The 43,746-nt window shown below is 69.2% G+C and carries 36 protein-coding genes and 1 pseudogene; 23 read left to right on the top strand and 14 right to left on the bottom strand.

Features of this window, described 5'->3' with window-relative positions:
• Together HMPREF0591_RS19255 and HMPREF0591_RS19250 are read left to right on the top strand one after the other, a co-directional pair.
• A partial coding sequence (locus tag HMPREF0591_RS19255; RefSeq protein WP_007170325.1) for a type I polyketide synthase occupies positions 1-7,325 on the top strand: 7,325 nt, incomplete at its 5' end.
• A gap of 25 nt (positions 7,326-7,350) precedes the next feature.
• Positions 7,351-9,993, top strand: coding sequence for a sugar epimerase family protein (locus HMPREF0591_RS19250; RefSeq protein ID WP_007170324.1), 2,643 nt, complete (start codon positions 7,351-7,353; stop codon positions 9,991-9,993).
• On the opposite strand, the gene HMPREF0591_RS19245 is transcribed toward HMPREF0591_RS19250, so the two are convergent.
• From HMPREF0591_RS19245 to HMPREF0591_RS19215, 8 genes are all read right to left on the bottom strand, one after another.
• A complete protein-coding gene (locus tag HMPREF0591_RS19245) occupies positions 9,990-12,572 on the bottom strand; it encodes a cation-translocating P-type ATPase (protein WP_007170323.1) in 2,583 nt (860 codons plus the stop codon). The two genes, HMPREF0591_RS19250 and HMPREF0591_RS19245, sit on opposite strands and share 4 nt — an antisense overlap.
• Before the next feature lie 39 nt (positions 12,573-12,611).
• Complete coding sequence (locus HMPREF0591_RS32420) at positions 12,612-12,758, bottom strand: hypothetical protein (RefSeq protein WP_007170322.1); 147 nt, start codon at positions 12,756-12,758, stop codon at positions 12,612-12,614.
• Between the two features lie 132 nt (positions 12,759-12,890).
• Complete coding sequence (locus tag HMPREF0591_RS19240; protein ID WP_007170321.1) at positions 12,891-13,322, bottom strand: hypothetical protein; 432 nt, start codon at positions 13,320-13,322, stop codon at positions 12,891-12,893.
• A gap of 19 nt (positions 13,323-13,341) precedes the next feature.
• A complete protein-coding gene (locus HMPREF0591_RS19235) occupies positions 13,342-13,947 on the bottom strand; it encodes a hypothetical protein (RefSeq protein ID WP_425270223.1) in 606 nt (201 codons plus the stop codon).
• Positions 13,948-14,036: 89 nt separating this feature from the next.
• Positions 14,037-14,165, bottom strand: coding sequence for a hypothetical protein (locus tag HMPREF0591_RS34435; protein WP_007170319.1), 129 nt, complete (start codon positions 14,163-14,165; stop codon positions 14,037-14,039).
• A 16-nt stretch (positions 14,166-14,181) separates the two neighbouring features.
• A complete protein-coding gene (locus HMPREF0591_RS19225) occupies positions 14,182-14,991 on the bottom strand; it encodes a CbbQ/NirQ/NorQ/GpvN family protein (RefSeq protein ID WP_007170318.1) in 810 nt (269 codons plus the stop codon).
• Entirely contained in the window at positions 14,988-16,511 is a 1,524-nt protein-coding gene (locus HMPREF0591_RS19220) for a nitric oxide reductase activation protein NorD (RefSeq protein ID WP_007170317.1), read from the bottom strand. The genes HMPREF0591_RS19225 and HMPREF0591_RS19220 overlap by 4 nt, the downstream gene beginning before the upstream one ends.
• A 225-nt stretch (positions 16,512-16,736) precedes the next feature.
• Positions 16,737-17,384 (bottom strand): hypothetical protein, encoded by a 648-nt coding sequence (locus tag HMPREF0591_RS19215; protein WP_050790088.1) that lies wholly within the window; start codon positions 17,382-17,384, stop codon positions 16,737-16,739.
• 432 nt (positions 17,385-17,816) lie between these two features.
• Between HMPREF0591_RS19215 and HMPREF0591_RS19210 the strand changes: the two genes are divergently transcribed.
• On the top strand, positions 17,817-18,944 hold the full coding sequence (locus tag HMPREF0591_RS19210; protein ID WP_007170315.1) for an NAD(P)H-dependent amine dehydrogenase family protein: 1,128 nt from the start codon (positions 17,817-17,819) through the stop codon (positions 18,942-18,944).
• 10 nt (positions 18,945-18,954) lie between these two features.
• Here the strand turns inward: HMPREF0591_RS19210 and HMPREF0591_RS19205 are convergent, their stop codons facing one another.
• Complete coding sequence (locus tag HMPREF0591_RS19205; RefSeq protein ID WP_040623132.1) at positions 18,955-19,554, bottom strand: TetR/AcrR family transcriptional regulator; 600 nt, start codon at positions 19,552-19,554, stop codon at positions 18,955-18,957.
• A gap of 210 nt (positions 19,555-19,764) precedes the next feature.
• Here HMPREF0591_RS19205 and HMPREF0591_RS19200 point away from each other — a divergent pair, with 210 nt between their 5' ends.
• A complete protein-coding gene (locus tag HMPREF0591_RS19200; RefSeq protein ID WP_007170313.1) occupies positions 19,765-20,553 on the top strand; it encodes an SDR family NAD(P)-dependent oxidoreductase in 789 nt (262 codons plus the stop codon).
• A 62-nt stretch (positions 20,554-20,615) separates the two neighbouring features.
• Positions 20,616-21,698 (top strand): NAD(P)H-dependent amine dehydrogenase family protein, encoded by a 1,083-nt coding sequence (locus HMPREF0591_RS19195; RefSeq protein WP_040623130.1) that lies wholly within the window; start codon positions 20,616-20,618, stop codon positions 21,696-21,698.
• Between the two features lie 3 nt (positions 21,699-21,701).
• On the opposite strand, the gene HMPREF0591_RS19190 is transcribed toward HMPREF0591_RS19195, so the two are convergent.
• Entirely contained in the window at positions 21,702-22,331 is a 630-nt protein-coding gene (locus HMPREF0591_RS19190; protein WP_007170311.1) for a TetR/AcrR family transcriptional regulator, read from the bottom strand.
• A 92-nt stretch (positions 22,332-22,423) separates the two neighbouring features.
• Here HMPREF0591_RS19190 and HMPREF0591_RS19185 point away from each other — a divergent pair, with 92 nt between their 5' ends.
• The gene (locus HMPREF0591_RS19185) at positions 22,424-23,647 is read left to right on the top strand and encodes a cytochrome P450 (protein WP_007170310.1); all 1,224 of its coding nucleotides are present in this window, start codon (positions 22,424-22,426) and stop codon (positions 23,645-23,647) included.
• 1 nt (position 23,648) lies between these two features.
• Positions 23,649-24,608, top strand: a complete 960-nt coding sequence (locus HMPREF0591_RS19180) for an SDR family NAD(P)-dependent oxidoreductase (RefSeq protein ID WP_007170309.1) — start codon at positions 23,649-23,651, stop codon at positions 24,606-24,608.
• Here the strand turns inward: HMPREF0591_RS19180 and HMPREF0591_RS19175 are convergent.
• Positions 24,595-25,266, bottom strand: a complete 672-nt coding sequence (locus HMPREF0591_RS19175; RefSeq protein WP_007170308.1) for a hypothetical protein — start codon at positions 25,264-25,266, stop codon at positions 24,595-24,597. The two genes, HMPREF0591_RS19180 and HMPREF0591_RS19175, sit on opposite strands and share 14 nt — an antisense overlap.
• Positions 25,267-25,345: 79 nt before the next feature.
• Here HMPREF0591_RS19175 and HMPREF0591_RS19170 point away from each other — a divergent pair, with 79 nt between their 5' ends.
• The 3 genes from HMPREF0591_RS19170 to HMPREF0591_RS19160 are packed head-to-tail and all read left to right on the top strand — an operon-like array spanning position 25,346 to position 29,373.
• Positions 25,346-26,851, top strand: coding sequence for a carboxylesterase/lipase family protein (locus HMPREF0591_RS19170; RefSeq protein WP_040623127.1), 1,506 nt, complete (start codon positions 25,346-25,348; stop codon positions 26,849-26,851).
• Between the two features lie 18 nt (positions 26,852-26,869).
• Positions 26,870-28,882: a DUF7064 domain-containing protein gene (locus HMPREF0591_RS19165; protein ID WP_007170306.1), complete on the top strand. Its 2,013-nt coding sequence runs from the start codon at positions 26,870-26,872 to the stop codon at positions 28,880-28,882.
• A gap of 23 nt (positions 28,883-28,905) precedes the next feature.
• A complete protein-coding gene (locus HMPREF0591_RS19160) occupies positions 28,906-29,373 on the top strand; it encodes a gluconokinase (RefSeq protein ID WP_040623125.1) in 468 nt (155 codons plus the stop codon).
• 4 nt (positions 29,374-29,377) lie between these two features.
• Here HMPREF0591_RS19160 and HMPREF0591_RS19155 read toward each other — a convergent pair whose 3' ends face one another.
• Positions 29,378-30,439 carry a DoxX family protein gene (locus tag HMPREF0591_RS19155; protein WP_007170304.1) on the bottom strand — a complete coding sequence of 354 codons (1,062 nt, stop codon included), beginning with the start codon at positions 30,437-30,439 and terminating at the stop codon, positions 29,378-29,380.
• 86 nt (positions 30,440-30,525) lie between these two features.
• Between HMPREF0591_RS19155 and pncA the strand changes: the two genes are divergently transcribed.
• Both pncA and HMPREF0591_RS19145 read left to right on the top strand, forming a co-directional pair.
• Positions 30,526-31,086, top strand: coding sequence for a pyrazinamidase PncA (gene pncA / locus HMPREF0591_RS19150; RefSeq protein WP_007170303.1), 561 nt, complete (start codon positions 30,526-30,528; stop codon positions 31,084-31,086).
• Positions 31,086-31,886: a ketosteroid isomerase family protein gene (locus tag HMPREF0591_RS19145; RefSeq protein ID WP_040623121.1), complete on the top strand. Its 801-nt coding sequence runs from the start codon at positions 31,086-31,088 to the stop codon at positions 31,884-31,886. The genes pncA and HMPREF0591_RS19145 overlap by 1 nt, the downstream gene beginning before the upstream one ends.
• Before the next feature lie 12 nt (positions 31,887-31,898).
• Here the strand turns inward: HMPREF0591_RS19145 and HMPREF0591_RS19140 are convergent, their stop codons facing one another.
• Positions 31,899-32,249, bottom strand: coding sequence for a DoxX family protein (locus tag HMPREF0591_RS19140; RefSeq protein WP_007170301.1), 351 nt, complete (start codon positions 32,247-32,249; stop codon positions 31,899-31,901).
• A gap of 165 nt (positions 32,250-32,414) precedes the next feature.
• Between HMPREF0591_RS19140 and HMPREF0591_RS19135 the strand changes: the two genes are divergently transcribed.
• Genes HMPREF0591_RS19135 through HMPREF0591_RS19110 form a run of 6 tightly spaced genes read left to right on the top strand, consistent with a single transcriptional unit; the run spans position 32,415 to position 38,529 of the window.
• Positions 32,415-33,383 carry a sigma-70 family RNA polymerase sigma factor gene (locus tag HMPREF0591_RS19135; protein WP_007170299.1) on the top strand — a complete coding sequence of 323 codons (969 nt, stop codon included), beginning with the start codon at positions 32,415-32,417 and terminating at the stop codon, positions 33,381-33,383.
• On the top strand, positions 33,373-34,695 hold the full coding sequence (locus HMPREF0591_RS19130; protein WP_007170298.1) for an ABC transporter substrate-binding protein: 1,323 nt from the start codon (positions 33,373-33,375) through the stop codon (positions 34,693-34,695). The genes HMPREF0591_RS19135 and HMPREF0591_RS19130 overlap by 11 nt, the downstream gene beginning before the upstream one ends.
• A complete protein-coding gene (locus HMPREF0591_RS19125; RefSeq protein ID WP_007170297.1) occupies positions 34,692-35,633 on the top strand; it encodes a carbohydrate ABC transporter permease in 942 nt (313 codons plus the stop codon). Before HMPREF0591_RS19130 ends, HMPREF0591_RS19125 begins: the two co-directional genes overlap by 4 nt.
• On the top strand, positions 35,620-36,462 hold the full coding sequence (locus HMPREF0591_RS19120; RefSeq protein WP_007170296.1) for a carbohydrate ABC transporter permease: 843 nt from the start codon (positions 35,620-35,622) through the stop codon (positions 36,460-36,462). The genes HMPREF0591_RS19125 and HMPREF0591_RS19120 overlap by 14 nt, the downstream gene beginning before the upstream one ends.
• Before the next feature lie 3 nt (positions 36,463-36,465).
• Entirely contained in the window at positions 36,466-37,536 is a 1,071-nt protein-coding gene (locus tag HMPREF0591_RS19115; protein ID WP_007170295.1) for an ABC transporter ATP-binding protein, read from the top strand.
• 18 nt (positions 37,537-37,554) lie between these two features.
• Positions 37,555-38,529 carry a patatin-like phospholipase family protein gene (locus HMPREF0591_RS19110; protein WP_085981689.1) on the top strand — a complete coding sequence of 325 codons (975 nt, stop codon included), beginning with the start codon at positions 37,555-37,557 and terminating at the stop codon, positions 38,527-38,529.
• 22 nt (positions 38,530-38,551) lie between these two features.
• Here the strand turns inward: HMPREF0591_RS19110 and HMPREF0591_RS19105 are convergent, their stop codons facing one another.
• Complete coding sequence (locus tag HMPREF0591_RS19105) at positions 38,552-38,839, bottom strand: DUF3349 domain-containing protein (protein WP_007170293.1); 288 nt, start codon at positions 38,837-38,839, stop codon at positions 38,552-38,554.
• A 218-nt stretch (positions 38,840-39,057) separates the two neighbouring features.
• On the opposite strand from HMPREF0591_RS19105, the gene HMPREF0591_RS19100 reads away from it, so the two are divergent.
• The 5 genes and pseudogenes from HMPREF0591_RS19100 to HMPREF0591_RS19085 all read left to right on the top strand — a co-directional run bounded on the left by HMPREF0591_RS19100 (position 39,058) and on the right by HMPREF0591_RS19085 (position 43,652).
• On the top strand, positions 39,058-39,891 hold the full coding sequence (locus HMPREF0591_RS19100; protein WP_007170292.1) for a DUF3097 family protein: 834 nt from the start codon (positions 39,058-39,060) through the stop codon (positions 39,889-39,891).
• Positions 39,892-39,995: 104 nt separating this feature from the next.
• Positions 39,996-41,129: an iron uptake system protein EfeO gene (efeO, locus tag HMPREF0591_RS19095; RefSeq protein WP_244268993.1), complete on the top strand. Its 1,134-nt coding sequence runs from the start codon at positions 39,996-39,998 to the stop codon at positions 41,127-41,129.
• The gene (efeB, locus tag HMPREF0591_RS19090) at positions 41,126-42,415 is read left to right on the top strand and encodes an iron uptake transporter deferrochelatase/peroxidase subunit (protein ID WP_007170290.1); all 1,290 of its coding nucleotides are present in this window, start codon (positions 41,126-41,128) and stop codon (positions 42,413-42,415) included. The genes efeO and efeB overlap by 4 nt, the downstream gene beginning before the upstream one ends.
• A 37-nt stretch (positions 42,416-42,452) precedes the next feature.
• A pseudogene (locus HMPREF0591_RS31100) lies at positions 42,453-42,623 on the top strand (formate/nitrite transporter family protein); the annotation flags it as partial.
• A gap of 138 nt (positions 42,624-42,761) precedes the next feature.
• On the top strand, positions 42,762-43,652 hold the full coding sequence (locus tag HMPREF0591_RS19085; protein WP_007170289.1) for a universal stress protein: 891 nt from the start codon (positions 42,762-42,764) through the stop codon (positions 43,650-43,652).
• Positions 43,653-43,746: the final 94 nt, after the last annotated feature.

The following is a 43,746-nucleotide window of genomic DNA, read 5'->3' as shown; positions in this document are numbered from 1 at the left end:
CGCCGGGGTCCGCCGAGTTGATCGCGGAATTGGAGGAAGCCGGGGCCCGGGTGCGCGCGGTCGCGTGCGACGCGGCCGACCGGGAGGCCCTGGCCTCGGTGATCGCCGCGATCCCGGCCGAGCACCCGCTGACCGGGGTGATCCACGCCGCCGGCGTGCTCGACGACGCGGTAGTCACGTCGCTGACGCCGGAGCGGGTCGATGCGGTGTTGCGCGCCAAGGTCGATGCCGCCTGGAACCTGCACGAGCTCACCCGCGACCTCGACCTGTCGCTGTTCGTGATGTTCTCGTCGATGGCCGGGCTGGTGGGGTCGTCGGGCCAGGCCAACTACGCGGCGGCCAACAGCTTCCTGGACGGGCTGGCCGCGCATCGGCGGGCCCACGGCCTGCCGGGCATCTCGCTGGCGTGGGGCTTGTGGGATCAGGCCAGCGCCATGACCGGTGGCCTGGACGCCGCCGACCTGGCCCGGCTCGGCCGCGACGGCATCTTGGCGCTGTCGTCGGACGAGGCGATGGAACTGTTCGACACCGCGCTGGCCGTCGACGAGCCGCTCATGGCGCCCGCCCGCATCGACCTGAACGCGCTGCGCGCCCACGCCGCCGCGGTGCCACCCATGTTCGCCGACCTGGTGAACGCGCCCGCGCGGCGCCAGGTCGACGACTCGCTCGCGGCCGCGAAGTCGAAATCGGCTCTGGCGCACCGGTTGCACGGGCTGCCCGAAACCGAACAGCACGCCGTGCTGCTGGATCTGGTGCGCTCGCACATCGCCACCGTTCTGGGCAACACCACGCCGGAGGCGGTCGACCCGGACAAGGCGTTCCAGGACCTGGGCTTCGACTCGCTGACCGCGGTCGAAATGCGCAACCGGCTGAAAACCGCGACCGGGCTGGCGCTTTCACCCACCCTGATCTTCGATTACCCGACCCCCAATGGCCTGGCGGGCTACATCCGCGGCGAACTCGCCGGTGTGCCGCAGGAAGTCGCGCCGGCCCCGGTCGCCCGCGCAGTTGGCGACGACCCGATCGTGATCGTCGGCATGTCGTGCCGCTACCCGGGCGGGGTTGATTCCCCCGACGATCTGTGGCAGATGCTCGTCGAGCGCCGCGACGTGCTCTCGGAGTTCCCCACCGACCGCGGCTGGGACCTGGCCGGCATCTACAACCCGGATCCCGACGTCCCGGGCACCTGCTACACCCGCACCGGTGGCTTCGTGGACGGTGTCGCGGACTTCGATCCCGCCTTCTTCGGCATCGCGCCGAGCGAGGCGCTGTCCATGGACCCGCAGCAGCGGATGTTCCTCGAGCTGTCGTGGGAAGCCTTGGAGCGGGCCGGGATCGAGCCCGGCGCCTTGCGCGGCAGCGCGACCGGCGTCTTCGCCGGCGTGTACACCCAGGGCTACGGCATGGGCGCCGCCCCGGCCGCGGAGGGCTTCCGGCTCACCGGCCAGTCGTCGAGCGTGGCGTCGGGCCGGGTGTCCTATGCGCTCGGCCTGGAGGGGCCCGCGGTGTCGGTGGACACGGCCTGCTCGTCGTCGCTGGTGGCCCTGCACATGGCCGCGCAGTCGCTGCGCTCGGGCGAGTGTGACCTGGCGCTGGCGGGCGGCGTCACCGTCAACGCCACACCCGACATCTTCGTCGAGTTCAGCCGCATGCGCGGGCTGTCCGCGGACGGCCGGTGCAAGGCCTACGCGGGCGCCGCCGACGGCACCGGATTCTCCGAAGGCGGCGGCATGCTGGTGGTGGAGCGCCTTTCGGACGCGCAGCGGCTGGGGCACCCCGTCCTGGCGGTCGTGCGGGGTTCGGCGATAAACCAGGACGGCGCCTCCAACGGGCTGACCGCGCCTAACGGTCCGTCGCAGCAGCGGGTGGTGCGCGCGGCGCTGGCGAATGCCGGATTGGCCGCGGCCGACGTCGACGCGGTCGAAGGCCATGGCACGGGAACGACATTGGGCGACCCCATCGAGGCCCAGGCGTTGTTGGCCACCTACGGGCAGGACCGGACCGAGCCGCTGTTGCTCGGTTCGATCAAGTCGAACATGGGGCACACGCAGGCCGCCGCCGGCGTGGCCGGCGTGATCAAGATGGTTTTGGCGATGCGGCACGCGACGTTGCCGGCGACGCTGCACGTCGACGAGCCCAGCCCGCACGTCGACTGGTCGGTGGGCTCGGTGGCGCTGCTGACCGAGCCGCGGCCCTGGCAGCCCAACCGTCCGCGCCGCGCCGGCGTGTCGTCGTTCGGCATCAGCGGCACCAACGCGCACGTGATCATCGAGTCCGCGCCGGCCCAGCCCGCGCCGGCGCCGGAACGCACGAAATTGCCCGTCATCCCATGGGTGGTGTCGGCAAAGTCGTTGTCGGCCTTGAGTTCCCAGGCCCATCGCCTCGCCGGCCACCTCCGCCGGCGCGATGAGCTCGACGGCGCCGACGTGGCATGGTCGCTGGCGGGCCGATCGCACTTCGACCACCGGGCCGTCGTCGTCGGCGCGGATCGCGACCAGTTGCTCGCCGGCCTCGACGAGTTGGCCACCGGCGGCGCCGGATCGGTCGTCCAGGGCACCGCGGTGTCCGGCGGCAAGACCGTCTTCGTCTTCCCCGGCCAGGGCGCGCAAATCCTCGGCATGGGGATGGGCTTGCACGCCGCCTACCCGGCGTTCGCCGTGGCGTTCGACACCGTGGTCGCCGAACTGGACCGGCACCTGCTGCGGCCCCTGCGTGAAGTGATGTGGGGGCACGACGAAAGCCTGCTGAACACCACCGAATTCGCGCAGCCGGCGTTGTTCGCGGTGGAAGTCGCCTTGTTCCGCTTGCTCGAGTCCTGGGGCATCCACCCCGATCTGGTGCTCGGCCATTCGATCGGCGAGTTGTCGGCCGCGCACGTCGCCGGCGTGTTGTCGCTGGAAAACGCGGCGGTGCTGGTGGCCGCCCGGGGCCGGTTCATGCAGGCCCTGCCCGAGGGCGGGGCGATGTTCGCCGTGCAGGCCACCGAAGAGGAGGTGCGGCCGCTGCTGGAGCGCTCCGAACAGGTTGGCATCGCCGCCGTCAACGGGCCTGCGTCGGTGGTCATCTCGGGCGCCGAGGACGAGGTGTCCGCGATCGCGGACCGGCTGCGCGCCGACGGCCGCCGCGTTCACCGATTGGCGGTGTCCCACGCGTTCCACTCCCCGCTGATGGATCCGATGATCGACGAATTCGGCACGGTGGCGGCGGGACTCGCCCTCGGCAAACCGACGATTCCGATCGTGTCGAACCTGACCGGGCAGCCGGCGGGCGACGACTTCGCGTCGCCGGCCTACTGGAAACGGCACATTCGCGAAGCCGTGCGGTTCGCCGACAGCGTGCGCTTCGCGCACTCGGCCGGCGCCACCCGCTTCCTCGAGGTCGGCCCCAGCGGCGGGCTGACGGCATCGATCGAAGAGTCGCTCGCCGACGCCCCGATCGTCACCATGTCGGCGCTGCGCAAGGACCGCCCGGAACCGGTGATCCTCGTCAACGCGGTCGCGCAGGGATTCGTCGCCGGGATGGACGTCGACTGGCGCCGCGCCATCGGGCAAGCCAATTTCGTGGAGCTACCCACCTACGCGTTCGAGCGGCGGAGGTTCTGGCTCGCCGGCGACGGTACAACGGTCGACGCCGCGGGCTTGGGTCTCGCGCCCGGCGAGCACGCGCTGCTCGGCGCCGTGGTGGAGCTGCCGGCGTCCGGCGGGGTGGTGCTGACCGGCCGGTTGTCGCCCGGCACCCAGGGCTGGCTGGCCGACCACGCCGTCGGCGGCGTGGTGCTGTTCCCCGGCGCGGGGTTCGTCGAATTGGCGATCCGCGCGGGCGACGAAGTGGGCTGCGGCGTCGTCGACGAACTGAATCTGGCGGCGCCGCTGGTGTTGCCGGCCACCGGATCGGTCGCCGTGCAGGTCGTCGTGGGCGGCGCGGACGAAGCCGGGGCCCGCGCGGTGTCGGTGTTTTCGCGCACGGACGCGGGTTCGGGTTGGTCGCTGCACGCCGAGGGGGTGCTGCGCGCGGGCGCGGTGCAGCCGGGCGCGGACCTGTCGGCGTGGCCGCCGATCGGTGCGACCCCCGTCGACGTCGGCGACGGCTACGAACGCCTGGCCGACCGCGGCTACGGCTACGGGCCGGCGTTCCGCGGCCTGACCTCGATGTGGCGCCGCGGCGACGAAGTGTTCGCGGAGGTCGCCCTGCCCGCGGACGCCGGGGTCTCGGGGGTTGGGTTCGGCGTCCACCCGGTCATGCTTGACGCGGCGCTGCACGCGGTGATCCTGACGTCCGACGGCGACGAACTCCCCGAAGGTTCGATGCTGGTGCCGTTCTCCTGGCAGCGGATCTCGCTGCACGCGGCCGGTGCGACGGCGGTGCGCGCGCGGATCGTGCCGGTGAGCGATTCGGCGGTGTCGATCGAACTGGCGGACGGATTGGGGCTGCCGGTGCTGTCGGTGGGGTCGATGGTGGCCCGGCCGGTGACCGACCAGCAGCTGCTGGCGGCGGTGTCGCATTCAGGACCCGACCGGCTCTTCGAGGTCATCTGGTCGGCCCAGCGATCGACGTCGGTGCAGCCCGTCACCGTTTCCCACTGGGGTGCAACGGCATTGGACGATGCCGAGGCGCAACCCGCGGCGGTGGTGTTCGAGTCCGCGCCGGTGGCCGACGACGTCGTGGCCGACGTGTACGCGGCCACCCGCGCGGTGTTACCCGTGCTGCAGTCCTGGCTCGCCCGCGAGGGGTCCGGCACGCTGGTCGTGGCCACCCGCGGCGCGATGGCGTTGCCGGGGGAGGACGTCACCGACCTCGCGGGCGCGGCCGTGTGGGGGCTGGTGCGTTCGGCGCAGACCGAACACCCCGGACGAATCGTGCTCGTCGACACCGACGGCCGGCTGGACGACGAGTCCGTCGCCGCCGCCCTGGCCGTCGGTGAGCCGCAGGTCTTGGTGCGCGGCTCGACGGTGTACACCGCACGGGTGCATGGCACTCGTGCCGTCGCCGGCCTGCTGGTGCCGCCGGGCGACGGGCCGTGGCGACTGGGCATGAGTAGTTCCGGCACGTTCGAGAACCTGCGGATGGAGCGCATCCCGGACGCCGACGCGCCGTTGGGCCCCGGGCAGGTGCGGGTCGCGGTGTCGGCGCTGGCCGCCAACTTCCGCGACGTGATGATTGCGCTCGGGCTGTACCCGGACCCCGACGCCGTCATGGGCATCGAGGCGTCTGGTGTCGTGATCGAAACCGCCGCCGGCGGCGGACGTTTCGCGGTCGGCGACCGCGTCATGGGCCTGTTCCCCGACGGCACGGGCACGATAGCGCGGACCGATGAGCGCCTGCTCGCCAAGATGCCGGCCGGCTGGTCGCCCACCGCGGCGGCCACCACCACGGTGGTGTTCGCCACGGCCTACTACGCGCTGGTGGACCTGGCCGCCGCCAAGCGGGGCCAGCGGGTGCTGGTGCACGCCGCCGCCGGCGGCGTCGGCATGGCCGCGGTGCAGCTGGCCCGGCACCTCGGCCTGGAGGTTTTCGCCACCGCCAGCCGCGGCAAGTGGGACACGTTGCGGGCCATGGGCTTTGACGACGATCACATCTCGGACTCGCGCAGCCTCGACTTCGAGGAAAAGTTCCGGTCGGCGACCGGTGGTCGCGGCGTGGACCTGGTGCTGGACTCGTTGTCCGGCGACTTCGTGGACGCCTCCCTGCGACTCGTCGCGCCCGGCGGCGCGTTCCTGGAAATGGGCAAGACCGACATGCGTGAGCCCGACGCGGTGGCGCGGGAGCACCCGGGTGTGCGCTACCGCGCCTTCGATCTGTTCGAGGCCGGGCCGGACCGCATCGCGCGGATCCTCGACGAGCTGGCCGCCATGTTCGCCGACGACGTGCTACGGCCCTTGCCGGTGACCAGGTTTGACGTGCGTCGCGCGCCCGCGGCGTTGCGGTATCTGAGCCAGGCCCGCCACGTCGGCAAGGTCGTCATGACCATGCCCGACGCCTGGGCGGCGGGCACCGTGTTGATCACCGGGGCCACGGGCATGGCCGGTTCGGCATTGGCCCGCCACGTGGTGAACCGCCACGACGCGCGGAACCTGGTGCTGGTGAGCCGGCGCGGGCTGGACGCGCCGGGGGCCGCCGAGTTGGTGACGGAGCTCAGCGCCGCGGGCGCACAGGTGCAGGTGGTGGCCTGCGATGCGGCCGACCGCGAGGCGCTGGCCAAGGTGATCGCCGACATCCCGGTGCACCGGCCGCTGTCGGGGGTGATCCACGCGGCCGGCGTGCTCGACGACGCGGTGATCTCGTCGCTGACTCCGGAGCGGGTGGCGTCGGTGCTGCGGGCCAAGGTCGACGCGGCGTGGAACCTGCACGAGCTGACCCGGGACCTGGATGTGTCCGCGTTCGTGATGTTTTCGTCGATGGCGGGGTTGGCGGGAGCGTCCGGCCAGGCCAACTACGCGGCCGCCAACTCGTTCCTGGACGGCCTGGCCGTGCACCGGCGCATGCGGGGCCTGCCGGCGATGTCGCTGGCCTGGGGTCTGTGGGATCAGGCCAGCGCCATGACCGGTGCGCTCGGCGCCGCCGACCGTGCCCGGTTCGGCCGCGACGGAATCGTCGCGATGTCCTCGGACGAGGCGCTGGAACTGATGGACACCGCGCTCATCGTCGACGAGCCGTTCCTGTTGCCCGCCCACATCGACCTTGCCGCCCTGCGGGTCAAGTTCGACGGTGGGACGTTGCCGCCGATGTTCGTCGACCTGATCAACGCGCCCACCCGGCGCCAGGTCGACGACTCGCTGGCCGCGGCGAAGTCGAAATCGGCTCTGCTGCAACGCCTCGAAGGGCTGCCGGAGGACGAGCAACAGGCGGTTCTGCTGGATTTGGTGCGCGCCAACATCGCCACCGTGCTCGGCAATTCCAGCCCCGAGTCCATCGATCCCGACCGGGCCTTCCAGGAACTGGGCTTCGACTCGCTGACCGCGGTCGAGATGCGCAACCGGCTGAAATCCGCCACCGGGCTGGCGCTGTCGCCCACGCTGATCTTCGACTACCCGAACTCCGCGGCGCTGGCCGGGTACATGCACCGCGAGCTCGTAGGCGCGGCCGAGCAACAGAGCCCGGCCGCCGCGCCCGGGGAAGCCGAAATCCAGCGCGCCGTGGGCTCGATTCCGGTCAAACGGTTGCGGCAGGCCGGGGTGCTGGAACTGTTGCTGGCGTTGGCGAACGAGGCCGACGGCAGTCGCGCGGACGGACAATCGCCGGCCGCCGCCGCGACCTCGGAGAAGGACATCGCGGACATGGACCTCGAAGACCTTCTCAACGCGGCGCTGATGGACGACGACGAATAGCCATGACCTTGCGCGAGGGCAGTCAGTGAGAATCGCCGTCACCGGTGCCGGCGGTGTGCTCGGCCGCGGGCTCACCGCCCGCCTGCTCAGCCAGGGCCACGACGTCATCGGAATCTCCCGGCAACGGCCCGAAAGCTGGCCGAGCGCGGCCGAATTCGTCGCGGCCGACATCCGGGACACCGACGCCGTCACCCGCGCCTTGACCGGCGCCGACGTCGTCGCGCACCTGGCGTGGGCGAACAGCCCCGGACCCGACGCCCGGGTCAGCCGGCAGGTCAACATCGACGGCACCCGCAACGTGCTGGCGGCGATGGCACGGACCGGGGCCAGCAGGATCGTCTTCGCCTCGTCGGCGCACGTCTACGGCAGCGGGGACGCGCCGAAGACCGAGCACGACGCCAGAACGCCGGTCGGCGCCGACGGTCAGCACAAGGCCCAGGTCGAGCGGATGCTCGAGGATTCGGACCTGGAATGGGTCGCCATCCGCTCGGCGCTGATCATCGGCCGAAGCGTCGATAATTGGGTGCGCCGGCTGCTGGCGCTGCCGGCATTCCCGGACGGGTCCGCCGACCGTCTCATGCAGGTCGTCCACCCCGACGACGCCCTTCGGCTCTTCAACCGGGCGATCGTCGACCCCGAAATCGGCAGCGGCCCGGTCAATCTCGCCGCCCCGGGCGAGCTGACCTTCCGTCGGATCGCCGCCGCGCTCGGACGCCCCGTCATTCGACTGGGCTTCGAACTGGCCGAGCTGCGACTGGTGCACGGCGCCGCGTTCATGGATACCGCGCGGTTGCGGGAGCAGTGGCGATTCCGGCCGGCGTGGAACTCCAGTGAATGTGTCGAGGATTTCGCGCTCGCGGTGCGCGGGCGGGTCACCGTGGGCGGGCGGGTGGTGTCGCTGCCGTGGCGGATGGCCACCATCGGCGACCTTCCGTCCGTCGATGCGCCCACCGAGGACGGGGTGAAGCCCGATTGGGCCGGCCCGCCCGGAGACAACGGGGAATTCGACACCCCGATCGATCCGCGCTTTCCGACTTTTCTGGCCACCAATTTGTCGGAGGCGCTTCCCGGCCCGTTCTCGCCGGCGTCGGCCTCGGCGACCGTGCGCGGGTTGCGCGCGGGCGGCGTGGCCATCGCCGAGCGGCTGCGCCCCGGCGGCATCGTCCAGCGCGAAATCGCCACGCGGACCGTCGCCGTCTTCGCCCACCGCCTCTACGGGGCCATCACGTCGGCGCACTACATGGCCGAAACCGTGCCGTTCGCCAAGCCGGCGACGATCGTCAGCAACAGCGGATTTTTCGGTCCGAGCATGGCGTCGTTGCCGATCTTCGGTGCGGAGCGTCCACGCTCCGAAACCGGCCGGATCCGCAAGCAATTGCGGACCATCCGCAACATCGGGGTATTCGGTGTCAACCTCGTCGGTCTGTCCGCGGGCTCGTCCAAGGACACCCACGAATTCGTCGCCGATGTCGATCGCCTCGAACGCCTCACCGGCGATGTCAGCGGGCTGGACGATCGTCGGCTGCTGAGCCTGATCTCGTTGGCGCGCGACGAGGTGGTGCACGGCTGGGTGCTGGCGTCGGCGTCGTTCATGCTGTGCGCGGCGTTCAACGTCCTGCTGCGCGGTTTGTGTGGACGCGACACCGCCGCGCCGGCGGGACCGGAATTGGTCAGTGCGCGATCGGTCGAGGCAATGCAGCGGTTGGTGGTCGCCGCGCAGCGCGACCCGAAAGTGACAGCGCTGCTGGCGGAACCGGGGGAGCGGCTGGGCAAGCTGGCCGTCGAGGCGCCGGAGTTTCACGCCGCCGTGCTGGCCGAGCTGGCGCTGATCGGGCATCGTGGCCCCGCCGAACTCGAGATGCGGTCGGTCAGCTACGCTGACGATCCCGAGTTGCTCGTCCGGATGGTGACCAGGGCGATGAGCGCCCCCGCGGCGCCTCACCCGCGCCGCCCCCGTATTCCGCTGCACGCCAAGCCCGTTGCGCAGTTGGCGGCGCGCCAGCTGCGCGACCGCGAAGCCCGTCGCGACAAAGTGGTGCGGGCCAACTGGGTGCTGCGCAACCTGATGCGCGAGTACGGGCGCAGGCTGGTCGAGGCCGGAATCTTCGACCCCGCGGACGAGGTGTTCTACCTGCTCGTCGACGAGCTCGACGCGCTGCCCGCCGATGTCGGGGCGCTGGTGGCCCGACGCCGGGCCGAACAACGCCGGCTGGCCGCCGTGGTCCCACCGACGGTGTTCAGCGGAAGCTGGCAACCGACCACGACGACCCCGGCGGCGCTCACCAGCGGGGAAGCCCTGCGCGGTGTCGGCGTGTGCGGGGGGAAGGTGCGCGGCCGGGTGCGCATCGTGCGGCCCGAGACGATCGACGACCTGCAGCCCGGCGAGATCCTCGTCGCGGAGGTCACCGACGTCGGGTACACCGCCGCGTTCTGCTACGCCGCCGCCGTGGTGACCGAACTCGGCGGCCCGATGTCCCACGCCGCGGTGGTGGCCCGCGAATTCGGGTTCCCCTGCGTGGTCGACGTGCAGGGGGCCACCAAGCTGTTGCCGCCCGGGGCGCTCGTCGAGGTCGACGGGGCCTCGGGCGAAATCCGGGTGCTCGAACTGTCCTCCGGGGGCGACCCGCCGCTGCCGGCAAGCGACCGCGGGCCCGACGTCCCGCATTAGCCCGTGCGGGCCGGCCGCAACCGCCGGAAACCCTTCTGGAGCGTGTCAGCACCCAGGACCGCCGGTATGGCGAGGAGGGCGGCCAGGAAGCCGATCCACGACGGCCCGGTCTGGCCGAGCAGGCGGGCCAGGGGCGGCAGGTAAAGGAACGCCACCAGCATGGCGATCTCGACCGCGACGGCCACCAACAGCAGCCGGTTCGCGCGCCGGCGGACCGCCCACACCGGGCGGATGGTGCTGCGACACGCGAACGCGTTGGCCGCCTGCCCGAATACCACAGCGGTGAACGCCGCGCCCGAGGCGGCCAGCAGCGCCGAACCGTGCGGGAAGGGCGCGCCCGGACGCCAGCCGAGCGCGAGCATCGCGACGACGAAGGCGACGAGTTCCGCGGCGGCCTCGACGGGGCCCAGCACCCCGAATGCGCGCGCGAACAAGGTACGGTCGAGCAGGTGCCGGCGCGTCGGGCGCCGGTCCAGCACGTGCGCGCCGGCCGGCTCGGCGCCCAGGGCCAACGCCGGCAGGACGTCGGTGCCGATGTCGAGAGCCAGCACTTGCAGCACCCCGATCGCGAGGGGGAATGTCCCGGCGCTGAGGGCCCAGACGACGAACGGGGCGAGCTCGGCCACGTTGTCGGTGAGGTGGTAGGTGAGGAATCGGCGCAGGTTGGCAAACGTGGCGCGGCCCTGTTCGACCGCGGCGACGATGGTGCCGAAGTCGTCGTCGAGCAGCACCAAGTCGGCGGCCTCGCGGGCCACGTCGGTGCCGGAACGGCCCATCGCCACCCCGATCGCGGCCTCGCGCAGCGCCGGGGCGTCGTTGACGCCGTCTCCGGTCATCGCCACGACATGGCCGCGGTGACGCAACGCCTGGGCGATCCGCAGCTTGTCTTCCGGCGTCACCCGCGCGACCACGACCCCGTCGTTGTCGAGCAGCGCGCCCAGCTCCGCATCGTCGCTGGGCAGATCGTGTCCTGTCGCCACAAACTGGTCCGGACCCAGCAGGCCCACTTCGACGGCGATGGCCCGCGCGGTGTCGGGATGATCGCCGGTCACCATGGCCACCCGGATGCCGGCGCGACGGCAGGCGGCCAATGCGGCGGCCGCGCCCTGGCGCGGCGGGTCTTCCAGCGCGATCAGCCCCAGCAAGGTGAGGTCCCGCTCCGCGTCGGCGTCGGATTCGGGGGTTTCGCCGGTGAGCTCGCGCGCCGCGACCGCGAGCACGCGCAGGCCGCGGCGAGCCAGCGCCCGCAGGGTGTCGGTTGACCCGGGCGGAACCGTGCAGCGCGGAAAGACCGCGTCAGGAGCACCTTTGACGAACACCATGTTCCCGGCGACCACGGACATGCGGCGGCGACGGGTGTCGAAGGGAAACCTCGCCACGTCCGGGTTCCGGTGAGCGTCCTCGTCGGCGCTGACGCCGACCCGGCGCGCGAACGCATCCAGCGCCGCCTCCATCGGATCCCCGTGCGCTACCCAGCGACCGTCCTTTTCGGTCACGCGCCCAGACGAGCAGCGCACGGCGACGCGGGCCAGATCCCGGAGAGCGGCCTCGCCGCCCGTGCAGTGCACCGTGGCCGTCGGTTCGTAGCCGTTGCCGTCGATGGTGGCCGTCCCGTCCGGCATCCACACCTCGACCACCGACATCTCGTTGCGAGTCAATGTGCCCGTCTTGTCGGTGCAGATGAACGTCGTTGAGCCCAGCGTCTCCACCGCCTCCAGATTCCGCACCAGCGCGTGCCGGCCGGCCATCCGCTGCGCTCCCATCGCCAGCGACAGCGTGACGGTGGGCAGCAGACCCTCTGGCACCACGGCCACCGTCACTCCGACCGCGAACAGGAACCCGGCGGACGGCGGCGTGCCGAGCAGCAGCGCGACGCCGAAGAAGACCGCTCCCACGGCGACCGCGACGGCAGCGATGAGGCGGGACACCCGGTCGAGTTCTTTGCGCAGCGGGGTCGGCGCGGGCCGCTGCGCCTGGGTCAGCCGGGCGATCCCCGCCAGCCTGGTGTGCCGGCCGGTCGCCTCGACCGTGGCCCGGCCTTCCCCTTCCACCACGAAACAGCCCGCATGCACTTCCTCACCGACCGCGGGGTGCTCGGGCACACTCTCTCCGGTCAGCGCCGAGGTGTCCACCGCCAGCGCGTGCGTGACGTCCAGCCGCAGATCCGCCGAGATGCGATCGCCCTCGGCGAGCAGCACCACATCACCGATCACCAACTCCTCGGCCGGAATCTGCCGGCCCACCCCGTCGCGGACGACGGTGGCGCGCCGGGGCAGCAGCTCGCCCAACCGTTCCGACGCGTGCTCGGCGCGTTGTTCTTGAGCGAACGCGAACAGCCCGTTGAGCACTATCACGACGAACACCGCCACACCCAGTTGCGGCATCCCCGCGATAAATGCCAGGCCGCCGGCCACCCAGAACAGCAGCGCGAAAAAGTGCACCATCTCCGCGAGCAGCCGTCGCCAAGCCGGCATCCTGCGCGGTGCGGGCAGGCGGTTCGGGCCCTCCGCGTGCAATCGCGCGGTGGCCTGCTCCGAGGTCAGGCCCAACCGCGCCGGCGCGGATCCCGTCACGCTCACTGCACCGACCGCCCTACCGGCCCGGCCGCATGGCGGCCATCACACACCGCGCCGCCGCTCGCCGGTGCGGCCGTTCAGCGGTCTCCGGCGCACCCACCCCACCGCGATGCTCACCGCGATCACGCACAAGACCGACGCCACCACCACGCCCGCCACCCCAAGACCGATCATCTCGACCGTTCCCATGACCCCTCCTGTCGCTCACCAAGCCAGCGAAAACGACTACGGCGCCGGGGGATAGAGTCCAACGTCACACCCGCTGTCGCCCGCCCCGGACTCCCGTCCGCGGCGCGCGCCGTCCACCGACCGGATCGATCGTCAGGGGTGCGGCGCCGCGTGCTGTGGGGCCGCCTGGCGAGCCAGCCGTTCGTTGTGGATCCTGACCAGTTCGCGGAAGCCGAGCCGGTGATACTTCGGTATCGGCTGGATGCCCCACACGTCTTGCGCGGTGGCCTTTCCCTCGGCGCCCTCCGGCGCCCCGAACGGCGGGTACGGGTACTTGCACTCCAACGTGTCGTTCGAATAGCGAATCTTCAACAGCTCGCTGCAGATTTCGGTGAGGCTCAGGGTGGGGTAGCCGTAATACACGGCCATGAACGGCAACGTGAAGGCGCCTTCGATGACCAGCGCCACCAGGCACACCAACACGGCGCGTTTGATCCATTTGTGCATTCGCGCGTAGTACGGCGTGGTCCCGGGCTCGAGATCCGCGGCCGGGCCGTGTTCTTCGGTGGGTGACGGGGCGGTCATGGCGCTGCTCCTTTAAGACCTAGTCGGTGAAGATTTCGCGGTTGACGGTGTGCAGGTAGGGGATGGCGAGGAAGGGGGTGATGTAGAAGATGTCGTAGAGCCACCAGCCGACGACCGGGAAAACGACGCCGGCATAACGCACGTCGGCGAACATGGTCATGTTGAAGACGTAGGCGGTCCAGATCACGACGCCCATCCAGCAAGTGACGACCATCCACTGGTGGCCCCACCGCTTCATCTGCAGGAACCCGATCGCCGCGGCCACCCGCATGGAGAACACCGTGAGGATCAGCCCCGCCACGTAAGCCTTTTCGCCCGGCCCCGCCGCGCCGCCGACCCACAGCTCGTTGTAGTGCCAGAAGTAGCCGGCATCAAACATGTTGCCCCAGCCGACCATCAGCACCCGGTTGATCAAGGTGTGGTTGGCAACCAGGTCCAGGGCCCAGCCGAGGCTGTTGAGCATTCCGTCGATCAGCACCAGATAACCGATCAGCGTCACGATCATGGGCCGGACCGACAGGCCGGCGCGCAGCGCCTGGCGCTGCAGCCAAACTCCGCGCATGAAGATGGGAAATCCGATCAGGCCCGGAGCCCACATGCCCATCAAGGCGGCGCCGACGATCATCCACTTGTCGGCGCGGCGCTGCGCGTGGCGGGACGCGTCGTGGTGATCGTCCAGGCTGACCGAGCTTGTATCCTGCGCCACAACAGGTTTCACAAGTCCCACCAGCCACGGGCGAAGGACATGTAGAGCTGGATGCCGAACATCACCAGCAAGTAGCCGTAGATGAACAGCTGGAAGACGATGAGCGCCCTCTTGCGCTTCCTCTCCTGTTGTTCCATGCCGTCGGCTCCTTTCCTAGGGGCGTGCACTCGGGGCGTCGGTGGTGGCCAGGCTGGCCGCCGCGACTTCGCGCAGACCGTCGGTGACCGCGCCGTCGAGGCTCAACGGCGCGAGGATGCAAGCCTCGGCTGCATCCAATTCGCTTGCGCCGGAAGCGATCAGGTGTGCAGCGGTGACCAATACCCGGGTCGACGGCGGCTCGAAGTGAAAGGCTTCGTCGGCGGTGCGGATCGCCACCGCGCAGTCGACCAAGCGACGCGCCGTGGCGAGGGGAATCCCGGCTTCGGCGACGATCACCTCGGCCTCGCGCTCGGCCGGGAGGTAACGCATCGCGAGGGTGACGAACCGCTGCCGGAAGGACGGTTTCAGCTCCTTCAGCGAGCTGCGATATGCCGGGTTGTACGAACACACCAGCATGAAGGAATCCGGCGCCGTCACCACTTCACCCGCTCGATCCAGGTACAGCGATCGCCGGTGATCGGTGAGCGAATGCAGGATGGCCAGCGAATCGTGGCGAGCCTCGACGACTTCGTCGAGGTAGCAGATCGCGCCGGCTTTGACGGCCCGGGTCAGCGGACCGTCGGTCCAGACCACGTCGCCGCCGGTCACCATGAAGCGGCCGACGAGATCGGAGCTGGTGAGGTCGTCGTGGCAACTGATGGTGACGACGGGCCGTTGCAACAGCAGGCCCATGTGCTCGACGAAACGCGTCTTGCCGCAACCGGTCGGGCCGGTGAGCATCACCGGCATGCGCCGGCGGAAGGCCTGCTCGAAGAGCTGGACTTCGTTGCCGTTTGCGAAGTAGGTGTCGGTGGCGGCACTCATGCGGCAACCAGCTCGCGATGGACATGAGCCAACACCCGCGGAAGCTCCTCTACGCGTCGGATCCGTTGCGACCGTCGGGGCCCGAACACCTCGGGTAGGGGATCGACACGGGCCGGCCCCACGCCGACGTAATAGATCGACACCCCCGCTTCGTTGGCCTCCTCGACGGCGTGCGCGGCATCCGCCCAGGCGTAGCGGCCCTCATAGCCTTCGTCGGAGAGCAGACCATCGCCGATCACGATCATGAGCCGTCGTTCGGACGCCTGTGCGAGCAGCCGGCCGGTCAAATGGCGCAGCGGCGCACCGAGCCTGGTGTACCCGCGGGTCGACAGGCCGAGCCCGCTGGGCGCCACCAGCCGGCGGTCGTTGAAATCCTTCAGGCAATGGACTTCGACACGATGGCGGGTGTTGCCGGTGAAGGCGAAGACGCCGTGTCGCTCTCGGGCAAGGGTCATGGCGCGCGAAAGCGCGTCGGCGCAGGCCAATTCCAGTTGGAAGATTCGCCCTCCGTGCACCCCCAGCGATGAACTGCCGTCAAGCAGCACCGCGGTCGTGACGTCGCGGCCGATGGGCAGCAACTCGCGAAATATCCTCGGCTCCCTGGCCTCGCCGGTGGTGAGGTCGATGTAGTGGCTGACGTATTGGTCGACGTCGAGGTCCGAGCCGTCCTCGAGGCGGTTCGCCATCCCACGGTGGGTGTGTTCTTCGAACCACTTACGCACGTCAATGGCCACGGGCACCGGAGCCGGTGTGCGCCGGGCGTCCCCGCACTCGATCACCGCGACGTGGTCGCGCATGAATTGCCGGGTCCACATGTTCCATTCCGGATAGGGAATCCCCGGGCGGTGTTCGGGGGTCACGTCGAAATCGTTGTCCTGCGGCCGGCTTGGCGGCGGCAGATTGGGATTACGGACACCGCCGTCGCCGCCAACGGGAACCGAGTACGGCCGTGGCAGCCGCTTTTGCGCTGTGGTCCAGGGCATCCTGCCTAAGCTCCGACGCAACCGGTCGGCCAAGCCCTGCGGCGCCGTGAACGCCAGCGGCAAGGTGCCCAGCAGCGGATGGACCGTCAATGCCCGGCGCGTGGCGGCCAGCGCGATTGCCCGATTGAGCATCTCCACGGCGGTCAGGTCGCCGGCTTCGGTGTGCAGGTCCGGTAGCAGGCGTCGAGCGTCGGGGAGCAGACCCGGCCAACGCGAGGCCAGCCAACCGAGGGCGACCCCGGCTTCGACAACGCTGAGGGCGCGCACCTCTCGAGCGGACAACTCGTTCAGCCGATATTCGGTGATCCGATCCTTGGACGGTGAACATTGCAGGGCCACACCGCATGTCAGGGCCCTGCGGGTCCAATCGCACAGCGGCGGGTAGGGGACGTGAACGAACGTCAACGCCGCGTTCAGGCCGAACCGGCGCCGGTCACCGGTGACCAGCCGGGCGCCCTCACGACGTCGCTCGCTCAGCGCGACCGCTGTGACCGAGCAACTCCGCTCCAGTGCCATCGCGTGGGAGTCTTCAGGCATTGGCCGAATCCAACGAGTCCGGGCGGTCCATTTCGGCGGTCAGAACGTCCCGATGTTGGAGAACAGCCAGTACCAGAACCAGATGATCAGTCCGGTGCCACCCCACGCGGCGACATACCGAAGGATCTCCCAGACATAAGCCACGATTTGACCTCCTTGGTGGCGGGCCCGGGGCCCGGTGACGAATGACTCGCTCGTGGTGTCGAAGCGTTCGCGCAGACATGGTCAATCGGAGAAGAGTTCACGGTTGACGGTGTGCAGGTAGGGGATGGCGAGGAAGGGGGTGATGTAGAAGATGTCGTAGAGCCACCAGCCGACGACCGGCAGCACGACGCCGGCGAAGCGTACGTCGGCGAACATGGTCATGTTGAACACGTAGCCGATCCAGATCACCACGCCCATCCAGCAGGTGACCACCATCCACTGATGGCCCCAGCGTTTCATCTGCAAAAAGCCGATGGCGGCGGCGATGCGCATCGTGAAGACGGTCAGGATGAGGCCCACTTCCCACGCCTTTTCGCCCGGACCGGCCGCCCCGCCGACCCACAGCTCGTTGTAGTGCCAGAAATAACCGGCGTCGAACATGTTGCCCCAGCCGTTCAGCAGCACGCGGGCCAGCAGCGTGTGGTTTGCCACCAGGTCGAGCGCCCAGCCCACGGTGTTGATGGCCGCGTCGATGATGACCAGATAGCCCAGCAGCGTGACCAGCATCGGGCGCACCGAGAGACCGTCTCGCAGGGCCCGGCGCAGCAGTCGGACACCCCAGAGAAACAGCGGCAAGCCGAAGACGCCCAGCGCCGCGGTGCCGATCAGGAGGCTGCCGGAGATAAGCCATTTGTCGGCCCGACGCTGCGCCAGGTGCGACCGTTCCATGTGCTCGTCGATGGTCAGGCCGGTCGAAGGGCGGGTGGAGCGGTCGCCGGTGCCGGCATTGTGCTGGTCCAGCTTCGGCGGATTCACGACAACCCTCCCCGTCATCGACGCTGATTGGATCGGCCCGTGCACTATAACAGGCTGACTGTAGTCAGCATAACTGTCGACCGGCGACGCCCAGCGGGTGCCCATTGCGCCCCGGCCGTCGGCTCAGCGGCGATGTGCAACATGGGAATACCGGTAAGCGTAGAAACCGGGTGACTGCCAGGCGCTGTCTGCCCGCTAATGTGACTGACACAAGTCAGGTCGTAAGTCGTTGACACATCATTCTGCCGAGGCCTACGCTCAGCGAGCGCCCCGCCGTTCAGGCCGGTGTGCCGGCGAGACCGCGCGTTCCGCATAGCGAAAGTCGGTGCGTGCAAAGGAGTAGCGATGACGCTCACCCAAGAAAAGACATCCGGTGCGAAGCCGCCGGCCGAGCGGAAGTACCGCGTCATCCAGTGGGGCGTCGGCAATGTCGGGACGGTGGCGCTGCGCCATTTTGTGCACAACCCGGCCTACGAACTGGTCGGAGTGCTCTGCAATCGCCCCGAGAAGGTCGGTAAAGACGCCGGCGAGCTCTGCGGTAAGCCACCGATCGGGGTGCTGGCCACCGACGACAAGGCGGCCGTCGAGGCCCTTGATGCCGATTGCGTGTTCTATGCGCCCTTGTGGTTCGATCCCGATGAAGTCTGCCGCCTGCTGCGCGGGGGCAAGAACGTGGTCGCTTCGGGCGGCGCGTGGTGGTATCGAACCGAACACAGTCAGGCGGATATCGACAAGATCCATTCCGCCTGCCTGGACGGCGGTACGTCGTTCCATGCCGGCGGTATCAACCCGGGTTTCGCGGGCGACCTGCTAGTCCTGACATTGGCCCGCATCGTCAGCCAGATCGACACGATCCACATCTACGAGGTAGTGAATTTCGGCAGGGACACCCTGAAGTACTTGTTCGAGATGGGAATGGGCAGTGACCCGTCTGGGTTCGAGGACGGCCCGAATCTATTGGGGCAGGCCTGGCCGCTGTTCGCGCAGTCGATGGCGATGATCGTCGAGCACATGGGCAAGACGGTCGAAAGGTACACCACGGAGGTGGAACTGGGGGTCGCCACGCGCGACATTCCCTTCGAAGGATCCGAAACCAGTGACATGCCGGGCTTCACAGGGGTGATCCGGGCGGGGACAGTCGCCCGCCAGCATCATAAATGGACGGCGTGGGTCGAGGGCCGCCCGCTCATCGTCTTCCACGAGATCTACACGATGGACACCTACGATGCCATTGAGCCACCACAGGATTGGCCTCAGCACTATCACTATCGCATCGTGGTCGAGGGCGACTCGTCCACGGAGTTGATCCTCCAGGGGGCGCAGGACCCGGGCGGCGGCTATGCGTTGCCCGGCTACACCTGGACCGCGATGGGCCCCGCAAACGCCATTCCCGCCGTCTGCGACGCCCCGCCGGGTTTCATGACCCACAAGGAACTTGGGCTCATACCGCTGCGCGGCGTGATCCGTCCCTGACGCGCATGCCTCACGGCTGCATGCTGCGCAACGTCCGCGCGACGTAATCCTCCAACAGGGCGCGGCCCGTCGGCCAGTGGTTGGTTGTGATCAACAGCGAGTAGAGGCCGAGCAAGAAGAACACCGCGCTGTTCATCGGGCTGACGCCGGGATCAATCTCGCCGCGGTCTTGAGCCTGCGCGATCTCCTGGGCGACCAGGACGATCAGGGGATGATCCCTGCCGTCTTCGGTGGGCGGACGAGTCTGTGAGAAGTGCAGTGCGAGAAAGTCGTTGAAGAGCAGATCGCCCAGCCGGCGTTCCAATCCGATCACCAGGCGGACCGCCTCGTTCAGCGCGGAACCAAGATCGTGCTCGGACTTCAAGAATTGGGCGAACTGCTTGGCGATGCGGTCCTCTTCGCGGCGCTCCAGTTCCAGCAGCACATGCTCCTTGGTGGGGAAGTGGAAGAAGAAGGTCCCGTGGGCGACACCGGCGGCGGCCACGATGGCGCCGACGTCGGCCTCGGCCATTCCGGCCCGGGCGAACTCCGCGATGGCGGCGCCCATCAATCGCTCCCTGGTCTGCAAGCGCTTTGCTTCTCGCGCCGACAACCGGTCCGTCACAGCCATTTTCTTCCTCATAAGTTGACCTGACTCATCTATGAGCCCCAGGGCTACCTGGACAAGTATGCCGCTTTCCGGCCAGCAAGGCTTGCAATACTTGGGCATTATCGGGTCGCACCTGCGAGGCGCAGCGGCGACACCGTGAGTTCATTGACTTTAGTCAGCAATATTCTTAGATTGAACGCGCACCCGGCACGCGCGGCTGAAGGAGCTTACATGGCATTGGAGCAGTTCCGGCTGGACGGACAGGTCGCGATCGTCACCGGCGCCGGGAAGGGCGTCGGGGCGGGCATCGCCCGGGTGTTGGGGGAGGCCGGGGTCACGGTGGTCGGGACCGCCCGAACCGAAGCGGACATCGTGAGCACGATCGAGGGTATCGAGGCGGCGGGCGGCAAGGGACTGGCGCTCGTCGCCGACGCGATGAGTCGTCCGGACGGAGAACGGGTCGTCGACACCGCCATGGAGCGTTTCGGCCGCATAGACATCCTCGTCAACAACGTCGGCGGGTCGACCTACGCGCGCTTCCTGGATATCACCGACGAGGATTTCCGGCATACGTTCGACTGGTGTGTGACCTCCGCGTTCATCATGAGCCAGCTCGTGGCACCCCAGATGCTCAGCGCCGGAAGAGGTTCCATCATCAACATCTCCTCGGGCTCGGCGCGGTTCGGCATCCGGGCGCTGACCGCGTATTGCGTCGCGAAGGGCGGGCTGGAAGCGCTTACCCGCGCGATGGCGCAGGAACTCGCGCCGAAGATTCGCGTCAACGCCATTGCCCTGGGTTCGTTCGCCACCGACGGCCTGAAGGGCAGCCTGGATCTGATGCCAGGGTCGCTGGAGAAGATGCAAGAGGCCACCCCGCTGCACCGGCTCGGTGACGTCGAAGATCTCGGGCGGCTCGCGGTGTACCTCTGCACGCGCGATTGTTACGCGACCAACGCGGTCTTCCACGTCGACGGCGGCATCGACTCGAACAATTCCCCTTTGCCGATACCCGATTACTGACCTGCGCTCCGCGTGAACGGGTCATGATGGGTCGCAGCACCGCTGGAAGAACGAGGGTAACCGTGCGCAGAGTCATTCAATTCTCCACCGGGAACGTCGGCCGGCACTCGCTGCGGGCGATCATCGGTAGACCCGATCTCGAACTGGTCGGAGTGCACGCCGCGAGCGCGGAGAAGATCGGCCAGGACGCGGCGCGGCTGTGTGGGCTCGACGAACCGACCGGGATCGTCGCCACCGACGACGTCGACGCCCTGGTCGCCCTCGGGGCCGACTGCGTGGTTTACACATCCCAGGGTGAGACACGACCGACGGAAGCCATCGAGCAGATGGCCAAGTTCCTGGCGGCGGGCACCAATGTCGTTGGGACGTCGATGGTCTGGCTGGTCACGCCGCGCCACGCCGACGGTTGGCTGCGCGAGCCGTTGGAGCGTGCCTGCGCGGCCGGCAACACGTCGCTGTACGTCAACGGCATCGACCCCGGCTTCTCCGGCGATACGCTGGTCCACTCGGCGGTCAGCCTGACCACCCGCGTCGGTTCGATCACCGTGCAGGAGATCTTCGACTACGGCAACTATGACGACGCCGAATTCACCGGTGCCGCAATGGGATTTGGTTCAGCCCCGGACGACGACTCGCCGATGATGTTCCTGCCCGGGGTGATCGTGTCGATGTGGGGAGGTCAGGTCCGCAGCCTGGCGGACAATCTCGACATCAAGCTGGACGACGTGCGCCAACGCGTCGAACCGTGGTACACACCGGAACGAATCGAGTGCGCGATGATGACGGTGGATCCCGGACGAATGGCCGCGGTGCGCTTCGCCACCGAGGGTGTGCGCGACGGCAAGCCGGTGATCACCCTCGAGCACGTCACCAGGCTCACCCAGGCCGCGGCACCCGACTGGGAGTTCCCCCCCGACGGGCATACCGGTGTGCACCGCGTCGTCGTGGAGGGCGAGCCCCGGGTGGAGATCAACACCCACGTTTCGCATCCCCTGTTCGATTCCACCGATGCCGGCTGCATCGCCACGGCGGGCCGCGCCGTGAATGCGATCGACTGGGTGTGCAGCGCCCCGGAAGGACTCATCGGCGTGGAGGACATCCCGCTGTCCGCGACGATGCGCGGCCTGATGTGGGATGAGCGGTAGGGCTTACAGCGGCCAGCTGTTCGGACCGACCGCATAACGCAGCGCCACCGGCGGCGGCAACGGCCCGCGTTGGCCGACCGAGATCGCATCGACGACGAGGGCGACGTAACGTCGCCAGCCGTCGCTGTTCGCATCCATGGTCGACAGCACGCTGAAGAGCATCGCGACCAAGCGAGGCAGGTCGTCGGCGACGAGGTCGGCGCGGATGCTGCCGGCTCGCTGGCCCTGACGAGCCAGCTCGCCGAGCGCCGCGTTGAGCGAAACCGAGATGTCGGACGTCAGTGAACCGGCGCGCCGCGCGGCGGTCAGCAGGCTGTGTTCGCGGGCCCCCAGCGAGATCGCCGCCTCGATCAGTTGGGTCAGACCGCGCAGCGGGTCATCGGCACGGCGGGCGCCCTCGATCACCGGCGTCAGATCCTCCGCAATGCTTTGATCCAGGGCGGCGCGCACCAAGTCGGCCTTCGTGGGGAACCTGCGGTAGAGGGTTCGCTCACCGACGCCGGCGCGCCGGGCGACCGCCTCCACGGGCGCATCCGGCCCCAGCTCCCCATAGACCTCCCGTGCCGCGCGCAGAATGCGCTCGACGTTGCGCGCCGCGTCCGCGCGCAGCGGCCGGTCCTCGACGGCGGTCATCTCGACAGCGTAACTGACGGTTGACTGCCAACTAACCGCGCTTTACGCTCTACAACTGGCAGATAGCTGACACTTAATCAGAATCGCGGGACATGTCAATATCTTTCGAGGCCAGCGAATCCTGCTCGGACGCAGAGCTCCCCCTGTTGCCCCTCCCTCGGCCGAGGCATTGCCCGCTGGCGGCCCCGCTCGAATTCGCGGACTGGCGCGACGAACCCGGCCTGCGGCGGGCGATGTTCCAGGGCAAGCCCGTCTGGGTGGTGAGTCGCTACCGGGACATCAGGACGGCGCTGGTCGATCCGCGGTTGTCCGCGAAGACCATTCCGGACTCGATCCTGCCGACGGACGCCGACAACAAGGTCGCGGTGATGTTCGCGCGGACCGACGATCCCGAGCATCACCGGTTGCGGCGCATGATGACGAGCAACTTCACCTTCCGGCGTTGCGAATCGATGCGGCCGCACATTCAGGAGATGGTCGACCACTATCTCGGCCGGATGATCGAGCACGGCCCACCGGCCGATCTGGTGCGCGAATTCGCCTTGCCGGTGCCGTCGATGGTGATCGCGCTGCTGCTGGGGGTGCCGCCCGAAGACCTCGAACTCTTCCAGCGCAACACCACCAAGGGGCTTGACCAGAAATCCACCGACGAAGAAAAGGGCCGGGCGTTCGCGGCCATGTACGCCTACATCGAGGAGTTGGTGGAACGCAAAGCGCGCGAACCCGGCGACGACTTGATCAGCCGCCTGCTCACCGAATACGTGGCGACGGGCCAACTCGACCACACCACCACCGCCATGAACGGCGTGATCATGATGCAGGCGGGTCATGAAACCACCGCCAACATGATCTCGTTGGGAACCGTTGCGCTGCTCGAGCAGCCCGAGGTGTTCGAGCGACTCGGGCGGACCGAGGACCCGGCCGTCATCGCCAACGCCGTCGAAGAGCTCATGCGTTACCTGTCCATCGTGCACAGCCAGGTCGATCGCGTGGCGACGGAAGATCTGACGATCGGTGGTCAGCTGATCCGTGCGGGGGAGTACGTCATGATGAGCCTGCTCGCCGGGAACTGGGACGCCGATTTCGTCGACCATCCCGAATCCTTGGACGTCGACCGAAACACCCGCGGACACTTGGGCTTCGGTTATGGGGTGCATCAATGCATCGGAGCCAACCTGGCCCGCGTCGAGATGCAGGTCGCGTTCGCCACGCTGGCGCGTCGCTTGCCCGGGCTGAAACTCGCGGTGTCGCCCGCGGAGCTGAGGTTCAAAGACGCCAACATCTATGGCATGAAAGAACTTCCGGTCAGTTGGTGAGATGACCACTGAGTTGCGGTTCGACGATCAGGTGGCCGTGATCACCGGCGCGGGCGGCGGCCTCGGCAGGCAGTACGCGCTGCTGCTGGCCGCCCGCGGCGCACGCGTCGTGGTCAACGACACCGGTGGATCGGTGACCGGAACCGGCTCCGACGCCCAAGCCGCGAACGCCGTCTCCGAGGAGATCCGGGGGCAAGGCGGCGAGGCCGTCGCCGACATGCACAGCGTGGCGAGTCCCCAGGGGGGAGAGGCGATCATCGACACCGCCCTGCGCACCTGGGGACGCGTCGACATCCTGATCAACAACGCGGGCATCGTCGGCGACGCGCCGTTCGAAGACATGACCCCCGAGCGGTTCGAACCGCTGCTCGACGTGCACCTGAGGGGCGCGTTCCACGTGATGCGGCCCGCGTGGCGGATCATGCGCGAGCAGCGCTACGGGCGAGTGCTGAACACCTGCTCGGCGGCGGGAATCCTTGGCGCGGAACGCATGAGCAACTATGGCGCCGCCAAAACCGGGTTGCTCGGCCTCACCCGGGTGCTGGCCGCCGAAGGGGCCGAGCGCGGCGTCAAGGTCAACGCCATCGCGCCCATCGCCCACACCCGGATGCTCGCCCAGTCGCTCGCCGCCGCGGGCCGGCGGGATGACCCGGCCGAGCAAGCGGTACTCGACGGGCTCGTCGGCCAATACCTGCAAAAACTGGACCCGGCGCGGGTGGCGCCGGTGGCGGCATTCCTCACGCACCGGGATTGCCCGGTTTCCGGAGAGGTCTACACGGTCGGGGCGGGGCATGTCGCACGGTTTTTCGTCGGCAGGACAAGGGGCTTCTACGATCCGCTGCTGTCGATCGAAAAAGTGCGCGACCACCTCGACGAGATTCGCGACGAAGCCGGCTACACCGTTCCCGGCGGGCCGGCCGACGAGATGGGCGAACTGTTCGCGACCATCATGAACAGCTGAACGCCACGCCGACGCCGTCCGGTGCCGGCCCCGGCCGCAGGCAGCCGAACGGCTCGATGCCCGCCGGGGTCAACCGCGCCGCCGATTGGTGGGCGTAGTTCACGCAATACAGTCCGGTTCGGTCGGCGCGGCAACGATAGTCGCCGAATGCCAGCGAATCACCGCTGGCCAGTTCGGGACCGTTGCCGTTGATGAACGGACCGGGGTCGGCCCGCGACGAACCCACCTGCAGGTTCACCCCGTCGAACGTCACCCAGCCGCCCTGCCAGTCGCCGTAGGACGTCGGCGGCGCGGGCGGTGGACTGGTCAGGTTCACCAGGCAGAGCAGGGCGCCCGCCGCATGCTGGGAATCGGTCAGGCAGGAGACTTTGCCGGCCGCCGCCGTGAAGGCGACGTCATCTCCCAGTGGTGTGGTCGCGCCGTCGCGGACGGCGTCGTGAAAGTGGCCCGGATCCGCGGGCCGCCCCGCCTCGATCCACGCGACGACGTCGGAGATCGGGGCCCCGGCTGCCGGCGGGGCCGAGGGGGCCGCGGGCTTGCCGCCCGACGGAGTCGCGGACGCGCCCGCGGACGTCTGGGTTTGCTGGGCCTGGCCGCCCACGGTGTGCGAGCACCCGGCGACCAGTAACGACGCTGCGAGCAGCGCGGCGATCCGCATCCAGCCAGGCTAACCGCCGTGCGGCGAAAATAAGGCGCTGCGCGCGCGTTACGCCGGTGATGTCGGCTACCGTCGGGTTATGCATCAGCGCACTGTCCGCGCACGCACGACCATCGGCACTGTGGAAGGTTTCACCCGCGACGGCGTCCACCGCTGGCGATCCATCCCCTACGCCCGGCCGCCCGTCGGATCCCTGCGGTTGCGGGCGCCGCAGCCCGCACAGCCGTGGTCGGGCGTGCGGCATTGCCACGGATTCGCCAACTGTGCGCCCCAGCAGCGCCGCTACACCATGCTCGGAGTCGGTCGCTACCAGCCGATGGGGGAGGACTGCCTGACCCTCAACGTCGTCACCCCCGAGGCGCCGGCCGAAGCGCCGTTGCCCGTCATGGTCTTCATCCACGGCGGTGGCTACATCCTGGGCAGCTCGGCGACGCCGCTCTACGACGGCGCCGCGCTGGCGCGCCGCGGTTGCGTGTACGTGTCGGTCAACTACCGGCTCGGCGCATTGGGATGCCTGGACCTGTCGTCCCTTTCGACGCCGGACGTCACCATCGACAGCAACTTGTTCCTGCGCGACCTGGTGATGGCGCTGCGCTGGGTGAAAGACAACATCTCGGCGTTCGGCGGCGACCCGGACAACGTCACCATCTTCGGGGAGAGCGCCGGCGCGCACATCACCGCCACGCTGCTGGCGGTGCCCTCCGCCGAAGGGCTGTTCGCCCGGGCCATTTCGGAGAGCCCGGCCTCCGGCATGGTGCGCTCCCCGGAGACCGCCGCGGAATTCGCGACACGCTTCGCCGAACTGCTGGGCGCGCGCCGGGGGAACGCCGCCGAGGTGCTGATGCGGGCGTCGGCGGCGCAACTGGTGGACGCGCAACACCGGTTGATAGATCAGGGCATGGAAGACAGGCTGGGCGCCTTCCCGATCGGCCCGGTCGCCGGTGACGACGTCGTGCCCGTCGACCCCGTCGAGGCGATGCGCGGGGGCAGCGCACACCGGGTGCCGCTGATCGTGGGCACCAACGCCGAAGAGGGCCGCCTGTTCACCCGGTTCCTCAAAATGCTGCCGACCAATCAGACGATGATCGAGGAGCTGCTGGCGGACACGGAACCGGCTGCGCGTGAACGCATCACCGCCGCCTACCCGGATTACCCGGCGCCCTCTGCTTGCATCCAACTCGGCGGCGACTTCGCCTTCGGCTCGGCGGCCTGGCAGATCGCCGAGGCCCACAGCGCGCATGCGCCCACCTACCTCTACCGGTACGACTACGCCCCGCGCACGCTGCGCTGGTCGGGCCTGGGCGCGACGCATGCCACCGAGTTGCTGGCCGTCTTCGACGTCTACCGCACCCGATTCGGTGCCCTGCTGACCGCCGCGGCGGACCGGCGCGCCGCGCTGCGGGTCAGCAACCAGGTGCAACGGCGCTGGCGGTCCTTCAGCCGCAGCGGCGCCCCGGGCGACGACTGGCCGGCCTACACCACCGCCGACCGTGCCGTCATGGTCTTCGACCGCAAGAGCCGCGTCGAGTTCGATCCACATCAGCACCGCCGGATTGCCTGGGACGGCTTCTCCCTGGCGCGGTGACCTGGCACGCTGACCCTCATGCATGCCGAGACCGAACAAGTCATCGAACGCCCCGAAGATCTCACCGCCGCGTGGTTGGCCACGGCGATCGGCGGGGGACCCGTCGCCGAGTTCGACGTCGAGCGCATCGGCACCGGCCAGATGAGCGAGTGCTACCGGGTCCGGCTCCGCTACGCCGACGGCGCGGCGGGCCCGGGCAGGCCGGAGTCGGTGGTGCTCAAGGTGGCGGCCACCGACCCGGTGAGCCGGCAAACGGGGCTGGCCCTGGGCCTCTACGAGCGGGAGGTGCGCTTCTACGGGGACATCGCGCCACGCCTGGGCGGCCCGATAGCGCCGTGCTACCACGCCGCCGTCGACACCGCGACGGGCGTGTTCGATCTGCTGCTCGGCGATGCCGGGCCGGCGGTCGTCGGGGACGAAATCGCGGGCGCGACAGCCGATCAAGCGCAGCTGTGTGTCGTGGAGCTGGGGCGGCTGCACGGCCCGCTGCTGGGCGATCCCACACTGGCCGAGGCGCCGTGGCTGAACCGTGAGTCGCCGCTCGACCAGTCGATGATCACCCCGCTGTACGCAGGATTCATCGACCGCTACGGGGACCAGATCGCGCCGGAGCACCGCATGGTGTGCGAACGGCTCGTCGCGTCGTTCGACGGCTACCTGGCGGCCGAGTCTGCGCCCGGGCGCATCCAAGGCCTGATGCACGGCGACTACCGGCTGGACAACCTGTTGTTCGGCACCGCCGGGGCCGACCGCCCGTTGACGGTCGTTGACTGGCAGACGGTTTCGTGGGGCCCGGCGCTGACCGACCTCGCGTATTTCCTGGGCTGTGCGCTGCCGACCCCGGACCGCCGGGAGCACTACGACGCGCTGCTGCGGGCCTATCGCGAGGCGCTGGGTCCGAGCGCCCCGCTCACGCTCGCCGACGTCGCCGAAGGGGTTCGCCGCCAAAGCTTTTTCGGCGTGATGATGGCGATCGTGTCCTCGATGCTGGTGGAGCGCACCGAGCGGGGCGACCGGATGTTCATGACAATGCTGCGGCGGCACTGCGACCACGTGCTCGACACGGACGCGCTGGCGACCCTGCCCGTCGCGCAGACGCCCGAACCCTTGCGGCCCACCGAGGAGGACGAAAACGCGCACGCTCCGACCGCCGAAGCGCTGTGGAGCGAGAGCTGGTACGCCGACTTCGCAGACGTGGCACAGGGATTGGGCGGCTGGTTTCGCCTCGGCCTGATCGCCAACGAACGAAAGGCATGGGTGCACGCGCTGCTGTGCGGCCCCGGCAGGCCGACGGTGGCAGTCGACGCACAAGTGCCGCTGCCGGCCGACCCGTGGGAGGTGCGTGGCGATTCCTTCGAGCTCGGCCATTGCGCCCCCACGCCGCTGCGGGCCTACCGCGTGGACCTGCGTGCGCGCGCCCAGGCCTATCCCGATCCGTCGGCCCTGCTGCGCGGCGAGCCGGGGACCCCCGTCGAGATGACGATGAACCTGGTGTGGGCCACCGACGGCGCCCCGTACAAGTACCGCGTGACGACGCGTTACGAGATCCCGTGCACGGTCTCGGGCACCGTCACCGTCGGCGACGCAACCTACCGGCTCGAGTCGGTCCCCGGCCAGCGCGACCACTCCTGGGGGGTGCGCGACTGGTGGAGCATGGACTGGATATGGAGTGCGCTGCATCTCGACGACGGCACCCACCTGCACGGCGTGAACATCCGGATTCCCGGCGCACCGGCCTTCAGCATCGGCTACAGCCAGGACGCCGCTGCAGCGGTCACCGAGCTGCAAACCGTGGAATCGCGAGAAACCTTCGGCGCCAACGGGTTACCGCAAACCGCCAGCCTGAGGCTGAACCCCGGCGACGTCACCGCGGACGTCGACGTCCGCGGCCACGCGCCGGTGCGGCTGACCGCCGCCGACGGGCGGGTGAGCCAGTTCCCTCGGGCCTGGGCCACCGTCACGACGGCCGACGGCCGCGGCGGGGTCGGCTGGCTGGAGTGGAACCGCAACCTCGGCGAGCGGTCCGGGTGAGGCCACCGGCGCCCGTCGTCGTGATGGGCGTCTCCGGATCGGGCAAGTCGACCGTGGGGATGAAACTGGCGCACCGCCTGGGGGTTCCGTTCGTCGACGCCGACGCCCTGCACCCGCCGGCCAACATCGCCAAGATGGCTTCGGGCGAACCGCTCGACGACGACGATCGCCGCCCCTGGCTGGACCAGGTCGGCGAGTGGTTGGGCGGCCATCGCGGCGGCGGCGTGGTGAGTTGTTCGGCGCTCAAACGCGCGTACCGCGACCAGTTGCGCGCCCACTGCCCGCAGGTCCGGTTTCTGCACCTGGCCGGCTCGCCGGCGCTCATCGGCGTGCGACTGGCCGCCCGGACCGGCCACTTCATGCCGGCCGCGCTGCTGCGCTCGCAGTTCGATGCGCTGGAACCGCTCGGCGCCGACGAGTCCGGTGTCACCCTCAGCGTCGACCGGGACGCCGACGCGATCGTCGAAGACTATCTACGGGCCGGCGCGTGAACCGTCAGGACAGCTTGCGGCGCCCGGTCTTGACCTGCTCACCCAGGCGTTCGCGCGCGGTGTCCGCCAGGTAGCCGCCGCGAGCGCGGGCCGTGTCGGCAAGGTAGGTGCTCCGCGCCCGGGCCGTGTCGGCGAGGTCCTCGCCGCGATCCAGGGCGGTGCTCGCCAGTTCTTCGCCGCGTTTGCGGGCCTTGTCGGCCAGCTTCTCGCTGCGCTTGCGCGCCTTGTCGGCCAGCTTCTCGCTCCGCTCGCGCGCCTTCTCCGCCAGCGGCGCGGCCCAGTCGGCGGCGTCGTCCGCGAGTTCCTCACCGCGCTTGCGGGCCTTTTTGGCCAGCGGTGCGGCTCGTTCGGCCGCCTCTTCGGCGATTTCTTCGCCGCGCTTGCGGGCCTTCTTGGCCAGCGGCTTGCCCCGATCGGCCGCCGTGCTGGCGAATTCCCGGCCACGTTCGAGCGCGGCCTCGGCGTACGGTGCGCCCCGCTCGGCGGCCGTGCTGGCCAGTTCGCGGCCGCGTTCGGCGCCGATCTGCAGGCCGTGTACGAGCTTTTCGCCCAGCTCGGAAAAGTCCGTCTCGAAGCCGTCGTCGGAGCCGGGCAGCGCCGACGACACCCGCTCGGAGAGCCGCTCGGCCGCGCGGCGGCCCCGCCACCCGAGCGACGGCTTGCCCGCGGTGTCGGCCGACGCGATCAACAACCCGCCCACCAGGCTGAGGTCGGTGAGGAATTGCTGGCGTTTCTGCGCTTTCGCCTGCGGGTCGCTTTCGTTCCAGAACGAGTGCGCCCCGAGGTTGGCCGGCAACACCGTGAACGCGAGGGCGGCCGACGCGACGCGCGGCAGCTTGCCGGTGGCCAGCAGCAGGCCGCCGCCGATCTGCACGGCGGCGGTGATTTGCGCGAACGTCTCGGGGTCGCTCGGGATGCTGCCGCTCACCGAATTGGGCAGCGCCTGCAAACCGTCCACCGCGGGGGCGGCCGCGGCCGCCGCCGATTTCGGGTTGAGCAGGGAATTGACTCCTTGGCCGATGAAAGCCACTGAAAGCAACGGGCGCGCGATTCTCCGGATGACCATGGCCGGGGGATTACCCGACTCGTTGGCGAACAAACCGCCCCGGCCATAAGCCCAGCTGACCGACCGACGCGGATAGGGTGAAACCCGTGAGGGCGTTGATCATCGTCGACGTGCAAAACGATTTCTGCGAGGGCGGCTCGCTGCCGGTGCCCGGCGGCGCCGCCGTGGCGCCCGCCATCAACGACTATCTGGACGGCGAGCCGGGTTACCAGCACGTCGTAGCAACTCAGGACTTTCACATCCAACCGGGCGGTCACTTCTCCGACCGTCCGGATTATGCGTCCTCATGGCCCCCGCACTGCGTCGCCGGCAGCCCCGGCGCGGATTTCCGGCCCGACCTGGACACCAGCCGCATCGAGGCGGTCTTCCGCAAGGGCGAGTACGCCGCGGGGTACAGCGGTTTCGAGGGCGTCGACCGGGACCGGACCCCCCTCCTGGAATGGTTGCGGCGGCGCGGGGTCGACGAGGTCGACGTGGTCGGCATCGCCACCGAGCACTGCGTCCGGCGGACCGCCGAGGACGCCGCGCGGGCGGGACTGGCCACCCGCGTGCTGGTCGGCCTCACCGCGGCCCTCGGGCCGGATTCGGCCGCCGATGCGCTGGCCGGGATGCGGTCGGCGGGTGTCGAGCTGGTCGGGGAACCGTGATGGGGGCGGCGCCGGATCGCGAACGGCTCCTCGCCGCCGTCGAGCGCTCGCCGCACGCGGCCGCCGCACACGACCGCGCCGGATGGGTGGGCCTGTTCACGGGAGACGGCCGCGTCGAGGACCCGGTCGGGTCGCGGCCGCACGTCGGGCACGAACAGATCGGCCGCTTTTACGACACCTTCATCGGCCCGCGTGACATCAAGTTCCACCGCGACCTCGACATCGTCCTCGGTGCGGCGGTGCTGCGCGACCTCGAGCTCGAGGTGGCGATGGGTTCGGCGGTCACCATGTTCATTCCGGCGTTCCTGCGTTACGACCTGCGAGAGGTCAACGGCGAGTGGCGCATTGGCCGCCTGCGTGCCTATTGGGAACTGCCCGCGATGATGCGGCAGTTCCTGCGAACCGGATCACGCGCGCTCGCACCCGGCCTGCAACTGTCGCGGGGTCTGTTGAGCAACCAGCGGCTGCCCGGCGCGGCGGGCTTCCTGGCCGGGTTCCGGCGGCTGGGTGCGCGGCATCAGCAGTTCGCGCGGGCGTTCTTGGGCGCCGCCGGGCGACGAGATCGCGACGCCGCCGCGCGTGCGCTATCGCCAACCGCCACAATCACTCTCGGTGACGACGACGCACTCGACCTCGCCGAACTCGTCGAGCAACTCCAGGGCGCCAGTTCGACCAAAGTGATCAGCGCGGGCCCCACGGTGGCCATCGCGGTCAACTCCGACCACGGGCGCGCCATCCTGTTCGCCGACGTGGCCCGCAAGGGCGACGCCATCGACCGGATCCGGTACTTCCCCGGCTGACCGCGGTCCCGGTCAACGCAGCACCAGCAGCGCCAGTGACGCCGCCGACATGCACAGGTACGCCCCGGGAAACGCGATGTTGTACAGGACGTGCGCCCGCAGGTGCGTGACGACGGCGCCGACGAAGAACAACACCAGGCCGGCGGCGGCCGCGATACCCAAGACGGGCGGGCCCGTCAGGCCCACGATCAGCCCGGCCGCGCCGGCCAGCTTGACCGCCCCCAGCGCCGGCAACCAGGAACGGGGCACCCCCACCTCGGCCGAGTTCGCCAGGACGAACCGCGCCGGAATCAGGTCGGCGACGGCGATCCCGGCGGTGATGGCGGCGGTGATCAGCGTGATCACCAGGTATGCGGCGTTCATCGGCCGCAAACCCTTGCCGGGCAGCCGTTTTTGCGGCGAGCCGAATGGTCGGCGCGCGCGTCGCGGCGCACAATCGATAAGGTCATGGTGCTGGTCTCCTTTGCGACAGAGAGCTCGACGGATGCGGTCATCTTCTTGACGGCTCCAGTGCGGAAAAGGTGACCCATGAGCGCCCCCAACGATCTGGCCGATCTCGCACAGCGTTTCCATGCGGATCGGCGACACCTGAGATCCGTCGCGTTCCAGCTGCTGGGCTCGGCGGCCGACGCCGAGGACGCGGTGCAGTCGGCGTGGCTGAAGGCCAGCCGCGCGAATTTCGGGGCGGTGGATAACCTCACCGGCTGGTTCACCACCATCACCGCCCGCGAAGCCTTCGACCAGCTCCGCGCCCGCAAGAGGCGCGCCGAGGAACCGCTGGCCGCGACCGACGAGCTGGACCGGCTGGTCGCGACGGCGTCCGCCCCGGCGGACGAGGAAGCCCTGCTGACAGAGTCGGTCAGCAACGCGCTGCTGGTCGTGCTCGACCGCCTCTCACCGGCGCAGCGCGTCGCGTTCGTGCTGCACGACGTATTCGCGGTGCCGTTCGAGGAGATCGCCGGCCTGTTGGACCGGTCGCCCGCCGCCGCGAAGAAGCTGGCGAGCCGCGCGCGCGGGCGTCTGCAGGCCCACCCGGACGGCGCACCCCAGCGGGCGGCCAAACACCTCGAGATCGTGGAAGCGTTTCTCGCGGCGTCCCGTGGCGGTGACATCGCCGGTCTGCTCGAGCTGCTGGCCCCGGACGTGGTGCGCACGGTCGATCGGGCGCTGGTGCCCGACGACGTGCCGACCGAGGTGCGCGGCGCCCGGCGCGTCGCGGAGGAGACCCGCCGGTTCACTCAGCGGGCGCGGGCCGGTGCGGTCATGCTCATCGACGGTGCGCCGGGCATCGTGATCGCGCCCAGAGGGCACGCCCGGGTCCTGTTGCGGATCACCGTCGGCGCCGACGACCGCATCCACGCGATCGACATCACCGGAGACCCCGGCCGCATCCACCGGGCCGCCCTGGCCCTCCCGGGCATCGGGTACCAAGGAACTCAGACATGGCCGGCCGGACGGCCGGCGCCGGGGCGGGAACGGAAGCGCCATGCTGGATAAGCCGTTCGGGCGGCGCGGCCTGCTGCGCGGTGCCGGCGCGCTCGCCGCGGCGTCGCTGGCGCCGTGGACCGCCGGATGCGCCCCCGACGAGGACGCGCTGACGTTCTTCTTCGCGGCCAACCCCGACGAACGCGATGCCAGAATCCGCATCGTCGACGAGTTCACGCGCCGCCACCCCGACATCAAGGTTCGCCCCGTGCTCGCGGCTCCCGGCGTCATGCAGCAGTTGTCGACGTTCTGCGCCGGCGGCAGGTGCCCGGACGTGTTGATGGCGTGGGACCTGACGTACGCCGAGCTGGCCGCCCGGGGCGTCCTGCTCGACCTCAACACGATGCTGTCCGGCGACCCCGCCTTCGCCGCCGGGCTCAAGTCCGACGGCATCGGGGCGTTGTACGACAGCTTCACCTTCAACGGAGGCCAATACGCCCTCCCGGAGCAATGGTCGGGGAATTTCCTGTTCTACAACAAGCGGCTGTTCGCCGAGGCCGGGCTGCCTGCCCCGCCCCGAACCTGGGAGCAGCCGTGGACCTTCACCGAGTTCTCGAGCGCCGCGGCCGCGCTCACCAAGCGCCATCGCTCCGGGCGGGCCACACAGTGGGGCTTCGTGAACATGTGGTTCTCCTACTACTCCGCCGGGTTGTTCGCCATGAACAACGGGGTGCCGTGGTCCACCCCGCTGAAGAACCCGACGCACTTCAACTTCGACAACGACGCCTTCATCGAGGCGGTGCAGTTCTATGCCGACCTGGCCAACAAGCACAAGGTCGCGCCCAACGCGTCCGAGGTGCAATCGATGTCGACGCCCGACCTGTTCGCGGGCGGCAAAGCGGCGATGGCGATGGGCGGACACTGGCGATACCAGACCTTCATCCGGGCCGACGGCCTGGATTTCGATGTCACCGCGCTGCCGGTGGGGCCGCGCCGGCAGGGACAGCCCGCCCATTCCGACATCGGTTCCACCGGACTGGCGATCTCCGCCGGCAGTCAGCGCAAGGAGCAGGCCTGGGAATTCGTGAAATTCGCGACGGGGCCCGTCGGGCAGGCGCTGATCGGTGAATCCAGCCTCTTCGTGCCGGTGCTGCAATCCGCGCTGAACTCGGCCGGATTCGCCGACGCCCACCGCAACCTCGGCAACCTCGCGGTGCTCACGCAAGGGCCGGCGTATTCCGAAGGGCTGCCGGTGACCCCCGCGTGGGAGAAGATCGTCGCCTTGATGGACCGCAGCTTCGGACCGGTGCTGCGCGGATCGCGGCCCGCGACCTCACTGGCCGGTCTGTCGCCCGCCATCGACGAGGTGTTGCGCAGCCCATGACACCGGCCGACACCGCAATCCGCAACCCCGCCAACGGCGTACGCCCGTGGCGGCGGCGGGCGTGGGCCGGGCGCCTGTTCGTGGCGCCGAACCTGGCGGCCGTCGCGGTCTTCATGTTGTTTCCGCTCGGGTTCTCGCTGTACATGAGCTTTCAGCGATGGGACGTGTTCCGGCCGCCGAAGTTCGTGGGGCTGCAGAACTTCCGCGAGCTGTTCACGTCGGACCCGCTCTTTCTCATCGCCATCGGCAACACCGTCATCTTCACCCTCGGCACGGTCGTGCCGACCATCGTCGTCAGCCTCGTCGTCGCCGGGGTGCTGAACCGAAAGGTCAGGGGCATCGGCATTTTCCGCACCATCGTCTTTCTGCCGCTGGCCATCTCGTCGGTGGTGATGGCGGTCGTTTGGCAGTTCGTCTTCAACACGGACAGCGGTTTGCTCAACATGATGCTGGGCTGGATCGGAATCGGTCCGGTCCCGTGGCTGGTGGAACCGCGATGGGCGATGGCCTCGCTGTGCATCGTCAGCGTGTGGCGCAGCGTGCCGTTCGCCACGGTCATCCTGCTCGCGGCGATGCAGGGGGTGCCCGAGACGGTCTACGAGGCGGCCCGCATCGACGGGGCGGGCGAGGTACGACAGTTCGTGTCCATCACGGTGCCGCTGATCCGCGGGTCGATATCGTTCGTGGGCGTCATCTCGATCATCCACGCGTTCCAGGCTTTCGACCTGGTCTACGTCCTCAACGGAGCCAACGGCGGGCCCGAAACCGCCACCTATGTCCTGGGCATCATGCTGTTCCAGCACGCGTTCTCCTTCCTGGAATTCGGGTACGCGTCCGCGCTGGCGTGGGTGATGTTCGCCATCTTGCTGGGGCTGACCGTGATGCAGCTGAGGATCGCCCGGCAACGGTCCTGGGAGACGTCGCGTGGCCTCAGCTGAGCGGTTCTTCACGCGTCACGTCGTGCGCGGCGTGCTGGCCTACACCGCGCTGATCGGCATCGCCTGGTGCTGGTTGTTTCCCATCGCCTGGGCGGTGTCGGGCTCGTTGAAGGGGGAAGGCGAGATCGTCGAGCCAAGGCTGTGGCCCGCACACCCGCGGTGGTCCAACTACACCGAGGTGTTCTCGTTGATGCCCTTCGCGCGGATGTTCTTCAACACCGTGCTGTACGCCGGGTGCGTGACCGCCGGGCAGGTCTTCTTCTGCTCGCTGGCGGGATATGCGTTCGCGCGGCTGCAGTTCCGCGGCCGCGACACGCTGTTCGTGCTGTACCTGGGCACGTTGATGGTGCCGCTGACCGTGACCGTGATCCCGCAGTTCATCTTGATGCGAACCGTCGGATGGGTCGACACCCCGTGGTCGATGATCGTGCCCGGCCTGTTCGGCAGCGCGTTCGGCACCTACCTGATGCGTCAGTTCTTCCGGACGCTGCCGACCGACCTGGAGGAGGCGGCGATACTCGACGGGTGTTCGCCCTGGCAGATCTATTGGCAAGTCCTGTTGCCCCATGCCCGTCCCGCGGTGATGGTGCTGGCCGTGCTCACCTGGGTCAACGTCTGGAACGACTTCCTGTGGCCGCTGTTGATGCTGCAGCACAACAGGCTGGCCACACTGACGCTCGGCCTGGTACGCCTGCGGGGCGAGTACGTCGCCCGCTGGCCGATCATCATGGCGGCGTCGATATTGATCATGCTGCCGTTGGTCGTCGTCTACGCGATCGCGCAGCGCTCCTTCGTCCGGGGGATCGCCGTCACGGGGCTCAACGGGTAAGTCATGGCATCGGTCACTTTCGAGCAAGCGACGCGGCGCTACGCCGGGGCGGATCGTCCTGCCCTGGACGGCCTCGACCTGACCGTCGGGGACGGCGAATTCGTCGTGCTGGTCGGTCCCTCGGGCTGCGGCAAGACCACCTCGCTGCGGATGGTGGCGGGCCTGGAAACGCTGGACTCCGGGCGTATTTGGATCGGCGACCGCGACGTCACCAGGGCCGACCCCAAGGACCGCGACGTCGCGATGGTCTTCCAGAACTATGCGCTGTACCCGCACATGACGGTCGCGCAGAACATGGGCTTCGCCCTGAAGATCGCGAAGACGCCCAAGGCGGAGGTCCGCGACCGCGTCCTGGACGCGGCGAAACTGCTTGACCTGCAACCATACCTGGACCGCAAGCCCAAGGACCTCTCCGGTGGACAGCGCCAACGGGTGGCGATGGGGCGCGCCATCGTGCGGCGCCCGCGGGTCTTCCTGATGGACGAGCCGCTGTCGAATCTGGACGCCAAGCTGCGCGTGCAGACCCGCAATCAGATCGCCGCACTGCAGCGACGGCTCGGCACCACCACCGTCTACGTCACCCACGACCAGGTCGAGGCGATGACCATGGGTGATCGAGTCGCGGTGCTGCGCGACGGCGTGCTGCAACAGTTCGCGGCGCCGCGCGAGCTGTACCGCAACCCGGTGAACGTCTTCGTCGCGGGTTTCATCGGGTCGCCGGCGATGAACCTGTTCACCCTGCCGGTCATCGATTCCGCTGTTTCCTTGGGGGATTGGCCCATCCCGCTTCCGCGGGAGCTCGCCGGCTCCGGGAGGGAGGTCGTGGTGGGAGTCCGCCCCGAGCATTTCGAACTGGGCGGTCTCGGCGTGGAGATGGAGGTCGACGTGGTCGAGGAGCTGGGCGCGGACGCCTACCTCTATGGCCGGATCACCGGCTCCGGCAAGGTGATCGACCAGCCCGTCGTTGCGCGCGCCGACGGGCGCCGACCTCCGGAAAAAGGCAGCCGGGTGCGCTTGCACCCCGAGCCGGGACATCTGCACTTCTTCGGTGTGGACGGCAAGAGAATCTGTTGAGGGGGTAGGGCGATGGTGGTGGCGGCCGTGAGCGCATCCCGCGCCGATCTGGTCTGCGAAGGCGGCGGTGTTCGGGGTATCGGGCTGGTCGGCGCGGTCGACGCGCTGTCGGGGGCGGGCTACCGGTTTCCGCGCGTCGCGGGCAGCAGCGCGGGCTCGGTGGTGGCGGCGCTGGTCGCGGCGCTGCAGGTCGCGGGTGAACCGGTCGGCCGGCTCGCGGAGATCATGCGGGCCATCGACTACCGGAAGTTCCTGGACCGCAGTCTGATCGGGCGGGTGCCGCTGATCGGTGGGGGACTGTCACTGTTGGTGTCGGACGGGGTCTACCGCGGCGCCTACCTGGAACGCCTGCTCGCCGGCCTGCTCGCGGACCTGGGCGTGCGGACGTTCGGCGACTTGCGCACGGGCGAGGAGCCGGACCAGTTCGCCTGGTCGCTCGTGGTGACGGCCAGCGACCTGTCCCGACGCCGGCTGGTGCGCATCCCCTGGGACCTCGGTTCCTACGGCATCGATCCCGACGACTTCCCGGTGGCCCGCGCCGTGCACGCCTCGTCGGCGATTCCGTATGTGTTCGAGCCCGTCCGGGTGGGCAGCGCCACGTGGGTCGACGGGGGCCTGCTCTCCGATTTCCCGGTGGAGCTGTTCGACCGGCCGGGCGGGGCACCGCGGTGGCCGACGTTCGGGATCCGGCTGTCCGCGCGTCCCGGCATCCCGCCCACCCATCCCGTCCATGGGCCGATCTCGTTGGGCATCGCCGCCATCGAGACACTGGTGAGCAATCAGGACAACGCCTACATCGACGATCCGTGCACCGTTCGGCGCACCATCTTCGTGCCCGCCGAAGGCGTCAGCCCGATCGACTTCGACATCACCGCCGAACAGCGCGACGGCCTCTTTCAACGCGGATTGCAGGCGGGCCAGGAGTTTCTGCGCACCTGGAGCTACCCGGACTACCTGGCGGCGTGCGGCAGCTCGGCGAAAGATGCGCCGTGAGAGTCAGATTCCGCGGGGACACTTATCCGCGCGCGCACCGGATCTCATGAAGGCGGACTTCGACGCGCTCCACGTCGGCCGGCAACGGCAAGTGGTTGGTGACGCGGGTGATCTCCACACCGATGTCGACGGAGCTGATCGGCCAGAATTGGCGCCGCATGAGTTTGCTTGCGATGGCGCTGATCTCGTCGTCGCAAAGTCGCCGGCGGGCGAGGGCGGCCAGGGGTGCATATCCGGTGGTCGGCATGCCGGCGGGGTAGCCGGCGCGCACGAAAGCCACGATGCTCGACACCCAAAGTGCCAGGTCCATAGTCCCACCTCGCTCACCGCCGCGATGTACGAATGAGCGGCAGTCCTACGAGTAGCAACGTACCATCGGCAACGCCATCAGCTCAGTAACGCCACACAGTTAAAACACACTTTTTACCCGCCGGTGTCGGTCGGGCGGCGGGAGCGATCTTCGCCACGATGCCCCCGAGCGGGCGCGCCGTAACCGCGTTTGGCCGCAAGGCTTTCTAGTATTGCCGCGTGGTTGATCGCTATGGAACCGATGTCCTTGCCGCGGGCCGGCGCAAGCCCCGCTCGACCGAACACCCGGCCGAACTCGGCCTGGTGGTCGAGGACGCGCAGACCGGCTACGTCGGTGCGGTGGTCAGGGTCGAGTACGGGCGCGTTGACCTCGAAGACCGGCGCGGCCACGTGCGCGGGTTCCCTTTGGGCCCCGGGTATCTGCTCGAGGGCCGGCCGGTGATCCTCACCGTGCCGCGCCGCGCGGCGCCGACGGCCCCCGCGCGGACGGCGTCCGGTTCGGTCGCCGTGCCGGGGGCCCGCGCCCGGATGGCCCGCGCCAGCCGCATCTACGTCGAGGGCCGCCACGACGCCGAACTCGTCGCGCAGGTGTGGGGCGAGGACCTGCGCATCGAGGGTGTCGTCGTCGAGTATCTCGGCGGCGTGAACGATCTGGCGGACATCGTGGCCGAGTTCGCCCCGGTCCCCGGCCGCCGGCTCGGCGTGCTGGTCGATCACCTGGTTGCGGGTTCGAAGGAGGCGCGGATCGCCGACGCGGTGCGGCGGGGGCCGGGCGGCTCCGACACGCTGGTGGTCGGTCACCCCTACGTCGACATCTGGCAGGCGGTGAAACCCGAGCGGGTGGGCCTGACGGCCTGGCCGGACGTACCGCGGCACGTCGAGTGGAAACACGGCGCATGCCGGGCGCTCGGCCTACCGCACGCCAACCAGGCGGACATCGCGCGGGCCTGGCGTCATATCCGCTCGCGCGTGCGCGACTGGAACGACCTGGAGCCGGCACTGATCGGCCGCGTCGAGGAACTCATCGACTTCGTGACCCAGCCGGCGCCGTGACCGATCGGCGTCCGGCCGAGAGGCGACGCTGTCGTGGATTGCGGCTCGCGGCAGGAGCTTTGGTCGTCGTCGCGGCGACCGCCTGCGGGCCGTCGGGCGCAGAGGTGAGCCGCGCGCAAGCCGGACGGCCCGGCGGGGCAAAGGCGGTGAAGGTGACCCTGGCCAACCGCGACGGCAAAGACGCCTGCGCGCTGGATAACACGAACGTGGCCGCCGGCCCGGTGACGTTCACGGTCGCCAACACGAACGCACCGGGGATCAGCGAAGTCGAGTTGCTCAGGGGCGAACGAATCGTCGGCGAGAAGGAGGACCTCGCTCCCGGGCTGGACCCCGTCTCGTTCACCGTGACCCTCGACGGCGGCTCGTATCAGCTGTATTGCCCCGGCGCGAGCAACGAATACCAGACTTTGACGGTAACGGGCCGGGCCGCCGTGGGGCCAACGGGCAGCGTCGCAGACGCACTCCACCAGGGCGCCAGGGACTACGCGGCGTACGTCGTCGGGCAGATCGGTCAGCTCGGGAACGGGGTCAGGGCACTCGACGCTGCCGTGCAGGCGGGCAACGTCGACGCCGCAAAGGTCGCCTACGCCAAAGCGCGGCCGTCCTGGGAGCATTCGGAGTCCGCGGTCGAGGGCTTCGTCCTGGTGGGGTTCGCGGTCGGCGACAATGCGGGAAACCTCGACTATCTGATCGACATGCGCGAGTCCACGCCCGTCGACGCGAAGGTCGGCTGGAAGGGTTTCCACGCGATCGAACGCGACCTGTGGCAGGGCGGAACGATCACGGCCGGCACGAAGGCTCTCAGCTCCGAATTGGTCGGCAACGTCGTCAAGTTGACCGCCATCGTCGCCCTCCTGCACTACCAGCCCGAAGACCTGGCCAACGGTGCCAGCGACCTGATCGAGGAGATCCAGAACACGAAGATCACCGGGGAGGAGGAGGCCTTCAGCCACATCGACCTGGTCGACTTCTCGGGAAACATCGAAGGCGCGCGGCAGGCCTTCGCGTCGCTGCGGCCGGGCCTGGAGAAGATCGACGGCAATCTGGTCAACCAGATCGATCGGCAATTCCGCACGGTGCTGGCCACCCTGAACGAATACCGCGACCCGTCCGCGTTGGGCGGCTTCGCAAGCTACACCCCGGCGCTGAAGGCCGCCGACGCGCCGAAGCTGACTGCGGTCATCCAGCCGCTGCACCAGAGCCTGTCGACCGTCGCCCGAAAAGTGTCTGCGGGTTGACGGTGACCGGCGACACCACCGAACCCGGCGACGCCACAGCGGTTTCGCGCCGGCGAATGCTCGGCGGCGCCGCGTTGGCCGGGCTCACCGGCACCGCGGTCGGCGCCGCGGGCGGCGGCTTCGCGGGCCACGCGCTGGCGGTGGGACGAAAGGGCGAGGATGACGACGACGTCGACCTGCGTCGCAGCTATCCGTTCTACGGCCAGCTCCATCAGGGTGGAATCGCCACGCCGCCACAGCGTTACGCCATGTTCATGTCCTACTCGCTGGCGGGCGGCGCCGGCCGTACCGAGTTGCAGATCCTGCTGGCGCGCTGGTCGGCGGCGGCCGCGATCCTGCAGCGGGGAAAGCCCGTCGGCACCGTCGAACCACAGGTCGACGTCCAGCCTCCCACCGACACGGGGGAGGCCCACGGGCTGAGCCCCGCGAGCCTCACCGTCACCATCGGGTTGGGGCCGTCGCTGTTCGGCGATCGGTTCGGGCTCGCCGGCCGGCGGCCCGCCGCGTTCACCGACCTGCCCCCGCTCAACGGCGACAACCTGGACCCACGCCTGCGCGGCGGCGATTTCTCCGTGCAAGCCTGCGCCGACGACCCACAGGTCTGCTATCACGCGGTGCGAAATCTGGCCCGCCTGGGCCGCGACATCGTCTCGCCGTCCTGGGCGGTGCTGGGATTCGGCCGGGCGTCGGCGGGTCCGGGCCAGCACACCCCGCGAAACTTGCTGGGATTCAAGGACGGAACCCGCAACGTCGCCACGGACGCGGAGTACGACCGATTCGTCTGGGTCGCCGGCGGCGACCAGCCGTGGATGACCGGCGGGACGTATCAGGTGGTGCGCAAGATCCGGATGCTGCTGGAGACATGGGATGTCGACCGCATCGGCAACCAGCAGCGGATCTTCGGCCGCAGCAAAGAAGAGGGGGCGCCGTTGAGCGGCAAACGCGAATTCGACACCCCGGACTTCGCCGCCAGAAGCGCCGACGGCAGTCCGCTGATCGACCCGATGTCACATGTCGGCCTGGCGGCCCGGGAGAACAACGGCGGCATCATGATCCGGCGGCGGTCCTACAACTACACCGACGGCCTCGACGCCAATGGCCAGCTCAACGCCGGCCTGCTGTTCATCTCGTATCAAAAAGATCCGCAAGATTTTATCCGGTTGCAGAATCGCCTGGGCGCCCACGACTTGCTCAACGAATACATTCGCCACATCGGATCGGCGATCTTCGCGGTGCCGCCCGCGCCCGCCGAAGGCCACTACATCGCCCAAAGCCTTTTCGGCTAGGCCAAATCTCCCCGAGAGCCGCCGCCGCGGGACGGCGCTCAACCTGTTTCATCCGACCGCACCGCGCGGCGGGATAACTTGGGGTGTCGGCGAACACGGCTTGGTCACCAACCTCGGGGTCACCACCGTGGGGAACCTGATCGGCGGCACACTGTTCGTGGCGTTGCCGTTCTGGGTCATCGCGCAGTTGCAGCGGTGTCGCGTCTAGCCGGCGGGTGACCGTGGCATTAAGGCGCCCTGAACGGGTGCGGTGAACAGCCCTCCGTCCCGCTGGTTAGGGACTTAAGCCTCACGACCGGAGGCCCCCGGGGTCAATAGCGTCGGGTCGTGATGGAGGGAGAACGAAATGTCAGCACCTGACCAACAGCGCGGCATCGTTGTCGCGGTCGACGGCTCGCCGGCATCGAACGCCGCCGCTATCTGGGCCGCCCGCGAAGCCGGGATGCGGCGAGTGCCGCTGACCGTCGTCCACGCGGTGACCACACCCACCGCCACGTGGCCGCCCGTCCCGTATCCCGAGTCTCTGGCGATCCGGCTGGAGGACGAGGGCAAGAAGGCGATCATGCACGCGATCAAGCTCGCCGAGGAGGCGTTACCGGCCGACCGACGGGTCGCCATCCACCGGGAGCTCGTCTATTCGAGCCCCGCGCTCGCCCTGATCAAAATGTCCGACGACGCGGAAATGGTCGTGGTGGGCACGGCGGGGCGGGGGTTGCTGGCCCGGGGGGTGCTCGGTTCGGTCAGCGCGACCGTGGTGCGCAACGCGCATTGCCCGGTCGCCGTCATCCACGGCGACGAGCTGCCGGACCGGCCGGACGCGCCGGTGCTGGTGGGCATCGACGGGTCGCCGGCCTCCGAGCTCGCCACCGCGGTCGCGTTCGACGAGGCTTCCCGTCGCGGCGTGGACGTCATGGCCTTGCACGCGTGGAGTGACGTGGCCATCACCGAACTCCCGGAGTCGGATTGGACGTCCCTGGAAGAGGAGGCGCAGCGCAGCCTGGCCGAAAACCTGGCGGGCTGGCAGGAGCGCTATCCCGACGTGTCCGTGCAGCGATTGGTCGAACGCGACGAGCCGGCCCGGCAGCTCACCGAGAAGTCCGAATTCGCTCAGCTGGTCGTGGTGGGCAGTCACGGACGCGGTGGTCTGGGCGCCCTGTTGTTGGGATCGGTCAGCAACGCGGTGCTGCACTCGGTCCGGATACCGGTGATCGTCGCCCGGCCGTCAACGTCGTCGTGATCCGCGCGGGGCGCAAGCACGCTGGCCGTCCACGCGCAGAGGGCGGCCAGGTCCCGCCCGGCACGCGCCACGGTCCGGTCGGGGCGCACCACCG

This window comes from Mycobacterium parascrofulaceum ATCC BAA-614 (assembly GCF_000164135.1).
Classification (GTDB): Bacteria; Actinomycetota; Actinomycetes; order Mycobacteriales; family Mycobacteriaceae; genus Mycobacterium; species Mycobacterium parascrofulaceum.
Note: the sequence above shows the minus strand (reverse complement) of the source record. Positions and strands in the feature narration are given on the sequence as shown.

Bases quoted from the DNA above. Each gene is read 5' to 3' on its own strand.
- HMPREF0591_RS32420 (WP_007170322.1), bottom strand. From the start codon at position 12,758: ATGGGAACGGTCGAGATGATCGGTCTTGGGGTGGCGGGCGTGGTGGTG.
- HMPREF0591_RS19240 (WP_007170321.1), bottom strand. From the start codon at position 13,322: ATGACCGCCCCGTCACCCACCGAAGAACACGGCCCGGCCGCGGATCTC.
- HMPREF0591_RS19235 (WP_425270223.1), bottom strand. From the start codon at position 13,947: ATGATCGTCGGCGCCGCCTTGATGGGCATGTGGGCTCCGGGCCTGATC.
- HMPREF0591_RS34435 (WP_007170319.1), bottom strand. From the start codon at position 14,165: ATGGAACAACAGGAGAGGAAGCGCAAGAGGGCGCTCATCGTCTTCCAG.
- HMPREF0591_RS19225 (WP_007170318.1), bottom strand. From the start codon at position 14,991: ATGAGTGCCGCCACCGACACCTACTTCGCAAACGGCAACGAAGTCCAG.
- HMPREF0591_RS19220 (WP_007170317.1), bottom strand. From the start codon at position 16,511: ATGCCTGAAGACTCCCACGCGATGGCACTGGAGCGGAGTTGCTCGGTC.
- HMPREF0591_RS19215 (WP_050790088.1), bottom strand. From the start codon at position 17,384: ATGGAACGGTCGCACCTGGCGCAGCGTCGGGCCGACAAATGGCTTATC.
- HMPREF0591_RS19210 (WP_007170315.1), top strand. From the start codon at position 17,817: ATGACGCTCACCCAAGAAAAGACATCCGGTGCGAAGCCGCCGGCCGAG.
- HMPREF0591_RS19205 (WP_040623132.1), bottom strand. From the start codon at position 19,554: ATGGCTGTGACGGACCGGTTGTCGGCGCGAGAAGCAAAGCGCTTGCAG.
- HMPREF0591_RS19200 (WP_007170313.1), top strand. From the start codon at position 19,765: ATGGCATTGGAGCAGTTCCGGCTGGACGGACAGGTCGCGATCGTCACC.
- HMPREF0591_RS19190 (WP_007170311.1), bottom strand. From the start codon at position 22,331: ATGACCGCCGTCGAGGACCGGCCGCTGCGCGCGGACGCGGCGCGCAAC.
- HMPREF0591_RS19185 (WP_007170310.1), top strand. From the start codon at position 22,424: ATGTCAATATCTTTCGAGGCCAGCGAATCCTGCTCGGACGCAGAGCTC.
- HMPREF0591_RS19180 (WP_007170309.1), top strand. From the start codon at position 23,649: ATGACCACTGAGTTGCGGTTCGACGATCAGGTGGCCGTGATCACCGGC.
- HMPREF0591_RS19175 (WP_007170308.1), bottom strand. From the start codon at position 25,266: ATGCGGATCGCCGCGCTGCTCGCAGCGTCGTTACTGGTCGCCGGGTGC.
- HMPREF0591_RS19170 (WP_040623127.1), top strand. From the start codon at position 25,346: ATGCATCAGCGCACTGTCCGCGCACGCACGACCATCGGCACTGTGGAA.
- HMPREF0591_RS19165 (WP_007170306.1), top strand. From the start codon at position 26,870: ATGCATGCCGAGACCGAACAAGTCATCGAACGCCCCGAAGATCTCACC.
- HMPREF0591_RS19160 (WP_040623125.1), top strand. From the start codon at position 28,906: ATGGGCGTCTCCGGATCGGGCAAGTCGACCGTGGGGATGAAACTGGCG.
- HMPREF0591_RS19155 (WP_007170304.1), bottom strand. From the start codon at position 30,439: ATGGTCATCCGGAGAATCGCGCGCCCGTTGCTTTCAGTGGCTTTCATC.
- HMPREF0591_RS19145 (WP_040623121.1), top strand. From the start codon at position 31,086: ATGGGGGCGGCGCCGGATCGCGAACGGCTCCTCGCCGCCGTCGAGCGC.
- HMPREF0591_RS19140 (WP_007170301.1), bottom strand. From the start codon at position 32,249: ATGAACGCCGCATACCTGGTGATCACGCTGATCACCGCCGCCATCACC.
- HMPREF0591_RS19135 (WP_007170299.1), top strand. From the start codon at position 32,415: ATGAGCGCCCCCAACGATCTGGCCGATCTCGCACAGCGTTTCCATGCG.
- HMPREF0591_RS19130 (WP_007170298.1), top strand. From the start codon at position 33,373: ATGCTGGATAAGCCGTTCGGGCGGCGCGGCCTGCTGCGCGGTGCCGGC.
- HMPREF0591_RS19125 (WP_007170297.1), top strand. From the start codon at position 34,692: ATGACACCGGCCGACACCGCAATCCGCAACCCCGCCAACGGCGTACGC.
- HMPREF0591_RS19115 (WP_007170295.1), top strand. From the start codon at position 36,466: ATGGCATCGGTCACTTTCGAGCAAGCGACGCGGCGCTACGCCGGGGCG.
- HMPREF0591_RS19105 (WP_007170293.1), bottom strand. From the start codon at position 38,839: ATGGACCTGGCACTTTGGGTGTCGAGCATCGTGGCTTTCGTGCGCGCC.
- HMPREF0591_RS19085 (WP_007170289.1), top strand. From the start codon at position 42,762: ATGTCAGCACCTGACCAACAGCGCGGCATCGTTGTCGCGGTCGACGGC.